Here is a 57,671-nt window from a genome sequence, read left to right as displayed (position 1 = left end):
GGCATAGTATTCAGGTGCAACTCCGCTTGCGGAAACGCTAGCCGAATATCTTCCATGATGGCGGTACTGATGACGATATCGCCCATACCACCCCATTTCATAATGAGGATGCGCTTGATGGCCGGGTCACGCGGCAAATCCCGCACGATGGTGTGATCCAGCGTTGCGCCAAAACAATCAGCATCCCGGTATTGCATCAGTTTAACTTGCGCGGTCATTGTTGCTCCGCTCCAGACTGGCAATAAAAGCGCAAGCCAGCAACATTAGTACCGGAAACCACCAAGGCACCAGCATAGGTTGGGTAGTATTGACCGGGAAGTAAATCACCATTAATGGCAAGGTATAAGGCCAGGCCTGATGTTGATCAGTGACTGTTGCCTGCCTGAACCAGCGGACACATAACCCCACAATCGCCACCAACCCCAAACCGCCAACCAATCCGGTTTCCGCCAGCCATTCGACATAGATGTTATGGCTATGTGTAGGATTGTGGGCAAAAGGATCATCGGCACGGCTGGCGTATTGTGCATAGGCACGCTTGTAGTTATTACTGCCTATACCGGTGACTGGATTGGCTTGCCACATATGCAAACCGGTTTCCCACAAGTTCAGTCGATAACTGAGTGCATGATTCACCCGGTCAAAGATGGATTGCTCAGCGGCAGCAATGGCCTGTGTATTCTGCAATTTATATTTGGCTAACTCTGGATTTAGAAAGCTGGAACATAGCGTCACCACTAGCGGCACTGCCAATACGGCCAGCCAGACCTTCCAGCCAGGCTGGCTGCGCCATAGCCCCAGCAGCAGCATCAGAAGATAAATATAGACATAACCACGCGCACCAGACAGCGCCACTACCACCCCGGCCCCCAGCAACATGACCCACGCCAGCCAGGCACGTTTGGCTTGCAAGTGATAAAAAATCAACGGCAGCACGGCCAGCATCAAGATTCCCTGATGCAAATCGCTAAACATGCCCGTTATACGGCCCTCCGGCGTTTTAGGCATACCCAGCACATCCACCCCAAACAGGTATTGAATAGCACTATCCAGTATCCACAGGGCAATGACCCAACTCAGCCAGCGCGCAAGTAATTGCCTGATCGCAGCCTGCTGCAATAGCAGCATCAGGGCAAGGCCTGCCAGATACATCAGGCTAAACCAGGCAATAGCCGCTAATGTGGCTTTGACATCAAACGCATGCAGTAATGATAGCCACATAGGCAGCCACAGCAACAGAAACACCGCTGTCCAGCGGCACACTGCGCGCTGCTTGCGTAAGTCTGAGAGTCTCGCCAGCAACAACCCCGCACCAACAATAGCCAGTAACAAAGTAGGCAACCTCGCACCGCCAGAAAAAGGGCTCCAGGCGATGATCATCACAGCCAGCAATAAGCAAGTGTGTGCTAAAGCCTGTGGCATGACGAGGGGCTTATCCTGATGTAAAGACGCAATGGCATGCATGGTCAACTCTCTTGTCCGGCATCGGCCATCACATCGTGATAAACCGCCAGTGTTTTCTGTTGCATCACCTGTAATGAAAATTGCGTGTTTGGCTGCACTGTTGGCGGATGAGCAAGCCAGCTCAGTGTCAGCATGGCGACTTCAGCCACGTTGCCCACCGGCACCGCCCCTTCCGGCAATAGCGCTGCCAACTGCTCGGCCACGCCACCATGCTGGTAGCCAATCACCGGCACGCCCAAACTCAATGCTTCCACTGTCGTGCGCCCAAAGGCCTCTGGCTCGGTAGATAAAGAGTAAACAATCTTGGATATGGCCATGATCTGTTTCACATCCTGGCGGTAGCCGGTCAAGGTGACACACTCAGACAATCCAGCTGCGTGTATCTTCTGCTGCAAACAGGCGGCAAAGGCCTGTTTATCAGCAGCCACCTCGCCCACCAGCAAAGCGTGTACATCCCGATGTTGCTGGCAAACAATGCGCAACATATCGACGAAGTCTGCGGCGCCTTTCCAACGTGAGACCCTGGCGGGCAACACCAGCAAGCGCTTGCCACGCGTCTGCGGATATTCGGCAAACCATTCTTGTTGCCAGTTCAGATCTGGCGTATAGCCTGGCGTGTATTGCGCGGTATCCACCCCACGGTAAATCAGCTGCAATTTGCGTGCATCTACCTGATACTCCCGCTGTGCATAGGCCTGTATCGTTTTAGAAATCACAACCACCCGTTCACCACAGGTCATGATGCGGCTATACCAACCGGGACGATAATAACCATGCACCGTCGTCACCAGGTGTGGCCGTTGCTCAGGGGACATGCCTTTCCAGGCCAGATACACGACCCAGGCCGGAAAGCGCGAACGCACGTGCACAATATCCACTTGTTCACGCCGCCATAGTGCACGCAATTTAGGAATCAATAAAAAAGTCAGCAGCGATTTTCGCCCGATGGCAAAGGTAAAATGCGTACTGCCTGCGGCCTCCAGCTCAGCTACCATGCGCCCGCCCGCCGACATCACCAGCGAGCGGTGACCTTGCGAAACCAGATGCGCAGCGACCTCCAAGGTGCCCCGCTCTACCCCGCCCGATTGCAAGGCAGGTAATACTTGTAAAACTGTCAGTGTGCGCAAAACAGGAATTCAACCACTAGCTTAATCGTGATACCAGGCGACGCCTTGTAGAAGTGCTGTTGAAATAAGCCAGCAAGGCATCACTGCAACGGCTGGCTTCATTAAAACCGAGCACTGGTCGCATATATTGGCGATACAAACCATAAGGGTCATATCTGGTGACCAGTTGGCGGTCGACTAATTTTTCGATGCCACGGCTAACGCGGCCGCTGCTTTTTGCAGAGAGGCTAATCAGCCCTACCGCCACTTGTGCCGTAAGCGCTTCATATACCATGGAGACAGAATCTTCAGTCACCCAGGCGGTAGAGACGCGTGCCAAGGTAGTTTGCACCCAGTCTTTGCCAGTTTCAGCAATCGGGATAATCGTCAGGTTGGTCAACCTGACGCGCTGCATGGCAGAAACAAAGCTGGCTGGCGTGCGTCTGGAGGTGGTCAGGACGAAATTGATTTCGGTATGCTTGCGTACCAAGTCATAGACTTGCGCAATCACACCCAGCTCATCCCAGTGGAAATGCTTACAGGGGCCGCCAATCATGATTAGCACATCACTGCTCTCTTTTTTAACAGGGCCAGGCTGAATATGATTAATGACGCCACGCGTTTCGATAAAACTGGAAAAACCACGATATTGGTCGTGTTCCGGGATCAAACAGACATCGAACAATTCGGCAGGGAGGCTGGGTTGCATCATGCACACCGTTTGTCCGCCATAAGCGCGCTTGGCAGCCAGCATATGCCCGTGCGTGGCATGGCCAGCACCAATAATCATGTCCGGTTTGGGCAAATCTTTACCGGCAGGCCACACACCTGCGGCCAGATATAACCAGCCTACCGTACCGCGGCCTACGGGTACATCGACGACGTGAACCGGCAAACGCTGCTGCATGGCATTGACCAGGCCTAAAGACTGATGCTCATGACCGGGCTTGCCGTCTAACAGACGCCAAACCACTAGGGCATTGCTTGAACCTAGAGAATTGTTTGAACGATTTTGACTGATCATGGGCACCACCTGCATATGCCGTGCAGGTTAGAGGTGCATCATGACAAAAAGATTAAAATAAAAAGAAGGAATTATGTCGATGCACCCGCGACATAGCACGGGTGCAATATAGAAACTTATGAAAATCAGTTACTTGGCCGCGCCGAATACCTTTTTGAGCAGGCTACTGGCCTGGCCCATCGGGTCCTGACGAATCGCCGCCTCTTCTTTGGCAATCATCAGGTAAACCCCGTCGAGTGCTTTTTGCGTGACATATTGATTGATGTTGGCATCTTCTTTTTTAATCACGCCAAACTTGCTGCCCATCTCGGCATATTTATTATAGGTATCGGCCAATTGCACATTGGCGGTGGCTTTTTGCACGATGGGCAAGAACTTAGCCGCCATATCTGTCGAAGTCGTTTTCTTGAAATATTGTGTGGCCGCATCTTGCGGGCCAGTGAGGATATTCTTGGCATCTGTCACACTCATTTGCTTGACCGAGTTGACCAATAGCGTTTTAGCTTCAGGCACGGCTTGTTCGGCTGCACGGTTCATCTTGAGAATCAGTTCATCCGCCTGGCTGCCCATACCGACCAGTCGCATGCCTTTTTCGATTTTCTTTAATGACTCCGGCAATGGGATTTTGACATCTTTATTCCCCATAAAACCGTCTGTGGCACCTAGCAGGCCCACTGCTTTGCTCACGCCCTGGTTAAGGGCAAGTTTCAGCCCATCGCTGGTTTCCTGTTCGCTCAGATTGCTGACCGCACTATTATTACTGCTACTACTGGTCGAGCTACCGCCGACTTTCTCAACAATATCGCCCAAGCCTTTGAGGTCCAACGCTTGTGCATCTGTGATTAATAAACCGGCCAACAATACCCACGCTGTATTTTTCATGATTACGCTCTTTAACAAGTTAAATGCAGTGTACCCATAAAGCACAAAGCAAGTCCAGATGGACTTGCTTTGTATTGAGGCCTGCAGAAAAAAGATCAGGCTTTAAACGGTGAAACTTGCCAGATACGCTGCGCATAGTCAGCAATAGTGCGGTCACTGGAGAATTTCGCCATACGCGCCACATTCAAAATCGCCATACGTGACCAGGCCTCTTCATCCTGATACAAGGCCGCCACTTTTTCTTGCGTGGTGACATACGCAGCATAGTCCGCCAGCAACAAGTACTGATCCCCTTTGTGCAACAAGGTATCCACAATCGCCTGGTAACGGCTAGGCTCTTCTACTGAGAAGAAGCCATTACCTATCATGTCGATGACTTGTTTCAGTTCATGGTTGCCATGGTAATAATCCCATGGGTTGTAGTTGCTGGCTTTCAGTTGCGCGACTTCTGGCGTGGTCAGACCAAAAATAAAGATATTCTCGTCGCCCACTTCTTCCATAATCTCAACGTTGGCACCATCCAGCGTGCCGATGGTCAGCGCGCCATTGAGCGCCATTTTCATATTACCGGTGCCGCTGGCCTCGGTGCCTGCGGTTGAAATTTGCTCGGACAAATCAGCCCCCGGAAACAGGATCTCCGCTGCGCTCACCTCATAGTTAGGGTAGAACACAACTTTCAGCTGATCATTGACTGCTGGGTCATTATTAATCATCACCGCCACATCGTTAATCAAACGGATGATCTGCTTGGCCAGCCAATAGCCTGGCGCAGCCTTACCGGCAAAAATCACCACACGCGGCGTATGCTGGCTCACTTGTCCGCTACGGATACGGTTATACAAAGTGATTACGTGCAAGACATTTAATAACTGACGCTTGTATTCGTGGATGCGTTTAATTTGCACATCAAACAAAGCATTGGTATTAATGGCGATGCCTGTTTTTTGCAGGATTTTGTCGGCCAGGCGCTGCTTGTTGGCTTTTTTAACCTCACGGAACGCTTTTCTGAACGTAGCATTATCAGCAAGCGGCTCAACCTTTTTGATCAAACTCAGGTCTTTCTGAAAACCAGCGCCAATATGCTTGGTTAACAATTCCGTCAGCAAAGGATTGGCCTGGTTTAACCAGCGACGCGGTGTAATACCATTGGTCACATTGGTAAACTTGCCCGGATAGATTTTATTAAAATCGGCAAACAAGGTAGTTTTTAACAACTCGCTATGCAACTCGGCTACCCCGTTCACAGTATGGCTGCCGACAATCGCCAGGTGCGCCATACGCACGCGGCGGCCATGCGTCTCATCAATAATGGAGACACGTTGCAACAAGGCAGTATCGCCCGGGAAGTGCTGATTCACCATTTGCAGGAACTGGTGATTAATTTCGTAAATAATCTCCAGGTGGCGTGGCAATAACTGCGCGAACAAATCGACCGACCAGGTTTCCAGCGCTTCAGGCATCAGCGTATGGTTGGTATATGCAAACATTTTGGTGATCAATTTCCAGGCTTTGTCCCATGGCAAGTGGTAATGATCAAGCAGTTGATGCATCATTTCAGCAACAGCAATAGCAGGGTGCGTATCGTTGAGCTGAATCGCCACCTTCTCCGGCAGGGTGCTCCAGTCAGCGTTATAGTTGGTAAACCGATGCAGAATATCCTGCGTAGACGCCGAGACGAAAAAGTATTGTTGTTTCAGGCGTAGCGCCTTGCCAGATTCTGACGTGTCATTCGGATACAGCACTTGCGAAATGGTCTCTGCACTATGGCGCCCTTCAACCGATTTCTCATAATTACCTTCATTAAAGTATGCCAGGTCAAACTCATTGGTTGCCTTGGCTGACCACAAACGCAGATTGTTCACCGTTTGCGTGCCATAGCCAGGCACCGGCACATCATAGGGCATGGCCACCACAGTTTCATGATCTACCCAGTGATGTTCGATACCGTGTTCAGTATGCACGTGCAACACGCGGCCATAAAACTTCACCTCACACGTATGCTCTGGACGCTGCACTTCCCAAATATTTTGGTAGCGTAACCAGTTATCCGGATTTTCTTTTTGCTGGCCGTTTTCTATGGTTTGCCTGAACATGCCATAGTCATAGCGGATACCGTAACCCGTGGCCGGAATATCCATGGTCGCCATGGAGTCGACAAAACACGCTGCCAGACGACCCAGGCCACCGTTCCCCAAGGCAGCATCCGGCTCCAGTTCGGCCACGCCTTCCAGCCGCTGGCCGATTTCCTGTAAACCATCGCTTAGTTCCGGTGCAATGCCCAAATTAAGTGCGGCATTAGACAGCATGCGTCCGATCAAAAACTCAAGTGAGAGATAATAGACACGCTTGGTATTGGCATCACGATAGGCATCGCGCGTATTCACCCAGCGGCTCATCAAATGGTCGCGTACAGTAAAGGCTGCGGTCTGGTACCAATCGCGCGTCGTCGCCCATGAATTGGACTTGCCGATGGAAAAAGTAAGGTGATTACGCAACGCCTGCGGAATCGGCAGTTGCTCAAGCAAGAACTCATCGACCGCTTGCGCTGTGTCAGATTTATCAGCTTTTTTAGGTGTTTTTTTCACATTGGCAGTCATACATCTTCCCCTGAGGTGTTGATCACAAATTTGCTTTAAATGAGCCAAAAGCAAAAAACAAGCCTACAACAAGAATATGTCAGACATAAAAAAAGCCACGAAATTCATGTTGTGGCTTTTGATTATAACGCCCGAAGATGGCGAAAATAAAAGAGTTTTACAATTTCCAGGTATAGGCCACCCCTAATGCATCCTGATACATCTTCAGGTTTGCCTCGCCGCCGCCAAAGGCAGCCGGGATCGAACCACTGCCATTGACACTGTTTTCAAAGGCATGCGTATAGGAGAACGACAGTTCGGATTGCGGGCTTAATACCCAAGTCGCCCCCACCGACACATGGTCTTTTACCACGCCCGGCGCCAGGATATTGAGCAAGGTATCACCGCGGCGGATAGGCTGATCAACATGGTTAAAGCCAGCACGCAAGGTTAAAGCGGGGCTATATTGATACAGCGCTCCGACTTTATACACCTTGGCATCCTGCCAGTTAAAGCCGGCGCCATTGTTATTACCGAGGCCATTAAACAAATTCGCCTGTGAGGCATTGCCTACGGCATCTACCTCACCGTAATTAATGCGTTGAAAATCTGCTGCCAACGTCAATGCCGGCGTCACCTTCACCGCCACACCAACGCCATAAGTAGACGGGATATCAAAGTCACCCTGCTCGGCAAACAAACCTTTATATTTATCAAACTTGCTCATATAGGTGCGGCTCTGGTAAGTCGCGCCCAAGGTCACCGTGTCGGTAATCTCGCCCAGCCAGCCGATATGCACGCCTGCCCCATATGAATTGTCGTGGCCATTGTTAGTCACACGCCCAGGCGCAGCGCTGAATGTTGCGTTATCAAAACCCTGCAGTCCTTTGGCTTCAAAACGCTGGTAAGCCAGGTTTAACGACGCGCCAATAATATGCTTCTCAGACACCTTCCATGTCGCGGTCGGCGCCACAAATACCTGGATCAGATCTACCCCGGCACTGCCCTGACTTTGAAACAATGGAATACCATTTTTGTAATCGGTATTCATGCCGCCATTGCCATACACACTCACACCGAGCGTCACATCTTCAGAATATTGCTTGTTGTAACCAAACTCGGGAATCAGGAAATTCTGCGTATCGTTACCTTTGTAGGTGCCATTGGCGCCTGGTGAAGGACTACCTTCCAGCTCAGACTCTCGCACTGGCCTAAACCAGGTCGCACCCGCATCAATACGGTCACCTACTTTGCCCATGCCAGCCGGGTTAGCCGCGGCAGCTAATGCATCCTGCGGCAAGGCAATGCCAACACCAGCCACGCCCTGTGAGCGCACGCCATAACCGTGTGCAAAATAGCCATCGGTTGCCCAGGCGCTACCAAACGAAAACGACACCAATAACGGAAACACTGTTGCCACACGACGTATCATGACTTTCACCTCGGTTTATATGAGTTGTAGCCATAAACTCTAGCAAAGCTCCTAAATATCAATAAATAATAAATAATGATATATTTATAACTTTAAAATATAAAAAAGTCCGCCTAAGCGGACTTTTTTAAAGCGACCTGATGCATTACAAAATCAGGCTGTTCATGCGTTTGACAAAACTGGCCGGGTCTTCCAGTTGTCCTCCCTCGGCCAGCAAGGCCTGATCAAACAACACATGCGCATAATCGGCAAACTTGGCATCGTCAGTTTCCGCGCCCAGCTTTTCCACCAATCGATGCGTAGGATTAATTTCCAGCACAGGTTTGCTATCAGGCGCCTTTTGCCCGGCAGCTTTTAAAATACGCGCCAGGTTACCCGACAAATCGTGCTCACCGGCCACCAGGCAGGCTGGCGAATCGGTCAGGCGATGGGTCACTTTTACTTCTTTTACTGTGTCGCCTAATGCTGCCTTCAAGCGCTCAACCAGGTCTTTGGCATTTTCTTCCACCTGCTTCTGTGCTTCTTTATCAGCATCATCTTCCAGCTTGCCCAGGTCCAGATCACCTTTGGCAATCGACTGCAATTTCTTGCCCTCAAACTCGGTCAGGCTGCCCAGCAACCACTCATCCACCTTGTCCGACATCAGCAACACTTCAATGCCTTTTTTGCGGAAGATTTCCAGGTGCGGTGAGTTTTTGGCGGCGGCAAACGTATCGGCCGTGATGTAGTAAATCGCCTCTTGCTCCGGCTTCATGCGGCCAATGTAATCTTTCAGCGACACGTTTTGTGTCTCCGTGTCCGCATGCGTAGAGGCAAAGCGCAACAAGCCAGCGATTTTGTCTTTATTGGCAAAATCTTCGCCTGGACCTTCTTTCAGCACACGGCCAAACTCGTCCCAGAACTTGGCGTAGTCTTCCGGTTTGTTTTCAGCCACATCTTCCAGCAAACTCAATACTTTTTTCACTGAGCCATTTTTAATCGCTTCCACGTNNGTCTTGCAGAATCTCGCGCGACACATTCAACGGCAAATCGGCTGAATCAATCACGCCGCGCACAAAGCGCAGGTATTGCGGCATCAGCTTTTCTGCGTCTTCAAGAATAAATACGCGCTTCACATACAACTTGATGCCCTGGCGGCGATCACGGTCATACAAGTCAAACGGCGCTTTGCCTGGTACATACAGCAATGAAATATACTCTTGCTTGCCCTCTACGCGGCTATGGGTATACGCCAGCGGATTTTCGTAATCATGCGAAACGTGTTTATAAAACTCGTTATATTCCTCTTCAGTGATGTCGCTCTTGCTACGCGCCCACAACGCCGAGGCCTTGTTAATGGTTTCGTCTTCATCGGTCGCCACCATCTGGCCGCCTTCGCCATTCTCGCCATCTTTCCATTCGGACTTTTTCATGACGATAGGCAAGGTGATATGGTCTGAATACTTACGGACAATGGTTTTCAGTTTCCAGTCATTAAGAAACTCATCTTCACCTTCGCGCAGATGCAAAATAACCTCAGTGCCGCGACCGGCTTTTTCAGTCGTTTCAATCGTGAAATCGCCTTCACCACCCGACTCCCACTTGATCGCCTCGCTTTCACCGGCACGGCGCGTAATCAGTGTCACTTTGTCTGCAATGATAAAGCTGGAATAAAAGCCTACACCGAACTGGCCAATCAGGTTGGCATCTTTGGCCTGATCGCCGGTCAGGTTCTGAAAGAACTCTTTGGTGCCGGACTTGGCGATGGTACCGATATTGTTAATCACCTCTTCGCGACGCATACCGATGCCGTTATCGGCAATGGTCAACGTGCGTGCGTCTTTATCAAAGGCGATATTAATCTTTAACTCGCTGTCATTTTCATACAGGCTGCCGTTAGAAATCGCTTCAAAACGCAATTTATCAGCGGCATCCGAAGCGTTGGAAATCAACTCGCGCAACACGATCTCTTTGTTGCTATACAGCGAGTGAATCATCAATTGCAGTAATTGTTTGACCTCGGCCTGAAAGCCCATGGTCTGTTTAGATTGCGATTCTGCTGTCGCAGTAGTCATGACAATTTCTCCAAAAAACAGGGTTAAACACAAAAATTTACGTTTAGATGGGGAAATAAAAATCGTTTTTCAAGAGGGAAATTGTGAAAGCTGTGTCATCCGCCAGCCAATCCATTATTTAAGTCCTCAATCAGCCGCCTGCGTCTGACAGACAGTCATTAAAATCCATGCTTTTTCAGGCATTTGAGATGCATTTGTTTGCATGCTTTTTGCTAGGGATTGATTAAAGCAGCATTCTTTGTTCAAAGACCCGGTCAGGAGAGCAATGTATGAATCTCTTTCACACCTTAATCGAGCAAATGCAGGTCATGAAACTGCCCCTATACGCAGTCACCCTGACCGCTGTCCCGCGCGCAGATACGCCTTTGCTACTCATGTTGCATTGGCATGGTTTCCGCAAACAGCCCACACCCGCCCTGCCCATGCTCAAACCCATCCTGCAGCCAGTCCCAGGCTCAGCCTTGCAGATCAATGACCGTTGGCGGCAGCCTGAAGTGGTCGAAGAAGCGGTACTCGACGCCGCCTGGCAATTAGGCGCCTGGGACGTACAACGCGAAGAACACCGCGCCTGCACCTATGTCGGCGCCAGTGAACATGAAGCCCTCGCCTGCAAACAGGCGTTTGGCAAATATGACGAAGAACTCGAAAGTGAGTTGCTGGTGAGCGAAGCACCGGACCGTGACGAAATGTTGCAGTTGGGTGCCCAAGTCGGGTACATCCACTGGCAATTCCGGCCAGTGAATGGCGGTGTTTGGCAATCTACGGCAGAAGATGACACCTTGCTAGAAGATGGACGGCGTATCCCGCCCTGCCCGATTCGGCCACTGGCACTAAAAGGGGGCAAATTGACTAAGACGGCGTTTAGATTGGGGCAGATTAATCGGATTATTTTGTTGAAGTAGATTTTGATCGGTGGATTGAAGCGTTGGTCATTCTAGGAAACATTTTCTTTCGCCTTGTTGGCGAGTCACTTTCTGGTGCTTGTCCCCCAGAAAGTAACCAAAGAGGAAGACACCNNAAACTCGCCCTAGCGGCTTGCACAACCCGCAAGCCACCGCGGAACTCGAACAGCCGATGGCCGAAAGCCCCCACTTCGCCTCCGCTACTCAGCGTGATGGAATGGGATTTATCTCGCCAAACAACCATTAGTGAAGATTTAACGGAAGCATAATTCTTCTGGTTTATTGATAACAACCAAGAATGGTTGCAGTCACTTGGTGTTCGGGGTCCCCATCTGCCGCGCCGAGTAGCGCAGGCAAAATAAGGTGAAGGGAGCGACTGTTCGAATCCCGCAGTAGCTCACGTTCTGTGTGAGCTACCAGGTTGAGTTTCGTGACCGCTTATTTTGGCGAGCAACGCAGGAAACAAGCGGAAGCTGGGGTGCACTTTCTTTTGGTTACTTGTTCTTTGTGCAAGCAAAGAAAAGTAACTCGCCGAAAAGGCGAAAAACAACCTTACCGATAAGCATAGTAAAGAATTACCTTCTACTCTAAATCCATAAAACCAACCCCTATGGTGTCCACCTAACCCCAATAGACAACCACTGCGTCCGACTATCCCCATTCACCTGCTGCCCGACCGTACCATCAATCTGAAACACCTCCGGCACCAGCGAGTAACGCAATCCCATTTGGTAGAAGGGATTTTGCGTATGGTCACCAAACACTTCCGCCACGCCTTTGAAGTTTCCACCCAATTTAAACTCGGAGCCGACACCCATATTAACTTTGTTACGATCTTCCTGCCGGTCGCGCAGCATGCCGACGTTGACATGCACAATCACGTCGTCATCACGCAATGAAAAAGAGACCGGGATATAGAAGTAAGTATTACCGAGCTGGTTGGGCCCAGGCTGAATATCCGGATGCATGACGCGTCCGGCAGCAAAGCCGATACCCCAGCCATTGGTTTCCAGCGGTTTAAATAGCGTTTTGAATTGAGCAACCCAGTCTTCAGTATGGTAGTTGTCGTCATTGTTACGATAGCTGCCACCACCCAGGGTAATTTCAAAATTCTCACCGAGATTGCAGGCAGGCAGTGCCCATAACTCTTGTCCGCCCTGATAGCTGCGCATCCAGCTTTCGAGCTGGCAACCATGGGCATTGGTCAAACGGGCATCATCGGTCACCAGCGGGCGGGCGGCATGCGCACACTGGGCGATCAAAAGTGAAAGTATCAGGAAAAATAAGCTACGCATGGAGGGTGTCTAGGGTATATTGAGTTTTGTTTTATCTTATTTTTGTGGCATGACGGTTTGATGAAATCAACCATACACATGCGGTTTCATTTTCATATTAGTTTCACTGGCCTCTGCCAACATAACAATTTATACTGTTTGCAGCAATTGTCTGGGGAGGCAAGCATGGCGAATATTGAGGTGATTGAAACCAGTCCGAACTCGTTTTCTGTCACCGTACATGGATCGCACATCACCACGCATCAAGTCAGTGTCAAACCTGATTATGCAGGCCAGTTGCTCGATGCCACGCACAACGCTTCCGAGCTGGTGGCGGCCTCTTTCCAGTTCTTGCTCGACCGTGAATCCAATACCAGTATTTTGAGAAGCTTTGATTTAAGCGTGATTGAACGCTATTTTCCAGAATACCCCAAGGCCATTAACCGCTACCTAAAGTAACCTACCCCGTATTATCGCATGCTAAATATTACTCAAGACACCCAACTCGCTGCCGTAGATTTGGGTTCCAACAGTTTTCGTCTCGAAATCGGGCGCGTCGTTGACGGCCAGATCCTGCGCGTCGACTACTTAAAAGAAGCCGTGCGCCAGGGCGGTGACCTGGATGAAGACCGTAACCTGAAGCCGCAGGCGTTTGAGCGCGGACTGAAGTGCCTGGCGCGCTTTGGCGAGCGCCTGAAAGGGTTCCCTCCTGAGCACGTACGTGCCGTGGCCACGCAAACCTTGCGTGAAGCAGCCAACAGCGAAGAGTTTATCAGGCAGGCACAAAAAGTACTCGGCTATCCGATCGAGATTATTTCGGGTGTAGAAGAAGCGCGCCTGATTTATCAAGGTGTGAGCCGTATGTTGCCACAATCAGATGAAAAGCGGCTGGTGGTGGATATCGGTGGGCGCTCGACCGAGTTTATCCTCGGCCAGCATTTCAAGGCCAATGTCACGGAGTCTTTACGCTTAGGCTCTGTTGGCTGGTCGCAAAAGTATTTTGCCGATGGCCAGTTTAGCGAGCGTAACTTTGAACGCGCGGAAATTGCTGCCGAATCCATTATCGACATGATTGCCAGCCGTTACGTCGGCCAATCCGAAGTGGCGTATGGCGCCTCTGGCACGGTAGGCGCAGTAGCAGATGTATTGGCCGGTGCCGGGTTTGCCACAGATCGCATTGAACGTGCACAACTGGACTGGCTGAAACAAATACTGATCAAGGCCAAATCCGCCGACCGCCTCAATATGGAAGGCCTTAAGGACGACAGACGTGCCGTGATTGGTGGCGGACTGGCCGTCTTGACCGCTGTGTTTGACACGCTAAAAATTGACACGCTGATGGTGGCTAATGGCGCCCTGCGTCATGGTGTGCTGTACGATATGCTGAGCTCAGACAATGCCACCGAAGATTTGCGCACGGCATCGATTGTGCGGCTATGCAAACGCTTTGGCGTCGAGATGGATCACGCCAACAATGTGAGCAAACTGGCTTTGTATTTTTATGGTGCCATGCAGGCCTGCGATAGCCAAAAATCGCTATTACACTGGGCGGCGCTGTGCCATGAAGTTGGCTGGGCTATTTCGCATACGGATTGCAACAAACACGGCGCGTATATTCTGGATAACACCGAACTGATGGGGTTCGCTCAAAGTGAACTGCATACCATCAGCCTGCTCGTGCTCGGGCACCAGGGTAAATTACGCAAACTAGCCGCAGACTTTGATAACCAAGACCTGGTCTGTCAGTTGATGGCATTACGGTTAGCGGTGATTTTTTGCCACTCGCGCCGACTGCCAGCACTCAAACACTTGCAACTGGAACGGCATAAACAGCAATTTATACTGGCACTGTCATCACAATGGGCCAGCCAGCACCCGCAAACACACTACCTGCTAGAAGAAGAATGCCTGTTATGGCAAAAGCTGGGCTGGCAGCTGGAAATCCGGCACAACTAAATCAAAATGGCCAAATAAAAAAACGGGCACTTACGCCCGTTTTTTTATTGCGTTGATTACGACTCAGTCTTTTTTCTTCTTATCGCGTTTTTCGTCTTCTTCGCGCAGCTTGACGACTTTATCGCGCCACTCTTGCAATTGTTCATCTTCGATTTCCAGCTGCAAAGCCAGCGCTTCTTCCTGGCTCAATTTTTCCTTGATAAAACGCTTAGGCAATTTGCCGCCCATGCGAGACAAAATACGCTCCGCCTCATCTGCGTTCAATTGTTTTACTTTATCCAGGTACACTGGATTGACCTTGTCTTTCATAGCACTCCCTTTGATTCCCTGTTTGTCACAGGCTCGCTTTAACTGTTTTGCAAAATCCAGTCTGTGACCGGATTCCACTGCGCAATGTCGACCTCTTTCAAGCTGTTCGACAATTCAAAAATACTTAAGCCTTCCTCTGCTGCTGTCACATAAATTTGCGATGAGCGCAGCATGGAAAGCACGGCAAAGCCTGATTCATCCATAAATGCCAGCAGGCGCTCAGCTGAACGTGTGCGTGGCATCACGCGCATGCCGACCAGACCAACAAAGGTCTTATGCTTGCGCACGGCTTTCTCTTCGGCCAGCAACTCTAAAAAGTCTTGCGTGGCGCCTATATCAAACGCGGATGGCGCGATGGGCACCAACACCAGATCAGCTTCAGTCACGGCATCAGAAATCTTTTTATCCCGCAGCCCACCCGGCGAATCAGTAATGACCCAGTCGGCTTTCTGCAAGGCAGATTTACCCAGGTCTTCGGCATTAAACACCGTCGCAACATGAGAGGGTCGGCGTGCCAACCAGTCAGCGGAGGATTGCTGCCGGTCAATATCTTCCAGCACGATTTTGTGCCCCAGTTGCGCCAGATAGCCAGCAAGATTGGTGGCCAGAGTGGTTTTGCCGCAACCGCCTTTGGTATTTGCCACCAATACCCTGCGCATCTCATACTCCCCGATTAAAGGTGTTGCATTTTGTCATGAAAAACAGCCTCTATAACACCATATTAATATGAAATATTTATGACAATTGACGTCAACAAAAAACGGTATAAACTGTTTTCACAATATCAATTCAGGAGAAACACATGGCCAGCAAACCAGTCGCCAAACCCTTGAGCGCTAACAAACCAGCTACAGCCAAAGCAGCAAGCCCAGCCAAGCCAGCCGCCACTAAAGCCGTTGCGACGACACCTGCTGCTGCAAAACCAACGACAGCCGTAAAACCGGCAACAGCCAAGCCTGCGGTCAAACCAATTGCAAAAGCAGTCGCAAAAACAGCAGTAGCTGCAAAAAAAGTGACACCCGCATCTGCGATTAAAGTCGTCAATAAAACCGCGACAGCAGTTGAAAAAGACAAACCTAAAGCCAGTAAGGTAAAAATGGAGCGCGACAGCTTCACTATGCCTAAAGAAGAGTACGCGCAAATCGCTGCCTTGAAAAAACGCCTGGAAGGCCTGGCCAAACCAGCGAAGAAAAGCGAGCTATTAAGAGCCGGGCTTAAGTTATTATCCGCCATGGACGACACTACCTTAAAAGCCACCCTGGCAACCGTGCCGACGATTAAAACTGGCAGGCCAAAGAAATAGCCTCCCGCCATGTATCTGGCTTAAGCTAGCCAGATCACAGCACTTAGGCTATTAAATCAAATGGCTATTCAATCAAATCGGGGCTTTGCACACTATATAGTTTGTAGGGTGGCCCCGATTTTGGCAGCCGTAACCACCATACAGCGCCTTTTTTAATACTGATCTGCCCATCCGGCATACCCAGGCTCTGCGCGGCCAGTTCGCCTATCCAGGGCTGATGGCCGACCAGCATCACGGTCTCGAATGGGCTTTGCGCCAGCAACTGTAATAAAGGCTCCAACGGCCTTTCAGGCGCCAGCCGACTATCCTCCTGCCAATCATCGCCCCAATAAGCCACGGTTTCACGCGTACGCACAGCAGGACTCACCAGCACATAGGTCTGCTTTGGTAAATATTTCTTGAGCCAGCCGGCCATTTGTTTGGCCTGTTTATGCCCTTTTTTGGTCAAGGCGCGCTCAAGATCAGACGCGCCATGCAATAACACTTCGGCTTCGGCATGACGCCATAAAATCAAATTTTTCACTGACATCACGCGGGGCTACATGGAATGATATTGTTGCAATAACAGGTTCTGACAAGACAACGGCTCGGCATCCAGCGCTTGTTGTGCGACAGGCACATATTGGCCTTTTTCTGCCAATTGCCAGGCATCCTTATTATCTTGCAGGTAAAGCTGCAGGCTTTCCTGATAAATGCGGCTTTGCATGGCCGGATCTTTAATGGGCCAGGCCAGCTCTACCCGCCGCATCATATTACGGCTCATCCAGTCCGCGCTGGATAACCACATCTGCACTTGCCCATCCAGCTCAAAATAAAACACACGCGAATGCTCGAGCAAACGCCCGACGATAGAACGCACGCGGATACGGCCTTTCACGGCTGGTGAGTCCACCGGTAATATGCAGGCACCGCGCACAATCAAATCAATCTCAACCCCAGCGCTGGCTGCTTTCATTAAGGCGGCGACCAGCGGCACATCCGTCAAGGCGTTCATTTTGGCAATCACCCTGGCCGGTTTGCCTTGCTTGGCCAGACGCTGTGCTTTCTCCAGCTGTTTGATCATGCTGTTTTGCAGGGTAAATGGCGCCACCAGCAAATGCTTCAGGGCCGGAATCGGCAACTCGCTGGTCAGGTGACGAAACACCGTTTCCATTTCGCGCGTCAGGTTGGCATCAGCGGTTAACATACTCCAGTCTGTGTATAGACGTGTCGTTTTTGGATTGTAGTTACCGGTAGAAAGATGGCCATAACGATGAATGCTTTTACCTTCGCGACGCATGATCAACAACATCTTGGCATGGGTTTTTAAACCAACGACGCCATACACCACTTGCGCGCCAACCGACTCCAGTGCTTCGGCCCAGTTAATATTTGCCTCTTCATCAAAGCGCGCTTTGAGCTCAACCACCACCAGCACTTCTTTACCGCGACGCACCGCCTCCTGCAGCAAACGCAACATGCGTGGATCTGCACCTGTGCGGTAAATCGTCATGCGGATGGCTAATACCTGATCGTCTTTGACCGCTTCTTCCAGTAGCTGGATGACAACTTCAAAGCTCTCATATGGTTGGTGAATCAGCAGATCTTTTTCACGCATCTGGGCCAGCAAAGAGGTATTGCGTTTGATATGTCGCGGCCAGTGCGGCTGGAAAGGCACGAACTTGAGATGATCGCCCTTGGCCATATCTGGCAACTGGATCAAACGCCCCAGATTGACCGGCCCGTTGACGCGGTAAAGGGCGAGCGGCGGCAAATTAAACTGTTTGAGTAAAAACTCGGCAAGCCTGTCATCACACTCCTGCGTGACTTCCAGGCGCACCGCTTCACCATATTGGCGATGTGCAAGCTCTTCACGCAAGGCCGTGCGCAAGTTGATCACATCATCCTCATCCACCTCAAGATCACTATTACGCGTCACACGGAACTGGGAGAAATGCAGGATACTGGCGCCTTGAAACAACACCTCCAGATTCGCGCGGATAATACTGGTCAACGACACAAAGCATTGCTCGCCTTTGCTGATAGACGGCGGCAATTGCAGCAGCCGGGGCACCACACGCGGCACACGTACAATGGCAATTTTTTCCTCATCGTCGACGGCAATGCGCACAATGAAATTCAGCGACTTATTGGCCACCTGCGGAAAAGGATGCGACGGATCCAGCGATACCGGCATCAGGAATGGCAGCACTTCACGTTTGAAGTAGTTAGAAACCCAGGTGGTTTGCTCCGGCGTACGCACACCGCCAGACACCAGGTGCACACTTTCTTTCGCCAGGGCGGGCATCAGTGCATCATTAAACAACTGATATTGTTGCGCCACCAGCGCCTGTGCCATGGTGGCGACTTGTTCGCAGGTAGAGGCAGATACCGGGCCACTGGTCACGCCTTGCTGATACGCCTCCATCTGTAATGGCATGCGCACTTCAAAGAACTCATCGAGGTTGTTAGAAACGATACATAAAAAGCGCAAACGCTCGAGTAAGGGATAGTCCTCTCGTTGCGCCAAAGACAGTACACGGGCATTAAAACTGAGAATGCTAAGATCTCTGTCAAGCAGAGCGGGCGTGGTGTTTTTCATGGCGATTATTGTATCCACTGAACCAGTGTCTATTGTGACAGTTTTGTGAAATTACACGAGCAAGCATTACAGGTCTGCCAATTGTTGCAATCGCTGCTCAGCAAATGCAGCAATCGCCAATCGCTCTTCTTCAGGCATGGTGGCAATATGCTTGACCATTAAACGTGTACGCGGATTCGCAGCCAGCAAAGCCTCGTGTCTGATTAAAAAACCCCAGTAAAGTGTTGTGAGTGGACAAGCCCGATCACCGGTTTTTTGTTTTGGATCATACCGACATCCCGTACAATAATTACTCATGCGCTGAATATAGGCACCACTGGCGATATAGGGCTTGCTGGTAAAGCGGCCCCCATTGGCATATAGCGCCATGCCAGCGACATTGGGCAACTCCACCCATTCCACGGCATCGACGTAAACGGCCAAAAACCATGCTGAGACCTGTTGCGGCGACAGTTGCGCCAGTGTCGAAAACAAGCCGATCACCATCAGGCGTTGAATATGATGTGCATAGCCAGTTTGCAAGGTTTGGCCTATACACTGCGATAAACATTGCATCTGCGTCTGCCCGGTCCAGAACCAGTTTGGCAAATCCAGTGCATGCTGGAAATAGTTCGCCGATTTAAGTGTTGGCATTTCCAGCCAATACACACCGCGCACAAACTCTCGCCAACCCAACACCTGGCGAATAAACCCTTCGACACTTGCTAATGAGGCGCGGCCATCAACATACGCCTGCTCGGCAGCGGCGATGACTTCACGCGGATTGAGTAACTTGAGATTCATGGCCGAAGCGAGTAGGGAATGCCACAAATATGGCTGGTTTTGCCACATGGCATCTTGATATGGGCCAAACTGCGCTAACTTTTCCTGGACAAAATGTGTGAGCAAGGTGAGTGCTTGCTCACGCGTCACTGGCCAGGTAAAAGACGCCAGCGCACCTGGGTGATCGGCAAACCGTTCATTCACCAGAGCCATGACTGCTTGCGTGATGGCATCTGGCGTAAACACAGGCGGCTGTGAGAGTGCTTGCGGACCTAACTTGCCCAGCGATTGACGGTTGTCATGATCAAAGTTCCAGCTGCCGCCTGCAGGCGTCTCGCCGTCCATAAGAATATGATATTTTTTACGCATGCCACGATAAAAAAACTCCATCCGCAAAGAAGTGTTTTTTTCGCTGTATTTGGCTGCCCAACGCCGGAACTGGTCGATACTACTCATGAAATGTGTATCTTGCAGCACATGTAGAGGCACCGCGTGCTGGTCAGCCACCGCTTGCAGACTCTGCCAGATGCGCCAATCACCAGGTTCGCAGACCTTGATTGCCTGTGGCTGATGCTGCTGCAATACGGTCTGCCAAACGGTCGCTAAATCAGGATAAGGATGTGCGTCTAGCTGAAAATAAGCCAATGGATAGTCTTGTGCCCGCAACCTCTCTGCAAAGTGGCGCATGGCAGATAAAAACAAGGTAATGCGCTGTCGGTGAGACCATACATGATTTGCTTCATGCATGACTTCAGCCATCACAATCAGGTCTTGCGTCGGATCAAAGTGGTCTAAGGCAGGGTTATCCAGCGTGAGCTGGTCACCGAGGATAATGACCAGGTTTCTCATATGGTGTGTTTTTGCAATGCGCGACGGCAACGCTCAGAGCAATATTTAACCTGATCCCAGTTATTCGCCCAGGCTTTTCGCCAGGTCATCGGTTTGCCACATTGCTGGCAGAGTTTTGTTGGCAGACTACTTTTGTTGCCTTTAAAGGCAACCGTCATACCTCAAAAACGGGGATGGCTGCCGATGATTCACGGACCACCGTTTTTTGCTGGTAGCAACGGCTGGCGATTCTGCAGATATCAACAAAATCTTCAGCAACCAGTGCAGCACGGCCCAATAAGCCACCGTCAATATCCGGCATACTGAGTAAGCTGTGCGCATTTTCAGGCGCCATACTACCGCCATAGACAATACGAATCTGCTCGGCAAACTCGCGGTCGCGTTCGGCAATCATCATACGGATAAATGCATGCATGCGTTGTGCCTGCTCAGGCGTGGCGTGCTCGCCAGTGCCAATCGCCCATACTGGCTCATAAGCGATGACCATATTGAATTTTTTGGCCAGTGCGAAGGCTTCATCATCGAGGCCATACACCACGTTCAGCATCTGGTTGCGCACAATGAGCTCGGCCATATTGCCATCGCGCTCATCCTGCGTCTCGCCCACGCAAAAAATAGGCGTCAGCCCGGCGTGCAAGGCATTAAGCAGACGCTTGGTGGCGACCTGGTTACTTTCGAGTTTGAGGGCACGCCGTTCAGAATGACCGATAATGGTATAGCTACAACCAAACTCGGCCACCATTTTGGCCGAAATGCAGGAGGTAAACGCGCCTTCAGTAAACTGGCTAACGTTTTGCGCACCCCAGGCAATCGAGGAGTCTTGCAGCAAGTCTTGCGCCTGATACAAGTATACATAAGGTAAACACACAGCTGTCGCTACGCCATCCAGGTCGTGCAACTCTTGCTTGAGCCTGTTCAGCAAGCCTTGATTTTCAAGCAAGCCGCCGTGCAGCTTCCAGTTACCAATGACTAATTTTTCTCGCATGATGGGATTCCTTTACTCATGCCCCCTCAATTTATAATTGCTTTTTTTAGGCTATTTCACTCACGGTCATGTCATGCAGCTAGTAAATGGCTGCCATTTTTTCCAGTGTAATTACCTTTATCTTACTCGCTTGTCCGGCACTACCAAAGGCCTCAAAGCGTTCTTTACACAAATGCTGTGCTGCCGTGGTCGCTTCTTTGAAATATTTGCGTGGATCGAACTCCTCAGGATGCTCGACCATATAGGCACGAATCGCCGCCGTCATCGCCAGGCGAATATCAGTATCAATATTGACCTTGCGCACGCCATTTTTAATGCCTTCTACAATCTGAGACACCGGTACACCATAGGTTTCCTTGATATTGCCACCATAATGCCGAATTTGTTCCAGCAAGGATTGCGGCACACTGGACGAACCATGCATCACCAGATGCGTGTTAGGGATTTTGGCATGGATTTCGCGAATACGTTCAATCGACAGCGTATCGTCTGAAGGTGGTCGTGTGAATTTATAAGCACCATGGCTGGTACCAATGGCAATGGCCAGTGCATCGACTTTGGTCGCTTCAACAAACGCAGCCGCTTCATCCGGATCAGTCAGCAATTGTGACTCATCCAGTTTACCTTCGGCACCAACGCCATCCTCTTCGCCTGCCATGCCGGTTTCCAGCGAGCCCAGCACGCCCAGCTCGCCCTCAACCGACACGCCGACCGCATGCGCAAACTCGACCACACGTCGCGTCACTTCAACGTTGTATTCATAACTCGCGGGCGTTTTACCATCTTCTTTAAGCGAGCCATCCATCATCACACTAGAGAAGCCACTGCGAATGGCCATCTGGCAGACCTTGGGCGAAGCGCCATGATCCTGATGCATGCAAATGGGAATATGCGGATATTGCTCAATCGCGGCCTCGACCATTTTGCGTAGAAAAGACTCCCCGGCATAACCGCGGGCCCCTGCCGAAGCTTGCAAAATGACCGGACTGTCGACTTCGTCAGCCGCCTTCATAATGGAGAGAATCTGCTCCATATTGTTAATATTAAATGCAGGCAGGCCATAGCTGTGTTCTGCGGCGTGGTCGAGTAGTTGCCTGAGCGAAATCAATGCCATGTCATACTCCTTTTATTGTGAAGCTTGCTGATGGTAATCACGCAAGCGCTGGATTTCCTGTTTAGCGCCTAACAATACTGGCACACGCTGATGACATGCCGTCGGCTGAAGGGCCAGCACATCTTCCAGCCCGTCTATGCTTGCCCCACCAGCCTGTGTCACCAGCAAACTCATGGGATTAGCCTCATACAATAATCTTAAGCGGCCCGCTTTGACCGGCTGCTTGCTATCGCGCGGATACAGAAACACGCCACCGCGCGTCAGAATACGGTGTACATCCATCACCATACTGGCACACCAGCGCATATTAAAGTCACGCCCACGCGGCCCCTCACTGCCTTGCAGGCATTCACTAATATAGCGCTGTACCCCGGGTTGCCAATAGCGCTGATTGCTGGCGTTAATGGCAAACTCTGAGGTTTCCTCACCAATCTGCACGGTTTGTTGCGTTAATACAAATGACTGACTGTGCTGATCCAGCGTAAACACATGTGTGCCCTGGCCAATGGTGAGTACCAGCAAGGTAGCCGGGCCATACATGATATAGGCCGCGGCACGCTGATCCTGTCCTGGCTGCAAAAAAGCCTGATCACCCAGCGTGGCCACGCTGATATTAGGAATGACCGAGAAAATACTGCCGACGACGCCATTAATCGCCAGGTTAGAAGAGCCATCCAGAGGATCCATACTAACCAGAAATGGTGCATCCAGCGTTTCAAACAAGACCGGCGCATCTACTTCTTCTGACAATACGCCAGCCACCACTGCCGAAGCGCGCAGGTGTGCCGCGGCCACCTCGTGGCTACGAATGTCCAGCTGCATCTGTGTTTCGCCTTGCACATTGGTACTGGTCATTTTTTCCGTGACCCCTTCCAATGCCCCTTGCTTGATCAGCGCAGCAATTTCAATCCCCGCCTCGGCAATATGCCAGATCAGCACATTCAAGGCATGGTTGACAGAAACCTTCTTTAAAAACACATCCAATTGCATGGCAATCACCTTTGATGGATTAAGCGTACTTGGGCCATATGACACTGTAACTGATAGCGCCAGGGCTTGAAGTCATGATGACAGGCTGAAAACTAGCGTATTTAAAGTAAGTACGGACGACCTCCGTGCGATTGATGCCTGCAAACATGCAATGTTTATGCCTGACTTTTTAAAGTAGACGCTGCTATTCCCACATTGTTCAACCTGATTGGCTAGCGCTGAGCCAAACGGGCGCTGACAAACTGCGAGTGTTAACGCGCGATCAATTGCCCAATGGCCTGTTGTGCCGCCACAAAACCAGCGGTGGCCGTCACGCAAATACTGGAACCGTAACCTGCGCAGTTGAGGCCTGTCAGTCCTGCTGTCGATGTTTCACAAGCCTCTTCAGGTCGCTCGACTGGCTCATCTGAGTACACGGCAACAATGCCGAATTTGGCCGATTTCTTGTGATCAGAAGCCTTGGGGAAACCATGATCCCGACGTAACTGGTTGCGGACCTTCGCCAGCATGCGATCGCCCTGCACATGCGCCAGGTCAGCCAGGCGTATACGCGTCGCATCCAGCTTGCCACCTGCACTACCGACCATCACCAACGGCAATTGCTGCTGCTTGCAATAGGCCGCCAGAGCGATTTTGGCCTTGGTATCATCCATACAATCGACCACCATATCCGGCTGATCGGCCAAGAGAATCTTGAGGTTTTCAGGTGTCACAAAATCCTCAACTTCAAGCACGTCACACAATGGATTAATCGCCGCAATGCGCTCACGCATGGCCGTCACTTTGGCCTTGCCCAGCGTATCCTCCAGCGCATGAATCTGGCGGTTTATGTTCGACTCGGCAATATTATCCAGATCCACCAAGGTCAACTTGCCCACCGCATTGCGCGCCAGGGCTTCTACTGTCCACGACCCCACACCACCAATGCCAATGACCAGCACATGCGCTTGCTGCAAATTGATCAAACCCTGCTCGCCATATAAGCGACGCACGCCGCTAAAACGGCGCTGGCTATCCACTAACTGATCGGCTGTCATGCTGTTTGGGTCGTTTCCAGCACGACATAAGCCAGTGCCAGGTTTTTTTCATCACTGATGCTGATATGCGATTGATAAATATGGTGTTGTTTGAGAAAGGCCTGCAGTGTTGATGACAGTTGCAACAAGGGACGACCTAGCGCATCGTGGGTGACTGCAATATTCTGAAAGCTGACATCGCCGCGAATGCCGGTACCTATCGCCTTGGCAAAAGCTTCTTTTGCGGCAAAGCGTTTAGCAAGAAAACGTGCCTTGAGTTTACTCGCTTCATAATCAGACCACTCACTAGGTGCCAGAATACGTTTGGCAAAGCTGTCACCGAACTGATCGAGTGACGCCTCGATCCGCTCAACTTCGACAATATCTGTGCCTATGCCGTAAATCATCGATACTCCTGACAATACGGGTTTAGTCGCATCATTTTGGTGAAAACTCTTTCATCAGTGCCTTCATTTCACGCACCGCATTATCCCACCCCACAAACAGGGCATGCGCCACAATGGCATGACCAATATTGAGTTCCTCAAAGCCTGGCAGGCGCGCAATATGATGCACATTGTGATAATGCAAGCCATGACCGGCATTCACTACCAGACCCGCCGCTTTCGCATGTTTGAGCGCGGCGTCGATTTTCTCCAGTTCATCCAACTGATCTTTTTCTGTATCAGCATCGGCAAAGGTACCGGTATGCAACTCAATCACCGGCGCGCCCATTTTGGCAGCCGCATCAATCTGCGCCATATCTGGCGCGATAAACAGTGACACACGTATGCCTTGATCAGACAGTTTTTTAACCGCATGCTCCACTTTGGCGTAGTGTGTGAGCACATCCAAACCGCCTTCGGTCGTGCGCTCCTCTCGGCGCTCAGGCACCAGGCAAACGTCTTGCGGGTTGACCTGAATGGCGATATCGATCATCTCGCTAGTGACCGCACATTCGAGGTTCATTTTAGTTTGCAGCAAAGGGCGTAAAGCAAAAATATCCGCATCCTGCATATGGCGACGATCTTCGCGCAAATGCAAGGTAATGCTGTCTGCACCAGACTGCTCAGCGCGCAGTGCGGCCTGCACAACGCTTGGATATTTGGTGCCACGCGCCTGACGAATCGTTGCGACGTGGTCAATATTGACGCCTAGTTTTAACATAGTTCTCTTTGTAATTGGGTGAATGACAATATTTTAACTGTTGATTATGGTAAACCAAATTAATCATGCGAAAAATAGAAAGATATAGATATCTATGTACTTAGGAGTATGTTTGATTTCGCCTTTCGGCGAGTTACTTTTNNAGCAACGCAAGGGAGCCGCAGGCCGTGATGGCTGGGTGTCTTCCTCTTTGGTTACTTTCTGGGGGACAAGCACCAGAAAGTGACTCGCCTAGAGGCGAAAAGAATACATCACGTAAACAAACTAAAACCCCTGCAAATCCACCAATAACTGCCTGGTATGCAACGGCTTCTCGCCCAAATAATGCTGCAACAAATAGCGCATCAATTGCTTGCTTTGTGACTGTGTCGTCGCGTGACTATAATTGCCGCGCGACATTTCCAGCAGGGTAGCGCCCTGAATCAACAAGCCATTTCTGGTGGCTGAAGGTGAGCAAGCACCATAATCTGCTTCGAAGCGATAGGTTTCATCCGCATGGATAATCTCACCGTTTTCGTCATGCGTGAGCGGTACAGCATAGCCGAGCTCCTGCAACATCTTGAGCTCAAACCGGCGCAGGATTTCGGCTAGCTGGCCATTGCTCGCATCTTGCTGCAAGGTAGAAAGCAACTGTATGGTTTGTGCGTAATATTCAAACAACTGTGCATGGGCATCATCGCGCGGCAACAGGCGCAATAGCAGTTCATTCATGTAAAAGCCACACATCAGGGCATCGCCCCTGAGGAGGGTCAGGCCGGTCATCCACTCTAATTCATGTAGCGTTTTGAGTTCGTTTTTACCTGACCAGGTACCGGCCAACTGCTGGAAAGATTGCAGCATGCCGCGCATGGCCGAGAGTGGGCGCCGTGCGCCTTTAGCCACGGCCGCAATGCGCCCCAGGTCGCGGCTGAACATTTCAACCACGAGACTGGTTTCTTTAAAGGGATAGGTGTGAAGAATAAAAACCGGCTGCTGGGATTGCTTGTGGCTTCCGGAATCGGGAGGTTTTACTGCCATATGTTGATGCCAGTAGAATCAAGTGTTACTAGAAACCCAGGCTCTTCAATGCGCGCGCATCATCGGCCCAGCCGCCCTTCACCTTGACCCAGGTTTCCAGGTAGACTTTGGAACCGAACAGTTTTTCCATATCCTGACGGGCTTCGGTGGAAATTTGCTTGAGCTTTTCGCCACCTTTACCAATGATCATCGGCTTCTGGCTGTCTTTATCGACAATAATGGCGGCAAAAATACGGCGCAGGTTTTTGACGGTTTCAAACTTTTCGATTTCTACCGTCACCGAGTAAGGCACTTCGTCACCCAGCAAGCGGAAGATTTTTTCACGGACCAGTTCGGCCGCCAGAAAGCGCTCATTTTTATCGGTGAGCTCATCCTCGGCATACATCGCTGGCTGCTCAGGCAAATGCTCGCGCACTGCGGATAGTAATTCATCCAGATACAGGCTCTTTTTGGCACTGACCGGAATAATGCCTGCGAAATCAAACAGCAGGTCAAAGTCCTGAATCAAGGGCAATAAATTACCTTTATCGCCCATCAGGTCTGCCTTGTTGACGACCAGCAACACCGGTTTGTTCTTTGGCAGCAGCTTGAGCACGATTTCATCGGCTTCGCCCAATTTCATTGGCTCAATCACAAACAGCACGACGTCGACTTCGGTCAACACCTGGGTGACGGTTTTGTTAAGTGTTTTATTGAGCGCGTTGATATGTTTTTGCTGAAAGCCAGGCGTATCCACAAACAGGAACTGGGTATCGTCTGTGGTATGAATGCCCAGCAGGCGATGGCGCGTGGTCTGCGCCTTACGCGAAGTAATCGCCAGCTTCATGCCTAAAATATGATTTAGCAGTGTGGATTTACCGACATTGGGGCGACCAACGATGGCAACGGTACCACAACGAAAATCGTCTGCAGCGGGGATAATGTCTTCTGTCATGATTGAATCTCGTCCATGGCCAATTTGGCCGCTTGTTGCTCCGCCACACGGCGGCTGGTGCCCACCCCGGTGGTGGTCAGCTTAAGTTTTTTAATAAAACACTGCACGGTGAAGCTTTGCGCATGCGCCTCGCCTTCAATAGAAACTACCTGATACTCCGGCAGGTCCATTTTCTTGCTTTGCAGATATTCTTGTAATTGCGATTTGGCGTCTTTATCAATCGCCTTGGGATCTATGGTTTGCAGCTTGTCGCGATACAGCAATGCGACCACTTGCTGGGCAGCCTCAAAGCCGCCATCCAGGTAAACCGCACCAACAATCGCCTCCAGCGCATCAGCCAGAATCGAAGGGCGGCGCCAACCGGCGCTTTTAAGCTCACCCTCCCCTAACTTGAGTGCGTCACCCAAATGCAAGTCGGCCGCAATTTCAGCCAGGCTGGCCTCGCGCACCAGCTTTGCGCGCAAACGGCTTAAATCACCCTCGGGCAAATTTGGAAATAAATTAAACAACTGGTGCGCAATAATAAAGTTGAGCACGCTATCGCCTAAAAACTCCAGACGCTCGTTATTGGTGGCAGAAAAACTGCGGTGAGTAAGCGCTTGTTGCAGTAAGGCAGGCTGCGTAAAGCTGTAGCTAATTCTGGTTTGTAATACCGGGAATGCGTTCATTTAAGTGCGATCAAGCCAGCCATTAAGGTTTGCTGGCAGCATCAAAGTCGATCAACAAGGTCATGGTATCTGTCAGTGCAATCTTTTTCTGGTAGCGCATGGCCACAACGCCACCGCTGATGTCCAAATCGCGACCAGTCACGTCATGGATACTGTCCACCTGCATCTGGCGATCAAACGCAGTGCGCACATCGCTGTCATTTTGCAATAAAGGATCGTGCGCAATGCGGTTCACCGTGGCCTGGATAGAATAGTACTCCATGTAAGCAGGCAAGGCCTTGAGGGCTACCGTGCCCAGGATGCCAAATGCGGTCAGAATCAGCAAAAAGCCGATCAAACCGATGCCGTGTTGGTGAGCGCTCTTTGAGTCATTCATTGTGCTATCCCTCAAGAAGATGTCTTTTTCCACACGGCTCGCCGTGCCCCTAACCAATACTTTGCCCGATACGGCGCCATTGGTCAAAATTAAACCAGATAAAGAATGCGCGGCCGACCAGATGTTTTTCTGCGACAAAGCCCCACACGCGGCTATCTGAGCTGTTATCACGGTTATCGCCCATGGCGAAATACTCACCTGCCGGCACAGTAATTGTTTCTCCCTGCATCAGGCGGTCACCCGCGCTACCAGGGCTATACTGGTTCATGATGTCATGAATCAACACATCATGCTTGACGTCGCCCAACTGCTCGCTCAAGCGTGACGCAGTCACATCCACCGCGCGCGCATTGCCGCTTTCGTCATTCACATTGAGTGCATATTGATATGGTTGCACAAAATCAAGATTAATCACTTTGCCATTAATTGTTAACTGCTTGTCGCGATACTGGATTTTGTCGCCTGGCAAACCCACTACACGCTTGATGTAGTCAATCGAAGTGTCAGGCGGGTAATGAAACACAAATACATCACCACGCTTGGGCAGACTCACCGGGTAAAACACGTTATTGATAATAGGCACGCGCAAACCGTAAGTGAATTTGTTGACCAGGATGTAATCGCCTGCCAGCAGGGTTGGCATCATGGAACCGGATGGAATCTTGAATGGCTCGACCACAAACGAACGCACCATAAATACCAGCAAGATTACCGGGAAAAAGCTTTTACTGTATTCCACATACCATGGGTCGGCGACATCGCCCAATGCACCCGCCTGGCGTTGTTTGCGCAAGACCAGAATATCCAGCAGCCAGATCACGCCTGAGACCAGCAAAATCACCAACATAAAGATTGCAAAATACATGCTTGTTTCCTGAGTAAGCTATTGCACTAAAAGTGACTATTTATCTTCTACACGCAAGATGGCAAGGAAGGCTTCTTGTGGAATTTCCACGTTACCCACCTGCTTCATACGCTTTTTACCTTCTTTTTGTTTTTCCAGCAACTTGCGCTTACGCGTGATATCACCACCATAACATTTGGCAATCACATTTTTACGCATGGCCTTCACCGTTTCACGCGCAATAATGTTGGCACCAATCGACGCCTGAATCGCAATATCAAACATCTGGCGTGGTATCAATTCGCGCATTTTAGACACCAGTTCACGGCCGCGATACAAGCTATTGGCGCGGTGCACAATCAGGCTTAATGCATCGACACGCTCGCCGTTGACCATAATATCCAGCTTGACCAGGTCCGCAGCACGGAACTCAAGAAACTCGTAGTCCATGGAGGCATAGCCACGTGAGACTGACTTCAGCTTATCAAAGAAATCCAGCACCACCTCATTCAACGGCATCTCGTAGCTCAACATGACCTGGCGGCCCATGTATTGCATATTGCGCTGGATACCGCGCTTGTTATTACACAAGGTCATCACTGGGCCCACATAGTCTTGTGGCATCAGCAAGTTCACCACAATCATGGGCTCACGAATTTCTTCAACCCGGGAAGGCTCAGGTAAGCGTGACGGGTTTTCGATTTGTACTACTTCACCACTTCTCAGTAACAGCTCATAAATCACTGTAGGCGCAGTGGTAATCAAATCCATGTCGTACTCGCGCTCCAGGCGCTCCTGTACGATCTCCATATGCAGCAAACCCAAAAAGCCGCAACGGAAGCCAAAACCCAGCGCAGTTGAGTTTTCCGGCTCAAACTGCAAGCTGGAGTCATTCAAACTCAGTTTTTCCAGTGCGGTACGCAAGGATTCAAACTGGTTGGACTCCACCGGATACAAACCCGCAAACACCTGTGGCTTCACTTCTTTAAAGCCAGGCAATGGCGCTGCTGCAGGCTTGCCAGCTAAGGTTACCGTGTCACCAACTTTGGCTGCTGCCAGCTCTTTAATGCCCGCGATAATAAAGCCCACTTCACCGGCGCTTAATTGCGTGCGCTGTACCGATTTTGGCGTAAACACACCCACTTGTTCACACAAATACTCAGCGCCAGTTGCCATCAGGCGGATCTTTTCCTTGGCCTTCAACGAACCATCCACCACGCGTACCAGCATGACTACGCCCACATAGTTATCAAACCAGGCGTCAATCACCAGCGCTTTCAACGGTGCATCAATATCACCGACTGGCGGTGGCACCTTGGCGACAACTTCTTCCAGCACATCGCGCACGCCTTCGCCTGTTTTGGCCGAACAACGCACGGCATCCGTCGCATCGACGCCGATGACATCTTCAATTTCTTGCGAGACACGCGCCGGGTCCGCAGAGGGCAAGTCAATCTTGTTGAGGATAGGCGTCACTTCGACACCCAGATCAATCGCGGTGTAGCAGTTGGCCACACTTTGCGCCTCTACGCCTTGCGAGGCATCTACCACCAGCAACGCGCCCTCACAGGCAGACAGCGAGCGACTCACTTCGTAGCTAAAGTCGACGTGACCGGGGGTATCAATCAGGTTGAGCTGATAAATTTCACCGTTATTGGCTTTGTATTGCAAGGCTGCGGTTTGCGCCTTGATAGTAATGCCACGCTCACGTTCGATGTCCATGCTATCGAGCACTTGCGCTTCCATTTCGCGCGCCTCCAGGCCACCGCATAATTGAATAATGCGGTCTGCCAGTGTCGATTTGCCGTGGTCAATGTGGGCAATGATCGAAAAATTACGAATATTTTTCATGTTCAGTTATGCGTTATTTACAAGCAAGAAAGGCGCTTGAAGCGCCTTTCAAATGGGGTGCATTTTACAACAAATGCATGAATATCAGTGATTTATTTTCCGCCCAGGCCCAGGCAGGCAGCGTGAATTCCCGGCCTTAAAAAAAACAAAAAGACAGGCTGCCCTGTCTTTTTGCAACATCACCACAGCCCTTACTTGATTTTAATCGGCACGTACAAGGTGTTTTCACCACGCTGTACTAATACCGCCACTGTTTTACCGGCAGCCACCGCGTTAATCTGCTTGTTAAACGCATCCACGCTTTGGCTTTCATTGTTATTCAAGCCAAGAATCACATCACCGCGACGGATACCGGCTTGCGCCGCAGCACCACTGCTCTCAATCACCAGCAGGCCATTTTTACCATTAAGCTTTTTCTTCTGCAACGCAGTGAGCTCACGTAAAGTCAGGCCAATTTTATTCGCCTCTGGCTTGACCGGCTCTTTGCTGGACGCGGCCACCTCAGGTTGTTCGCTAGGCATTTCGCCAACGCCCAATTGCAGCGTTTTGTTGGCACCTTTGCGCACAATTTCCACGGGCACCACTTTGCCTGGCTTGGTGGTGGCCACCACACGTGGCAAATCACTCGAAGTCGTAATTGGCTTGCCATCAAACTTGAGAATAATATCGCCCGCTTCCAAGCCGCCCTTATCCGCCGGGCTGTTTTTCTCAATGCCTGCAATCAACGCACCGCTGGTTTGCTTGAGGCCGAACGAGTCAGCCAGGTCTTTGGTGACTTCCTGAATACCGATACCCAACCAGCCACGTGCAATACGGCCAGCGGCCTTGAGCTGATTGGAAATATCAATGGCGACATCAATCGGGATACTGAAAGACAAGCCCATGGAACCGCCGCTTTTACTATAGATCTGCGAGTTCACACCCACCACTTCGCCACGCAGGTTAAACAGCGGGCCACCGGAGTTACCCGGGTTGATCGCGACGTCAGTTTGAATAAACGGCACATAGTTTTCTTGTGGCAATGCGCGGCCTTTGGCACTCACAATACCGGCGGTCATGGTGTTTTCAAGGCCGAACGGCGAACCAATGGCCGCCACCCACTCACCGACTTTCAATGCGTTCGGGTCACCGACGGTCACTTTAGGCAAGCCAGTCGCTTCAATTTTAATCAGCGCCACATCGGTACGCTTATCCGCACCGATGATTTTCGCCTTGAATTCACGTTTGTCATACAACTTGACCAACACCTCATCGGCCTCATTCACCACATGCGCGTTGGTAAGAATATAGCCATCGGCACTGATAATAAAACCAGAACCTAAGGACTGTGTTTTATAGTCCTGGCCACCGTCCTGGCCTTGACCACCAGGCATCCCGGGGATACCAAAGCGACGCAAAAACTCTTGCAGGTTTTCGTCATTCGGCATACCAGGGAAGCCAATATTGCCACCATGCACCACAGAAGTAATGCTGATATTGACCACCGCCGGCCCTTGTTTTTCCGCCAACTCAGTAAAATCAGGCAAGTCTTTGGCCTCTACGGCCACCACTGGCATGGCGATTGTGACCGCACACGCTAACATCACGCCAGAAATCCATCGTTTCATCATGATTATTCCTACCATTTAATGATTAAAAAAATCTTTTACGCCATGCCATGAAACACAGCACGGGCATATTGACACTGGAAAGCGTCACCCTCATTACATGGCGACGCTGCAGAGAAATACAAGTTGTGGGGAGAGTGGTTGCGCACCATGTCATGAGGCCTGGGAACGATCAATCTTTGCAATTGAACCACTGACCAGGCATGAAATTATTTTTTAAACGTCACCTGTTGAGCGATTTGCTCAACCGTTTGCGCAGGCACTTCGCCCACGACCACCAACTGGTAGCCATTTAACACATGCGCATAGACATTGGTCGATCCCATGGTTTTCTTGCCAACACGCGGCTGCATGCCTTTGACCATCGGCTCCACAAATAGCGATACGGATGCCAGACCATCTGAGAAAATCAATTGCTGCACAGGCGCAGTCCTGCCCGGCACTTTCAACTGGATTTGATCCACTTTTTTGTAACCCGCGGGCAAATTAGCCACGACCAGATTATCCACCGTGTGTGTCAAATCGGTGGTGTCATCCATCACATAAGGTTTGGTCGCATCGATTTTGGGCTGAAACCAGTCAAGGTCCTTGGTGTGCAGCATTGCCACCTGATTAAAACCAATCTGTTCCAGCGTATGGCCTTGCATATCGAGCATGCTCATTTTGAGCAACAAGCCATATTCAGCATCTGACCAGATCCGATACTGATAACGCAGGTTGTCATTCGGCACCATGTCGATCACTTGCGCTAACCGTCCGGCAATGCGCTCCTGGCCGACAAACTTCAGTTTGTAATTTTGCTTGAGGGGATATAACTGTGTGGGCAACATGGCCGGAAACAGGTTTTGGCCGCGCCGCTTTTCAATCACGACTTTGTCATTTTTGGCATTGAAGATGACGATATCATCGCCTTCACTGAAGACTTCGCGCGGCCGCCCATCCAGCACCACATTGCGGGTGAACTCGCGTCCGCCTTCATAAATATGGGTAATCTGCACCGAGCGTATCATCGCGCCGTTGTGATAAACAAATAGACCCTGATAATTTAACTCTCGGGCGGCAGAAGCGGTTTTCTGCATGGTTGCCCAGAGATCTTCTTCGGCAAAAGCAGCCTGGCTGATGGCCGCCAGGCACAAGACAGGCAAGAGCGCTCGACGGAAATCAAACGCCCGAAGGAAATCAAACTTAGGTGACATACGGAGTAACGACAGTAAAGTTATTCGCCAGCGTTATAAGCTACATTGTGCATGTAATACGTTGCACTATTAGGTGCATAGTTGTGATGCGCGACGACATATTGATCTGTGTCATTGTCAGCAATTTGCGTCGGTGCAGCCACTTCCGGCTGATTCAACACGAACATGCCCACAAAGAAAGCGGCAGCCACCGAAGCGGCGATTGACCAGCTATATTTACTGAAACGCGGACGGATATGAGTCACCTTTTCAGACACAGTGAGGGCTTGCGGCGCCAACATGGTGGGTTCATCATCAAGCTGCGCCATAATGCGGCTGGTCATATCAGACTCCACCCAGCATTCTTCACGGATCACATCGCGAATCACATGATAGTCACGCCAGGCCTGGGCAACGTCACCCGTAGATTTGGCTGCGAGAAAAATATGTTCACAGCGTTCAACATCGACTTCACCGTCGACCAATGCAGATAATTGCTGCTTCATAATAACCCCAAGTCAATCAATGTTTTTATGTTAGCATTTAACAAAAAATTTGTCATAACACCTACACACCCACCACCGTTTTATAGCAAATATTGCGCGATTACCAACGTTTATGCTGAGGTGTATCCAACAATGGCCTCAACTTCGCCGCAATTGTTTCGCGCGCCCGAAAAATACGTGAACGTACTGTACCGATAGGACATTGCATCACGTTAGCAATGTCTTCATAACTCAAGCCTTCCAACTCGCGCAAAGTAATTGCAGTGCGTAACTCTTCAGGCAATGCGGCAATCGCATCGTTCACTGTTTGCGCAATTTCTTTCGTCATCAACGATGTTTCAGGCGTCTCCATCGTACGCATGTCATCGCCTTCATCGAAGTTTTCTACATCTTCGATTTCCACATCCTGCATCACCTGCGGCTTGCGCCCCAAAGAAACAAGATAATTCTTGGCCGTGTTAATACCAATCCGGTACAACCAGGTGTAAAACGCACTGTCACCACGAAAACTGTGCAATGCACGATACGCCTTGATAAAAGACTCCTGCACCACGTCTTCCACCTCTGCCTGGTCGCGTATCATGCGTGACAACAGGCGGCCGAGTTTACGATGGTATTTTTCAACCAACAATCCAAAGGCGCGCTTATCGCCTTGCTGAGCGCGTTCAACCAGCATCTGGTCAAACTCTTTATTCTCTTGCTGTTTGGCGTTCGCCGCCTGAACAGTCATATCGCGATGACTCCCTTGGGTAATTTTATGATTGGGAGTAGTATACGCTTTTGTGTTATTTTCGACGAACCCGGTGCGCGTTAACGCCTCTAAATTTGCTGTGTGTAACATCGCCTCATCCCTTATTTTTGCCTGCCACTGCAACACGCAATACAGACAGCTATGTGACCTTGCACTGCCTTCCAAAGTTCCATTGATCTCAAAACAATATGAATAAAGTGTTTGATGTCCTGATTATTGGCAGCGGGCTGGCGGGACAATCGCTGGCGTTAAGATTGGCCGATCAACACCGGGTATGCATCTTAAGCAAGCGCGAACTCACACTGAGTGCCAGCAACTGGGCGCAAGGCGGCATTGCTGCTGTACACAACAGCGAAGACTCCATAGAAGCCCATATTAAAGACACCCTGGATGCAGGCGCCGGACTGTGTGACAGCGAAGTGACGCGCATGGTGGTGACCAATGGCCGTGCCAGCATTGAGTGGTTATTGCAGCAAGGCGTGAATTTCACTCGCGAAGCGGACGATGACCGCTTGCACCTGACCCGTGAAGGCGGTCACAGCCACCGGCGCGTGGTACATGTCGCTGATGCGACCGGCCAGGCAGTGCAAACCACACTCACAGATCGCGTACGCGAGCACCCGAACATCACCATTCTCGAACACCATATCGCGGTCGACCTGATCACCACGCACAAACTGTTCAAACAAACAGCCAGCGACGGCCCCAACCGCTGCCTGGGCGCTTATGTACTCAACAACCAGACTGGCAAAGTGATCACGCTTTCTGCGCAATACACCGTCACCGCCACGGGCGGCGCGGGCAAAGTATATTTGTACACGACCAACCCTGACATCAGCACCGGCGACGGTATCGCCATGGCCTGGCGCGCAGGGTGCCGCGTGGCGAATATGGAGTTCGTGCAATTTCACCCAACCTGCCTTTATCACCCGCATGCAAAATCCTTTTTGATTTCAGAAGTATTGCGTGGTGAAGGTGGCTTATTGCTGTTGCCTGATGGCACGCGCTTTATGCCCTGGCATGATGAACGGGCCGAACTGGCACCACGTGATGTGGTGGCGCGCGCCATCGACTTTGAAATGAAAAAACGCGGCCTGGATTGTGTCTACCTGGATATCAGCCACAAACCAGTCGAGTTTATTCAATCGCACTTCCCCAACATTTATCAGCGCTGCCTGCAATTGGGCATTGATATCAGCAAACAGCCGATTCCGGTGGTGCCTGCTGCGCACTACACCTGCGGCGGCGTGATGACCGATATGCATGGCCGCACCGACATTGACTGCCTGTATGCGATTGGCGAAACGGCGTGCACCGGCCTGCACGGGGCGAATCGCCTGGCCAGTAACTCCTTGCTCGAGTGCCTGGCGTTTAGTCAGAGCTGCGCGCTTGATATAGAAAGACTGGGCTTACAGCCGACCATTTCATTGCCTGACTGGGATGAAAGCCGCGTCACAGACGCCGACGAAGAAGTGTTGATTACCCACACCTGGGATGAATTACGCCGCTTCATGTGGAACTATGTCGGCATTGTGCGCACCACCAAGCGCCTGAGCCGCGCCCTGCATCGTATCCATATGCTGCGAAACGAAGTGCATGAGTTCTACAGTAACTTCAAAGTCAGCCACGACCTCATTGAACTGCGTAATTTGCTGCAAGTCGCCGAACTGATTGTGCGTTGCGCCATTGACCGCCATGAAAGTCGCGGCCTGCACTTCAGTAAAGATTATCCCGACTTGCTGCCAGAGGCGATTCCCAGTGTACTGACACCAGACAATTACACCAGCCTGCTGGATTAAGCATTGCATGATAAAAGTTTGGCTGCCAGTCAGCTTGCTTATTGCAAGCGTTTACTCACATGCAGCGCCTGTACTGGTCAACGTCATTGATGGCGACACCGTCATTATTCGTGACAACACCCTCACCTACCACTTACGCCTGCTGGATATCGACGCACCTGAACGGCAGCAAGCTTTCGGCATCCAATCCAGACGCAGCCTGAAGCAGCTTTGCGAGCACGCAAACATTGCCGTCCACCTGCAAGGCCGTGATATATATGGCAGGACACTGGGGCATTTGTATTGCAACAACACCGATGCCAGCCAATCACAAATTGCGCTGGGCATGGCCTGGTTTAACGCACGCTATTCAAAACGGTTAGAACTGGATGCATTACAGCGCCAGGCACTGCAACAAGGCTTGGGCTTGGGCTTGTGGCAAGATGCCGAGCCGATGCCGCCCTGGCAATGGCGAAAACTTTACGGACAATATTATCGTCGGCAAGAATGACACATGCAGACAATATCCTTTAGAATACTGTTTTATCAAAGAACTTTAGGACTTTAGACATGCAAGTAGCGATGAACACCGTGGTCACCATGACCTATAAACTGCAAAATAGCGATGGCGACACCTTGGAAGAAAGCAAGGATCCGGTTGCCTATCTGCATGGCGGTTATGACAACATTTTCCCGAAAGTGGAAGAAGCCATGCACGGCAAAAACGTGGGCGACGTGATAGAAGTGAGCCTGGACCCGGAAGATGCTTTTGGCGAATACGATGATGCCTTGGTGCAAATCGAACCAGCCAGCGCATTTCCTAGCAAAGACCTGAAAGTGGGCATGCAGTTTGAAGGTGAAGACGAAACCGGCGACGTGATTTTGTACACCATCACTGACATTGCAGACGGCAAAGTCGTGGTTGACGGCAACCATCCTTGGGCTGGCCAACGCCTGTTGTTTACTGCAACCATCGCCAGCGTGCGTTCAGCAAACCAGGAAGAAATTTCTCACCAGCACGTACATGGTGCCGGTGGTCATCACCACTAAGTAGCACGCTGCTTACCTCATAAGCAGCTTATTTGGCCTGGCGCAAGACTCCTTGCGCCAGCGTTAACACCTCATCGGCAACCTCTGCCACCTCATCCCCCACATGACTGACGTATAGCGTTGGCAAACCAAACGTTGCAATCACCTGCTTGATATAAGGCAATACTTGCTGCTTGAGCTGATCATCCAGGCCACTCAATGGCTCATCCATCAGTAGCACCGAAGGCTGACGCAGCAAAGCACGCCCGATGGCCACCCGCTGCTTTTCCCCACCAGACAACTGGCTGGGCTTGCGTTTAAGCAAGGGCTGGATGGCTAGCACATCCACCACCTCGGGCAGCACGATCCTGGCCATGCCTGCGGGCATGCCATAGCGTAAATTCTGCTCTACGCTCATATGCGGAAACAAGCGTCCATCCTGGAACACCAGTCCGACCGGGCGCTGCCATGGCGGCAACTGAATCGCCTGTTTATGATCGAACCAGAGATGATCACCACTGCGGATGACGCCGGAAGACGGCATCAACAGCCCGGCAATACTATGCAATAAGGTTGTTTTTCCTGAACCCGATGCACCCATGATCCCCAGGCATTGGCCGGGGGCCAGCGCGAAGTTTGCCTGCAGGTCAAATGCAGTGCTTGCCGCATAAGGCTGCTGTATCCGGATATCGACCGTAAACATCAGCGCTGACTCCTGAGTAAGCGGCGCTCCAGCCACTGGCTGGCCAGCAAAGCAAATACAGAGACCAGCACACTCAATATCACCAGGCGCAAGGCAGCAGCATCGCCCTCGGGCGACTGGGTGAGGCTATAAATCGCCAATGGCAAGGTACGCGTTTCACCTTCGAGGTTACCCGCAAAGGTAATGGTGGCGCCAAACTCACCCAGGCTACGGCTAAACGCCAGAATACCGCCAGTGAGTACACCATGATAAGAAAGCGGCAGGGTAATTGAAAAAAATGTTTTGACTGGTGTGGCCCCCAATGTCTGCGCGGCCTGCTCCAATAAAGGATTTACCTGCATCAGCGCCTGGCGAATAGCACGCACCATCAGCGGAAACGCCATCACAGCAGAGGCGATCACCGCCCCCCACCAGTGGAAGGTCAGTTGTATGTGAAATTGCTCATACAACCAGCTACCAATCCAGCCGCGCCGTCCCAGCAACACCAGCAACATATAGCCTAGCACCACTGGCGGTAGCACCATGGGCAGATGCACCAGCGCATCCACAACAGCATGTCCCCAGAATTGCTTTCTGGCCAGCAGCCAGGCCATAGCGATGGCTGGCAACAATAACACCAGCACACAGCAGGCAGCCACTTTCAGTGACAACAGCACGATGTCGATTTCAACAGGAGACAACGACCACATAACAGTCACAAACAGCTTGCAGACTAATCGTTGAACAAGGGTTTAAAACCGTAAGAGAGCAACAGTTTTTTAGCTTCGGCGGATTGCAGGTAGTGGTAAAAAGCATTGGTTTCTGCTGTCGCCTGCGGCAATAATGCCATCGGATAGATAATCGGCACATGACTGTTTTCGGCAAACTCACCGGCCACTTTCACCTTGCTGGATGATTGCGCATCACTGGCATAAACGATACCAACATCACACTCATCACGCTCGACCAAGCTCAGTGTTGCCCGCACATCCTGCGTGCTCACCAGCCGCGTTTTCAGCTTGTCCCACCAGCCCAGGTTAGTCAGTGACTGCTTGGCATAAATGCCTACCGGCACGGACAAGGTATCGCCCGTGCACCAATAGCCAGGGGCTTGCTGGCTAATATCAGTACTGGCGTCAGCCTTGATTGTTAACGGCTTGTTTTGCGGCGTAATCATCACCAGGCGGTTACCCAGCCATGGCTTGATCGTGGCGACCTGCACCAATTGCTTATCCTTCAGGTATTGCATCCACTTTTCATCTGCGGAAATAAACAGGTCACCTGGCGCTCCCTGCTCCAGTTGTTTGGCCAGGGTGCCCGAGCCGCCATAGACAGGCACGACCTGCACGCCGGTTTGCTGTCCATATTGCTTGACCAGCACGTTCATGACATCGGTCAAACTTGCCGCAGCAAACACCTTGATTTTTTTGTCTTCCGCCTGCGCCAATACGCTGATCAGGCACAACCCTAGCCACACCCACTTTTTCATTACGATCACCCAGTTATCAATTCATCATGCATATGCGATGCTACCATCGTTATACCCGCATATGCATTACGATAATTAAAAAAATCAGTCTTTCTTCAAATGCTGCGTAATCAGATGCAATTCATCCGCGGCGGCTTGCGCCGATTTTTGTAAAATCTGCTGATAGGCCAGTATCAACGCCTGGCCAAACTCGGTCACTTGCGCGCCCCCGCCATGAGAGCCTCCCGCCATACTCACCACTACTGCCTGGTCAAAACAGCGGTTCATCATGTCTACCAACTCCCAGGCACGGCGATAAGACATGCGCATCTGTTTGGCGGCCGCAGAAATTGAGCCATGCTGCGCAATGTGTTGCAGCAGCTCGATCTTGCCAGGCCCGAGTGCGGTGTTGCCTTCGTGGTTGATTCTGATTTTAAGTAGAGACGCTTGCATGATCTATCTTACTCCAGCGGGATTTCTGTTTGCGCAAACGCCTCAAAAGGCGGCAACTCTGCCAGTGAGCGCAAATTCAAGTCATCCAGAAAATGTTTGGTCGTCGCATATAGTGATGGCCTGCCCGGCACTTCACGTTGCCCGACCACGTCGATCCAGTCACGCTCCTGCAGTTGGCGAATCACATTAGGATTCACGGCCACGCCACGGATTTGCTCAATATCGCCGCGCGTGACTGGTTGCCTGTACGCAATAATCGCCAGTGTTTCCATCACTGCCCGCGAATATTTCGGCTGTCGTTCCGGGTTCAAACGCAACAGATACTCACTGTATTCGGCTTTGGCCTGAAAGCGATATCCACTGGCTACCTGCACCAGGTCCAATGTTTTTTCTACCCAGTCCGCTTTCAACTCATCCAGCAGCATACGTAGCGTCGCACGCTCCATGCGCCCGGCAAATAACTTGAGCAAATCATCGAGTGCCAACGGTTGTGGCGAAGTCAGTAACGCGGCTTCCAGAATACGCTTCATCTCTTCAATACTGTCTGGTTCACGCATGAGATTGCTTCCTAAGCCGCACTATTGGCTTGCACATAAATGGTGCCAAACGCATCTTGCTGGGTAATACGCACCAGACCCTCTTTGGCCAGCTCAAGCATGGCCAGAAAACTGACCACCAGCTTGGGCACACCATCGGTTTCAAGATCGAACAACTCATCAAAACGCAGCACCTGCACGGCACTCAGCCTGCGCAGCAGCAAGCTCATATGCTCACGCACAGAAAGCTCGGCACGCCCCAGCTTGTGGTGCTGATTCAATTTGGCGCGTTTGAGCACATTACGCCAGGCCTCTACCAGGTCATCCAGGCTCACTTCCGGCGGTTTTACCAGGCTGATCTGCTGATAATAAGCTGCCGCCACATCAATCTCCTGGCCCACTTTAGGCATCGCATCCAGCCGTTGTGCCGCCAGTTTAATCGCTTCGTATTCCATCAAGCGCCTGACCAGTTCCGCACGCGGATCCTCTTCCTCTGCCACCTCAGCCGGTTTAGGTAACAGCATGCGCGACTTAATCTCAATCAGCATGGCGGACATCAACAAATACTCGGCTGCCAGTTCCAGGTTCACCGTCTTCATCTTATCGACATAAGTCATGTACTGCACTGTCAGATCAGCCATGGGAATATCCAGAATATCCAGATTGTGCTTGCGGATCAGATATAACAACAAATCCAGCGGACCTTCAAAGGTCTCCAGATAGACNNGTACAGGTCCTGCGGCAGCGTCGAAAGCGGCTCGCCTTTGATTTTGACCGGACTGTGGGCAGTGAACTCCATGCAGGGATTGTAGCGGATTTGCTGCCTGGGATTAAAGCTTATTCTGCATAAGGATTGGCGAAGCCGAGTGTTTGCATCACCGCGATTTCCATCGCCTCCATCAACTCGGCCTGGGCATCCACCTCATGATCATAGCCATGCAAATGCAACACACCATGCACGGTCATATGCGCATAATGGGCCAGCAGCGGTTTGCCCTGCTCAAGCGCCTCCCTGGCAACGACGGGCGCACAAATCACAATATCGCCCATGAGCATCGGCTCCTCGGTTAAAGGAAAAGTCAGCACATTGGTTGCATAATCGCGGCCGCGATACGCCGCGTTTAACTGCTGCCCTTCTGCCTCGTCAACAATACGGATCGTCAGGCTGGTTTCTACGCGCAATGCGGCACGCACCCAACGTTTAAATTGCGCCGCAGCAGGAATATCGGCCGTAGCTGAGGCAAGTTGCAGGGAAAAATCTAATGCGGGCATAACGTCAAGTTTTCTGTAGAATATCCGTCATTATAGAAAGAAAACCCTTAAAGGAAACGGTGTGATGACAAATCGCCCCAAGTTGGTGGTTGCCAATCGCAAAATGCATGGCAATTTGCCAGACAACCAGCAATTCATGCAAAGCCTGTTGCAACAGACACGCCATCACCGCGCCCGCTATGCGGTGTGCCCGCCACATCCTTACCTGTATCAAGCCCAGCAAGTGCTGCAAAATAGCCATATTGCCTGGGGTGGGCAAAACATGAGCCGCCATGAAAAAGGCGCTTACACAGGCTCTGTGTCACCGCTCATGCTGAAGGAGTTTGGCTGCACCTATGTGATTATTGGTCATTCCGAGCGCAGACAGCGCGGCCACGACAATGATGAAAGCTGTGGTGAACGTTTTGAAGCCGCCTTAAAGGCCGGACTGACACCGATCTTGTGTATCGGTGAAACGCTGGATGAGTATGAGCAGGGTGAAACTGACCTGGTGGTGGTGCGTCAACTGAACCCGGTCATTGCGCATGTCGGCATCCAGGCGCTATCAAAAGGCGTGATTGCTTATGAACCGGTATGGGCCATCGGCACGGGTAAGGCAGCCACACCGCAACATGCGCAGGCTATTTTGTCTTTTATCCGCGGCCACATTGAACTGCTTGATGCGCAAGTGGCAGAGGAGATTTCCTTATTGTATGGCGGCAGCATGAACCCAGGGAATGCCGCTCAACTGCTCAGCATGCCGGATGTCGATGGCGGTCTGATTGGCGGTGCCGCATTGGTAGCAGAAGACTTTATCCGCATTTGCCAGATTGCAAATGAATTAACCCCACTCAAAAGCGCGGCCTGACAGGCAAGTATCGCCTTCAGCGATTATTGAAGCACAAATAAAAAAGCCGACTTTCGTCGGCTTTTCTACATCTAAGTAAGCTTGGATTTTAAGTGAATGCTAGATTTTAGGTAAACCAGACTTAATTAAAACCAGATTACTCAAGTCTGAATTACTTAGCTTCTTCAGCTGGAGCTTCAGCAGGAGCAGCTTCAGCAGGTGCAGCCTCAGCAGGAGCGGCTTCAGCAGCAGGTGCCTCAGCTGGAGCTTCAGCAGCTGGAGCTTCAGCAGCAGGTGCCTCAGCAGCAGGCGCTTCTTCAGCTGGTTTTTCACCACAAGCAGTCAAAGCCAGAGCCAACAATGCAGCCAACAATGCAGAACGTGTCATCTTTATTTCCTTAGTATGTATGAGCAAAAAATTATGTACGGACAATCCCCTTGATGCAGAACCAGCCGAGTGAAAAAATTGTATCAGTAATTCATTAAAAAAAGAACGCACATTCTCTTAAAAAACATGGATTTTTTTGCGTAACAACCACATCCAGGTGTTTTTTTCACAAAAACACCCGCAAATCATTTGCTACCAATGCAATTAAGCGACGTTTTCAGCCAGATGCACATAGCCTGACAAATACATTTCATGCAGCCATGGCAACAAGCTCACTACCGGCTCTCCCTGGCATATCGCCGGCTCCAGTTGTCGATGATTGGCAAAGGCATTCAACAAAGGCGCGCCTTCAGGGGGCGCTTGCACGCTTTCACCATTGATAAAATACTGGCCTTGCCAATGCAGCATCTGTGTCTGCAGATCCATGACGACGCCCTGTTGTGCCAGGCGTTGCGAAAACTTTTCCATGCTGAGTTTACGATTAGGGGAAAAAACAACATATGCCTTGGGCTCAGAAAAATACTTTGCCAGAAAAGGCCCTAATTGCTCCGTTTGCCAGGGCAAGCGACGCAACATGTCTGCGACATTATTCACCATATTGACGTCCACTTCTGCCGGATCCACCACTGGCTGCAAGTCGGGATCACGGTACAAGGCATCCGGCAAGCCATTCTGGCGGCACTCATCCAGGAACTCGATCGCCAGTTCCCTGGCCGCTGGGGCCCGGAAACCAATGGAGTAGGTCATGCAGTCATCATCTTCGGCGATGCCCCAGTGCGCGACATTGGGTGGCAGGTACAGCATATCGCCGGGTTCCAGCACCCACTCTTGCTCACTGACAAAATGCGACAGGATGCGCAACGGCGCTTCAGGAATCAAACGTAAGTCCGTTTGCTGGCTGATGCGCCAGCGGCGCTTGCCTGCGCCTTGCAACAAGAAAACGTCGTAACTATCGATATGCGGGCCAACCCCGCCTCCCGTAGGCGCGTAACTGACCATCACATCATCCAATCTGACTGTCGGGATAAAATTAAACAGTGACAACAAGGCTTGCGCTTCCGGCAACACATGATTCATGCCCTGTACCAGCAGCGTCCAATACTGCGCTGGCAATGCCGTAAAGTCATCGTCATCAAATGGCCCTTGCCTGACTTGCCAGCCATCTCCTGTTTGCGCACGGTCGGGATCAAACTGTATTAACCTGGCGGGCACTTCACTATCACACGCGAGCCCGGCCAGCTCTTCAGGATCTAGCAAGCCCTGGAAGTCCGGCATTGCGCCACGAATCAATAATGGCTTTTTTTGCCAGTATTCCGCCATGAACTGTGCCGGTGTTAAGCCATTGAGTAAGGTCAGTGCTTGTTGCATGATTAAATTTATCTAAAAGGTAGAAAAGGCGCCGTGGTAATACTTTGGGTCAGGCGCGAAATAAAACGTTGCGACTTTTCGGCCAGTGTCAGCGCCAACAAATCGGTCCGGGCGATCAGCTTGCTGAATTCCCGCTCAAAGCTGAGATTCTGCACTTCGCCCGGCTGACTATTGGTGAGTAGCAATAACTCGCCTTGTGTATTTTTGGCATTGGTAAGCTTCCATACCGCAATCTCAATATTCCTGGCCGCATTATACAAACTCTGCGGCTCTATGCTATCGGTGAGGAAAAAAGCCGATTTATTGCCATGGGCACGAAACAGCATGGACTGTATGCCAACCACCAGTGCCAACACGCGGTCTCCGCTGTATTGCGCATTCAGGGCCAGTTTAATCGCAGCGGTATCTTGCGCACCACCCAAGGCATCGAACTGCCAGTGATGCACAGTGACCTGCTCAAACACATAGCTGGCAATTTGCTCCGGCGTCCCCAGTCCTGATTTTTGCGCCTCGGCCGGGTTGCGCTTGTACATTTTGAGCATGAGCAAGCGCAAGGTACTGACGTTTTCGCTATATTCAATATCGGCCAGGCGATCGAGGTCCGTTTTAACCAGTTGATGAAAGGTATTGCGGTCTTGCCGCACAGGGACTGGCCGCCCATTAGGCGAATCGACATAACCGCCATCCGGTGTCGTGCTGCATCCGGCCAGCAGTAAGATCATCACACGCCAGCCGGAAAAACTCATGCAGGCAATACCCGCTGTGCCGGAAAGACAATCTGGAAACGACTGCCATGGCCAGGCTCGCTTTCAATCTGCAAACTGGCCTGATGGTGATGCAAAATATGTTTGACGATGGACAACCCTAAGCCGGTGCCGCCAGTGTCACGACTGCGGCCGCTGTCGACACGGTAAAAACGTTCCGTCAGGCGCGGTAAATGATGCGGCTCAATGCCTATGCCGGTATCCTGCACGCTGAATACGGCATCCTCGCCGCGCATCTGCCAGTAGATATCAATCTTGCCTTGCTCAGGGGTATAGCGCACGGCATTACTAGTCAGGTTACTCAAGGCGCTCAATAATTCGTTATAACTGCCGCGCAGATTAACTTTCGTCTCCATATGCAGCGTCACGGTATGCTGGCCCTGGCTCAAGGCTTGTGCATCTTTCTGCAACTGCTGCAGCAAGGCAGGCATGGCAATATCGGTTTCATCTTTGAGTGTGACGTTATTTTCCAAACGCGACAAGGTCAGCAAGTCTTCAATAATGCGTCGCATGCGCGTTGTTTGCGACTGCATCATGTCGAAATAAGGCTGGATATCCGGCGAGACCTCACCTTGCATATCACTAATGGTTTCGAGAAAACCGCCGATGACTGTCAGTGGCGTACGCAACTCATGCGATACATTGGCGATAAAATCGCGGCGCATGACCTCGGTTTTTTCAATGGCAGAGACATCACGGCAGATCAGCAAGCGCTGCTTGCTGGCAAAGGGAATAATCTGTAATTCCAGCGTCACATCCGGGCTGCGCCAGGATTTGAGTTTAAGCGGCTCACTGTAATCTTCGGCCTGCAAATACGTCACAAACTCGGCTTGCCGCAACAAGTAATAAATCGGCTGGTTTTCATCATGATGCCGCTTTAAACCCAGTCGCTGAATCGCAGGCTCGTTAAACCATTCAATTTCGTTACGGTTATTCAGCACCACCACCCCATCTGGCAACGCACTGGTGGCATGACGCAGGCGCTCAAGTGTACTGCTCAGCTGACTTTGGCTGCGCGAATGGCGGCGCATTTCATGATACAGATTAGCAAAGATGTCCTCCCAGATGCCTTTGCCGTTTGGCATGAAGTTAAGGCTGGGTTTGAGCGCCCACTGGTACAGGCGGTGCGTCCAGTACAAATGCCCGGCGAGATAGGCCAGCACACCTGCCATAAACAATAGCCAGGCAGTGTCTGCACTGGTGAACCAGCCCACCATCAGGCAACAGAACGCCCAAAACAGCAGACTCCAGAACGCTTTCCAACGAATATCTTGCACAAGCTATTCTCAACACATCAATGTCGGCGATTATACGACACATCTGCGCGCAGGCAATGACAGGATGATGACAGCCGCCCAGGAGCAAATAGACCGCTTACTCAGCCATGACCGGGGCGCTTCTTGCGAAGGGTTTGGCCAGCGGCTCGCCCACAAACACGCCTTGCATTGGCCACTTCACGCTTTTCCAGTAGGCCTCAATCAAGGTCTCGCCTGACAGGTAATGCGCCATCACAATTTGCGGATTAGGAAACTTCTGCCAGTAGTTACAGGGCTCGGAAACCGTGCCATAACTGCCCGTCACCCCCGCATCCAGCCAGCGCGACGCTGGCATCTGGTCATTGTAGCTGGCCAACACGCCCCCAGAGGAGGTCAGATGATCGGCAATCGCGCCGGGCAAATAAGTATTCGTCAACATGAAATCCACCTGCTTTTGCCCGGTGAAATAAAACATGACCGCGCCCTGTTTTTCAATCGACTCCTGGCTCAAGGTATGCATAGTGAGTTTCTTGGATTTAACGGTCATGCCATCCTGCGGAAAGAATGCCTCCCGCGGCTTGGAGCGCGCAACATCGCGCGTTTTGAGAAAGTAGCCATCGGCGTCATTTAAGCTGAACTCACTCAACACACCACGATCGATTAAGGCTTTGGCTGACTCTACATTGCTGATCGGCAGCAGCATGGACAAGCGGATATGGTGATCTGCCCAAGGCCGCAATGACGAGCTATTAAAATAAGGACTATCACGCCCCGGGTCACAGGTTTTACGGCACTGGTTCAAGTCCAGCCCCAGGGTCAGTGCACTGGTCAGGCTGTTACACTGCACAGCAAAGGGTGTGCGCCACACCAGGAGCAATACCTGCTGATTGGTCAGTTTGGCATCCAGTTGCGCCTTTAAAGACTCAAACTCCGGCACGGTTAATGCGTCTTTAGCATGCCTGGGTAACTCGACACCAATCAGGTTTTCTGAAGGCACTTGCCTTGCCTGCAAGTAATAACGGGCGACTTCTTCGCTCTGCGCATCATTGACGTTATAAATCACCGCCACATCTTCAGGCTTTAATAAAGAAGGCCTTAGCGGGATTCTTTTACTCACATCCACCCCGCCCGCCATGGCTTTTGTCACCAGTAACACAAAACACAGTGCCATCCAGGCACTCACCTGTCCCAAACGATAACCCACACCCATCAACTCAATACTCCATTGCAATTGCAAAGATAGCCACTATGGCAAACAAACCGGCGTAAAATTCAATCATATCCCAGATTCAATTGATTGAAGAAAACGAGGCAAATAATGACGACACAAACAATTCTGATCACAGGGGCCAACCGTGGTATTGGGCTGGAGTACGTCAAGCAATATGCCGAAAGCGGCCAGCAGGTTTACGCCACCGTACGCGACCCGTCCAAGGCGACAGCACTACAACAGCTAGCTGCCAAGCATACCAACATCCAGATATTGGCGCTGGATGTAGGCGATGTCAGTGCCATTCGCGCGCTGGCTGGCCAATTGTCCGCACTCACTATCGATACAATAATCAGCAACGCCGGCACTTACCCTGACAGCGCATTCGGCAAGACCGATCCACAAGCCTGGCTGCACGCATTCCAGGTCAATACGCTGACCACCTACTACTTCGCCGAGGCCTTCTTACCGCAACTTCGCCGCGCCAACCAGGCGAAACTCATCGCCATGACCAGCAAAATGGGCAGTATGGAAGACAACGGCAGCGGTGGTGAGTATATTTACCGCAGTAGCAAAACCGCATTGAATATGGTGGTCAAGAGTTTGTCCATTGATTTACGCGAATTCAATATCAAAGTTGCAGCCTTGCATCCGGGCTGGGTGCGTACAGATATGGGCGGGCCAAATGGCTTGATTGATACCGAAACCAGCGTGCGTGGATTGCGCCAGGTAATTGAGGGTTTGAGCAGTGCGCAATCGGGGGAGTTTATTGCTTATGATGGGAAAAGGATTCCTTGGTGATTGGTTGTTTACATTGTTGCTTTTCGCCCTTTCGGCGAGTTACTTTTNNGCTCGGCGCGGCAGATGGGGCCCGAAGCAGGTGGCACCGTTAGAGCGCTTAAGTCGTATCTTGAATACTTAGCTTATCGGCGGTAAATTAGCCCTTATAAGGACTACGCTCTTCTAGCTCATCGACATAGTCCTGCATGGTGCTGGCTTCGCGGGCCAAAAAGCGCGCAACGCTCTGGTGGAAGTCAGCATGACTTAACCAGTGATAGGAGCAAGTAGTATAAGGGGTGAAACCCCGCGCCAGTTTGTGTACGCCTTGGGCGCCACCTTCAAAATAGCGTACGTTGTGGCTGATACAGAATTGTTGCGGCTGGTAGTAACACAACTCGAAGTGCAGGCACGAAATATCGCGCAAGCTGCCCCAATAGCGACCGTACAATGTGTCATCCCCCAGCACACATAAACTGGCGGCCACGTCTTCGCCATCCTGGCTGGCGATAAACAGCCTGAACTGTTCAGGCAGGTCACGACTGATGTGCTCAAAAAAAGCCAAGGATAAATAAGGACTACTGCCGTGCCGGTGATAAGTATTGCAGTAGCATTGATAAAACAAGGCGAGTTCCGCCGAACTGACCTCATGCCCGTTGAGTACACGGCAATGCACACCTTGCTGAGCGACCTTATTGCGCTCCTGGCGTATCTTTTTACGCTTGTCGCGACTAAGTGCAGCAAGAAAAGCCTCCCAATCAGCGTAGCCTGGATTTTCCCAGCGAAACTGCACACCATGGCGGCGTAAGCCACCAGCCTCGGCACAAGCTGCTGCCGACGGCTCATCAGGGAATAACACATGCAGCCCGGATAAGGCATGCGCCTGGCACAGTTCACGCATCTGCAACAGCATGGCTTTGGCCAAGGCAATGGAGTCTGGATAATCAGGGTGGATCAGCATGCGCGGCCCGGTAACGGGCGAAAACGGAATGGCTGAAATCAGTTTGGGATAGTATTGGCCCCCCGCCTGTTCGTAAGCATCCGCCCACGACCAGTCAAAGACATACTCACCATACGAATGGGTTTTAATATAACAAGGTGCCGCAGCAAGCAGTTGCTCACCATTTAAAACGGCCAAATGATAGGGAATCCAGCCGGTTTCGTGATCCACCGCTGCCGACAATTCGAACGCCCGCAAAAACCGGTAATCCAGCATAGGATGAGAGCCGGCTAATGCCTGCCAGGCCGTAGCTGAAATGTCCTGCAAACCACGATACCAGACAAACGATAATTGACTGATATCCATACGGGATTAAGCCGTGATCACACACAAATGAGAAAGTGAACACGCCGAGGCTGAAGTTGGCATGCAGGGAGGCATCAGAACAGTGACTTAACCAGGATGTTTTTAACTAGGGCGTTTACGGATGACAGAAGCATCTTTGCCAGTGGAATTCACCGTACTATTGGCGGGAATGACTGCGGAAGCCGGTTTGGATTTATTTTTGGATTTATCTGTGTCTGAATCTGACACAATCGCTTGCTGTGACTGGCTTTTGGCTTCAGCCTCACGTTGCCGCTCGACCATTTGCGCATACGCATTTTCCAACTCATCCAGGGTAATAACACCGTTACCATCAAGGTCAACATATGAAAAATGACGCGCTACCTGCGGCAAACAGAGGGTGGCTTCTTCGCGATCCAGCGAATCATCATTGTCGCGGTTGCATTCATTAAAACGCTGGGAAATGCTGTCGTGCATCACCTTGCGCTTTTGCAGCATGAGCTGGTGATCAGGGTCGGTATTACGTGCATAATCAGACAAGGCCTTGCGTAAACGCGCACGGTCTTCAGGACTGAAGTTATGTTCAAGCGTCTTGGAGAGGCCCACATCGTCATTATCGACGATACGATTATCCGTCAGCCGAATAGGTAGCTTCAGATCGGCAGACACAGGCGATGCCAGCAACATGGTCGTTGTTAGCAAAAAAACCTCTTTCAAATGTTTGTTCGCTTTACACATCCACATCCAAACGTAATACCTTAATTCTTGTTTCACTAAATTCTTGTTTCACTCAAAGCTTTTTGAAAAACAATCTTTTTAAAGTAGAACCAAGCACGATTAACATGACAGATATTGCCTGACTTTAAAATCAGGCTGCCTAACATAACGCAACTCTGGTCGCGGCATCAACTGATTTAACAAAAAATAGCGATTCTTTCATCGCCATGACTGTCAATTTCAGGCAGTCATCTTGCATCAGGATTGTAAATGCAATATTTCATCCCCCGCGCCATTTGTAACCAAGTTGTAACCACCCCACTTCATGCCGGATACGGCTTGGAGTATAATGATAAAGATAAGTTTTATGGCTAAGCCATTTTGACCTCTTGTGTGAGGTCATCCCGATGGCGGCCCGGCGCGTTAACAAAACGCACGCTTCTGTGTAAAAAGGTACGTATGGCAGAACAGTTAAAAAAAATATTGATGGTTGATGATGATTTGCGTATGCGCGAACTTTTACAGCGCTACCTCACTGAACAAGGATTCAATATCAAATCCGTTTCCGATGGCAAAGAGCTGGACAAAGCCATGTCTGCCGAGAGCTTTGACCTGCTGATTCTCGACCTGATGTTGCCAGGTGAAGATGGCCTGGCCATCTGCCGCCGACTGCGTGGTGCCAATCACATGACACCTATTATCATGCTGACTGCACGCGGTGACGAAGTCGACCGCATTGTTGGCCTGGAAATGGGCGCTGATGACTACCTGCCGAAACCGTTTAATCCACGTGAGTTGCTGGCCAGGATCAACGCCGTGTTGCGTCGTCACGAAATTACGCCCAAACAAGCGGTTGAAGAAAAAAGTGCGGCGTTTCAGTTTGGTGAGTTTGTCTTTGACACCAACACACGCAGCCTGACCAAAAATGGCGTACCGATTACTATTACCAGTGGCGAGTTCACCCTGTTAAAGGTGTTTACCGAACATCCGCGCCAGCCCTTGTCACGTGACCGCCTGATGCAACTGGCCCGTGGCCGCGAGCTGGATGTGTTTGACCGCAGCATAGATGTGCAAGTGTCACGCCTGCGCCGCATTATCGAACCGGATCCAGCACATCCACGCTACCTGCAAACCATGTGGGGCTTTGGCTATGTGTTTATTCCAGATGGCGAAGCGCCGCAATAAGCTGCCTGCATTGCTCTAACTCACGTGCGCCTACTGCCTCGCAGACTGTTGTCCCGCATCATGTTACTGATTGCCATTTTATTGGCGGTCAGCATCTATGCCTCGCTCAAAATCTTTGATTATTTTGACCGCGAACCACGCGCAACCGCGGCTGCCTTACAGGCAGTCACCATCGTTAATTACACCCGCGCCTCACTGATTGCCTCGCATGAAAATCGCCGCCTGGCCTTATTGTCAGAACTGTCCGGCCGTGAGGGTGTGCGCGTCTATGCTGCAGACTTTCTGGAAGACATTGAGCCGCTGCCCGTAGACCCGTTTATTAACCTGGTGGCACAAAAAATCCGTGAGCGTATGGGCGAAGAAACCATTATCACGGTCAACCATTACGACATTCCCGGCCTCTGGATCAGCTTTAATGTGGGTCAAGATGACTTTTGGGTAGTCATTCCAAAAATCCAGGTCGACCGCCCTTTCCCCTGGCACTGGCTGGGATGGGCCGCCGTAGTAGGCTTGCTGTCATTGATTGGCGGCTACTTGCTGACTGCCAGAATTAACCGACCACTGACCATGCTGGTACATGCAGCCGAACGTCTGCGCAATGGCGAGCCGGCGCCAAAACTGCCAGAGGATAGTGTGGAGGAGTTGCGCGAAGTGACGCATACCTTTAACGAAATGGCCGAATCGCTGGCACGCCTGGATGCCGAACGCACATTATTGCTGGCAGGCGTATCACACGATATCCGCACCCCGCTGGCACGCCTGCGCCTGGCGGTAGAAATGCTGCCAGCAGAAGCGGACTACATGAAGCATGGCATGATTGAAGATATTTCCGACATGGACAATATCATCCATCAGTTCCTGGATTTTGTACGCGGCGTGGAAGGCGAACCCACACGCATGATGGATATCAACGACCTGCTGCATGCGCTGGCTGAACGTCAGCGCCGCGCAGGCCGTGAGTTAAAAGTGTCACTGGGGCCTAAATATTTCATCCCTATCCGGCCGCTTGCCATGCAGCGCCTACTCGATAACTTGGTCGGCAACGCCTACAACTACGGCAAGGGTAAAGTAGAAGTGCGCAGCCAGGTCATGGCTGACAAGATTGTGATCAGCGTACTCGACAATGGCCCCGGCATTCCGCCTGAACATGCAGAGCGCTTGCTACGCCCGTTTGAGCGTATGGACAGCGCGCGTAATAAATACGAAGGTGGCAGCGGCCTGGGCTTGGCGATTTGCAACCGTATCGCCACCTTGCATGGCGGCCAGTTGGCACTGCTCAACCGCACTGAAGGTGGGCTGGAAGCCAGGCTTTCTTTACCCATCCTGCCGAATACCTGATTGATAGGACCCGACTTTACTCGTCGGTCGGTGTAAACCAGTTCAAGCGTGCGCGCAATTTCACCACTTCGCCAATAATGGTCAGGCTGGGCGGCTTTAACCCAGCAGCGGCGACATCTGCCGCCAAGTTTTTCAAGGTAGACTCCACCACGCGTTGCTTTTGTGTCGTGCCCTGCTGAATCACGGCGGCGGGCATATCTGGCGAAACCCCTTGTGCAATCAGCTTGGCGCAAATTTGCTCCAGCCCCACCAAGCCCATATAAATTACCACCGTTTGCTTGGGCCGCGCCATGGCCTGCCAATCCAAATCAATCGTACCATCTTTCAGGTGGCCAGTGATAAACAAACAGGCTTGTGCATAATCCCTGTGCGTCAATGGGATACCGGCATAACTGGAAACACCATTCGCCGCCGTGATACCAGGCACCACCTGAAATGGCACGCCATGTTGCATCAGGGTTTCAATTTCTTCCCCCCCGCGACCAAAAATAAACGGGTCGCCGCCTTTGAGGCGCAACACGCGCTTGCCTTCCAATGCCAGCCTGGCTAGCAACTGGTTAATTTCCTCTTGTGGCAACGTATGCTGGTCGCGTGATTTACCGACGTAAATCAACTCGGCATCGCGTCGCACCAACTCCATCACCTCTTTACTAACCAGCTTGTCATAGACACACACGTCACACTGCTGCATCAGGCGCAACGCCCTGAAGGTCAACAAGTCAGGATCCCCCGGGCCGCCGCCCACCAGATACACTTCACCTCGCGTGGGCGCATCTTCACTCTGACTGAGCAACTCACCCAGCAAGTCACGCGCAGCCTGTTCCTGGCCGGACAATACGCGCTCGACCAACGGCCCATTCAACACACCCTCCCAAAATCGGCGGCGCGCAGGCATATTGGTAAACTTGGCCTTCACCTGCTCGCGAAACTCGCCGGCGATGGTCGCGATACGGCCATATGCCGCAGGCAGCATGGTTTCGATTTTACTGCGGATATGTCGCGCCAATACCGGCGCATTACCTTCGCTGGAAACCGCGATTACCACCGGGCTGCGATCTATAATGGAGCCCATGGTGAACGTGCATAAAGCTGGAGCATCCACCACATTCACCGGGATATTCAGGCGTTTAGCCGCAACCGAAACCGCTTCATTGACGGCCTCATCATCTGTGGCTGCAATCACCAGGCAAGCGCTCGTCAGTTGCCCAGGCTGAAATTGATCCTGCACGTATTGAATCTCACCCTGCTCGAACAACACGTGTAACTCATCGCACAATTCAGGCGAGATCACCGTGACCTGGCCTTGCGCCTTGCGCAGCATGAGCACCTTGCGCGTGGCGACATCGCCGCCACCAATGACGATACACAGGCGTTGTGCAATATTGAAAAAAATCGGTAAGGCTTGCATGCAGACAGTGTTTGAATAAAAGAACTATATTTTACCGCAGTGACCAGTTCTCCGGGGATTCATTGTTGCCTAGGGTTTCACCTGCAAATACGCTAAAATACTGTTTTTGTGAGAAATTTAGCGTTCAATGAAGCAGGAAAGCGGAAAAAAGATATTCATTAAATCGTTTGGTTGCCAGATGAATGAATACGATGCTTCGCGCATGGTTGACCTCATGCGCGAACACGACGGCATGACCCAGACCGATAATATGGAAGAAGCCGACGTGATTTTGCTCAACACTTGCTCGGTGCGCGAAAAAGCCGAAGAAAAAGTATTCAGCCATTTGGGCCGCATGATCCCGCTCAAGGAGAAAAACCCCAACCTGGTCATTGGTGTCGGCGGCTGTGTCGCCAGCCAAGAGGGCGATGCGATTATCAAGCGCGCACCGTATGTCGACGTGGTGTTCGGCCCGCAAACCCTGCACCGCCTGCCAGAGCTGATCAAAGCCAAGCAGACCGAAAACAAACCGCAGGTGGATATTACCTTCCCCGAAATTGAAAAGTTTGACCACTTGCCACCACCACGTATCGAAGGGGCAACGGCCTTCTTAAGCATCATGGAAGGCTGCAGCAAGTATTGCAGCTTCTGCGTCGTGCCTTACACGCGCGGTGAAGAATTCTCACGTCCGTTTGAAGACATCCTGACCGAGGCGATCCAACTGGCCGAACAAGGCGTGAAAGAAATTACCCTGTTAGGCCAAAACGTCAATGCCTACCGTGTGCAATATGCAGGGATTGAAGCTGATCTGGCGATGCTGATTGAAACCGTGGCCGAGATACCGCAAATCGAGCGCATCCGCTACACGACCAGCCACCCGAACGAGATGAACGAGCGCCTGATTGCCTGCCATGCCAATGTGCCAAAACTGGCCAATCAATTACATCTACCGGTACAAGCTGGCAGTGACCGTATCCTCATGGCGATGAAACGCAACTACACCGTGTTGCAATACAAAGGCCTGATCCGCAAACTGAAAGCAGCCAATCCAGCACTGACCATTACCAGCGACATCATCGTAGGCTTCCCTGGCGAAACAGAAAAAGACTTCCAGGCCACACTCAAACTGATGCGCGATGTCGGTTTTGATTACAGTTTCAGCTTCCTGTACAGCCCGCGCCCGGGCACGCCAGCCAGTTACCTGCCTGACGAAACCCCGCAAGCGGATAAAGCCGCATGGCTGAAGCAACTGCAAACCGAAAACGAAACCAACGGTGATGCCATCAGCCGCGCCATGCTAGGCACCGTACAACGCGTACTGATTGACGGCCCCTCCTGGAAAGACCCTGGCTTGCTGGCGGGTAAAACCGACAACGGCCGCGTCGTGGATATCGCTGCCGATGCCCGTTTTATCCATCAAATGGTTCAAGTCAAAATTACCGACGTCTACAACCCCCATCGCCTGGTTGGCGAAATTGTGAATTAAGCATGGAAATTACCTTAAGCCCCGAAGATAACCTGATGCTGGCCAACCTGTGCGGCCCGCTGGATGAAAACATCCGCCAACTCGCCAATGGTCTTGATATTGAAATCAACCGCCGTGGCAGCACCTTCTATTTGAGTGGCACGCAAACCAATATGCGGCTGGGCGCACAAATGCTGGAAAATTTTTATGCGCGATCCAAAAAGCCAATTGAGTTGGAAGACATTCAATTAGGCCTGGTCGAAATCGACAAACTCAAACCGGAAGAAGTCGCCAGCAGCGCGATGCCGGTACTGATGACACGCCGTGGCGACCTGCATGGCCGTACGCCACGCCAGGTCAGTTATTTGCAGCAAATCCAGGACCACGACATCACCTTTGGCATCGGCCCCGCAGGTACAGGTAAAACCTACCTCGCCGTCGCCAGCGCGGTGGATGCCATGACGCGCGACCGCGTAAAACGGATTGTATTAGTGCGCCCGGCCGTGGAAGCCGGTGAGCGCTTGGGCTTTTTACCCGGCGACTTAAACCAGAAAGTTGACCCTTACCTGCGCCCGTTGTATGACGCGCTGTATGACCTGGCAGGTTATGACACCGTGAATAAAATGTTCGAACGTGGCGCCATTGAAGTCGCCCCGCTCGCCTATATGCGTGGCCGTACGCTCAACCAGAGCTTTATTATTCTGGATGAAGCGCAGAACACCACGCCAGAACAGATGAAGATGTTTTTAACCCGCATCGGTTTTGGTACCAAAGCCGTGATTACGGGGGACGTCACGCAGATTGACTTGCAGCGTCACCAGAAAAGTGGCTTGGTAGAAGCACAAAAGATTCTCAAAGATGTCAAAGGCATCGCCTTTACCCAGTTTATGTCGCAAGATGTAGTAAGACATCCGTTAGTGCAGAAGATTATTAATGCGTATGAGAAGTTTGAGCAGAGTGCTGCAGAAAAGTGATTCATAGTTTATGCATTACCTACTGTGCTACTTTAAAT

General features: G+C 51.2%; 57 protein-coding genes and 2 pseudogenes (1 of these 59 running past the window's edge). 13 read left to right on the top strand and 46 right to left on the bottom strand.

Features of this window, described 5'->3' with window-relative positions:
* The 8 genes and pseudogenes from B3355_RS02885 to htpG all read right to left on the bottom strand — a co-directional run.
* A protein-coding gene (locus B3355_RS02885; protein WP_292779997.1) for a glycosyltransferase family 9 protein crosses the window boundary here: on the bottom strand, window positions 1-218 show its 5' end (the start). It extends 895 nt beyond the left edge of the window; only the first 218 of its 1,113 coding nucleotides appear in the window; its start codon is at window positions 216-218; the stop codon falls past the left edge of the window.
* Window positions 202-1,464 (bottom strand): O-antigen ligase family protein, encoded by a 1,263-nt coding sequence (locus tag B3355_RS02880; RefSeq protein WP_292779995.1) that lies wholly within the window; start codon window positions 1,462-1,464, stop codon window positions 202-204. The genes B3355_RS02885 and B3355_RS02880 overlap by 17 nt, the downstream gene beginning before the upstream one ends.
* 2 nt (window positions 1,465-1,466) lie before the next feature.
* Window positions 1,467-2,591, bottom strand: coding sequence for a glycosyltransferase family 4 protein (locus tag B3355_RS02875; protein ID WP_292779993.1), 1,125 nt, complete (start codon window positions 2,589-2,591; stop codon window positions 1,467-1,469).
* 16 nt (window positions 2,592-2,607) lie between these two features.
* The gene (locus tag B3355_RS02870) at window positions 2,608-3,594 is read right to left on the bottom strand and encodes a mitochondrial fission ELM1 family protein (RefSeq protein ID WP_292779991.1); all 987 of its coding nucleotides are present in this window, start codon (window positions 3,592-3,594) and stop codon (window positions 2,608-2,610) included.
* 129 nt (window positions 3,595-3,723) lie between these two features.
* On the bottom strand, window positions 3,724-4,476 hold the full coding sequence (locus tag B3355_RS02865) for a DUF4197 domain-containing protein (protein ID WP_292779989.1): 753 nt from the start codon (window positions 4,474-4,476) through the stop codon (window positions 3,724-3,726).
* Between the two features lie 95 nt (window positions 4,477-4,571).
* On the bottom strand, window positions 4,572-7,073 hold the full coding sequence (locus B3355_RS02860) for a glycogen/starch/alpha-glucan phosphorylase (RefSeq protein ID WP_292779987.1): 2,502 nt from the start codon (window positions 7,071-7,073) through the stop codon (window positions 4,572-4,574).
* 157 nt (window positions 7,074-7,230) lie between these two features.
* The gene (locus tag B3355_RS02855) at window positions 7,231-8,484 is read right to left on the bottom strand and encodes an OmpP1/FadL family transporter (protein WP_292779985.1); all 1,254 of its coding nucleotides are present in this window, start codon (window positions 8,482-8,484) and stop codon (window positions 7,231-7,233) included.
* A 145-nt stretch (window positions 8,485-8,629) separates the two neighbouring features.
* Window positions 8,630-10,538, bottom strand: a pseudogene (gene htpG / locus B3355_RS02850) (molecular chaperone HtpG).
* 269 nt (window positions 10,539-10,807) lie between these two features.
* Between htpG and B3355_RS02845 the strand changes: the two are divergent.
* Window positions 10,808-11,440: a diguanylate cyclase gene (locus tag B3355_RS02845; RefSeq protein ID WP_292779983.1), complete on the top strand. Its 633-nt coding sequence runs from the start codon at window positions 10,808-10,810 to the stop codon at window positions 11,438-11,440.
* Window positions 11,441-12,048: 608 nt separating this feature from the next.
* Here B3355_RS02845 and B3355_RS02840 read toward each other — a convergent pair.
* Window positions 12,049-12,735, bottom strand: coding sequence for a hypothetical protein (locus B3355_RS02840; protein ID WP_292779981.1), 687 nt, complete (start codon window positions 12,733-12,735; stop codon window positions 12,049-12,051).
* A gap of 165 nt (window positions 12,736-12,900) precedes the next feature.
* Between B3355_RS02840 and B3355_RS02835 the strand changes: the two genes are divergently transcribed.
* Window positions 12,901-13,173 (top strand): hypothetical protein, encoded by a 273-nt coding sequence (locus tag B3355_RS02835; RefSeq protein WP_024930816.1) that lies wholly within the window; start codon window positions 12,901-12,903, stop codon window positions 13,171-13,173.
* Between the two features lie 18 nt (window positions 13,174-13,191).
* Window positions 13,192-14,670, top strand: coding sequence for an exopolyphosphatase (ppx, locus tag B3355_RS02830; RefSeq protein WP_292779980.1), 1,479 nt, complete (start codon window positions 13,192-13,194; stop codon window positions 14,668-14,670).
* A 63-nt stretch (window positions 14,671-14,733) separates the two neighbouring features.
* Here the strand turns inward: ppx and B3355_RS02825 are convergent, their stop codons facing one another.
* Entirely contained in the window at window positions 14,734-14,979 is a 246-nt protein-coding gene (locus B3355_RS02825) for a hypothetical protein (protein WP_019883105.1), read from the bottom strand.
* Window positions 14,980-15,017: 38 nt separating this feature from the next.
* Window positions 15,018-15,638 (bottom strand): ParA family protein, encoded by a 621-nt coding sequence (locus B3355_RS02820; protein WP_019883106.1) that lies wholly within the window; start codon window positions 15,636-15,638, stop codon window positions 15,018-15,020.
* Between the two features lie 143 nt (window positions 15,639-15,781).
* Here B3355_RS02820 and B3355_RS02815 point away from each other — a divergent pair, with 143 nt between their 5' ends.
* Window positions 15,782-16,282: a hypothetical protein gene (locus B3355_RS02815; RefSeq protein WP_292779977.1), complete on the top strand. Its 501-nt coding sequence runs from the start codon at window positions 15,782-15,784 to the stop codon at window positions 16,280-16,282.
* 64 nt (window positions 16,283-16,346) lie between these two features.
* Here B3355_RS02815 and B3355_RS02810 read toward each other — a convergent pair whose 3' ends face one another.
* The 20 genes from B3355_RS02810 to rpoE all read right to left on the bottom strand — a co-directional run bounded on the left by B3355_RS02810 (window position 16,347) and on the right by rpoE (window position 35,454).
* Window positions 16,347-16,811 (bottom strand): SixA phosphatase family protein, encoded by a 465-nt coding sequence (locus B3355_RS02810; protein WP_019883110.1) that lies wholly within the window; start codon window positions 16,809-16,811, stop codon window positions 16,347-16,349.
* 9 nt (window positions 16,812-16,820) lie between these two features.
* Window positions 16,821-18,863: a polyphosphate kinase 1 gene (ppk1, locus tag B3355_RS02805; protein ID WP_019883111.1), complete on the bottom strand. Its 2,043-nt coding sequence runs from the start codon at window positions 18,861-18,863 to the stop codon at window positions 16,821-16,823.
* 66 nt (window positions 18,864-18,929) lie between these two features.
* Entirely contained in the window at window positions 18,930-20,474 is a 1,545-nt protein-coding gene (locus B3355_RS02800; protein WP_292779973.1) for a cryptochrome/photolyase family protein, read from the bottom strand.
* Window positions 20,471-20,632 carry a DUF2256 domain-containing protein gene (locus B3355_RS02795; protein ID WP_292779971.1) on the bottom strand — a complete coding sequence of 54 codons (162 nt, stop codon included), beginning with the start codon at window positions 20,630-20,632 and terminating at the stop codon, window positions 20,471-20,473. The genes B3355_RS02800 and B3355_RS02795 overlap by 4 nt, the downstream gene beginning before the upstream one ends.
* A complete protein-coding gene (tpiA, locus tag B3355_RS02790) occupies window positions 20,629-21,459 on the bottom strand; it encodes a triose-phosphate isomerase (RefSeq protein ID WP_024930810.1) in 831 nt (276 codons plus the stop codon). The genes B3355_RS02795 and tpiA (B3355_RS02790) overlap by 4 nt, the downstream gene beginning before the upstream one ends.
* A 79-nt stretch (window positions 21,460-21,538) precedes the next feature.
* The gene (fba, locus tag B3355_RS02785; RefSeq protein ID WP_019883118.1) at window positions 21,539-22,573 is read right to left on the bottom strand and encodes a class II fructose-bisphosphate aldolase; all 1,035 of its coding nucleotides are present in this window, start codon (window positions 22,571-22,573) and stop codon (window positions 21,539-21,541) included.
* 12 nt (window positions 22,574-22,585) lie between these two features.
* Entirely contained in the window at window positions 22,586-23,563 is a 978-nt protein-coding gene (locus B3355_RS02780; protein WP_292779968.1) for a class 1 fructose-bisphosphatase, read from the bottom strand.
* A gap of 251 nt (window positions 23,564-23,814) precedes the next feature.
* Window positions 23,815-24,600, bottom strand: a complete 786-nt coding sequence (locus B3355_RS02775; RefSeq protein WP_292779966.1) for a tRNA threonylcarbamoyladenosine dehydratase — start codon at window positions 24,598-24,600, stop codon at window positions 23,815-23,817.
* Window positions 24,597-24,986: a holo-ACP synthase gene (gene acpS, locus B3355_RS02770; protein WP_047516830.1), complete on the bottom strand. Its 390-nt coding sequence runs from the start codon at window positions 24,984-24,986 to the stop codon at window positions 24,597-24,599. The genes B3355_RS02775 and acpS overlap by 4 nt, the downstream gene beginning before the upstream one ends.
* A 31-nt stretch (window positions 24,987-25,017) precedes the next feature.
* Window positions 25,018-25,746 carry a pyridoxine 5'-phosphate synthase gene (pdxJ, locus tag B3355_RS02765; RefSeq protein ID WP_292779963.1) on the bottom strand — a complete coding sequence of 243 codons (729 nt, stop codon included), beginning with the start codon at window positions 25,744-25,746 and terminating at the stop codon, window positions 25,018-25,020.
* Window positions 25,747-26,010: 264 nt separating this feature from the next.
* The gene (gene recO / locus B3355_RS02760) at window positions 26,011-26,763 is read right to left on the bottom strand and encodes a DNA repair protein RecO (RefSeq protein ID WP_292779961.1); all 753 of its coding nucleotides are present in this window, start codon (window positions 26,761-26,763) and stop codon (window positions 26,011-26,013) included.
* A gap of 28 nt (window positions 26,764-26,791) precedes the next feature.
* Window positions 26,792-27,697, bottom strand: a complete 906-nt coding sequence (gene era, locus B3355_RS02755; RefSeq protein ID WP_292779959.1) for a GTPase Era — start codon at window positions 27,695-27,697, stop codon at window positions 26,792-26,794.
* A complete protein-coding gene (rnc, locus tag B3355_RS02750) occupies window positions 27,694-28,365 on the bottom strand; it encodes a ribonuclease III (protein ID WP_024930803.1) in 672 nt (223 codons plus the stop codon). The genes era and rnc overlap by 4 nt, the downstream gene beginning before the upstream one ends.
* Window positions 28,366-28,387: 22 nt before the next feature.
* Window positions 28,388-28,741 (bottom strand): DUF4845 domain-containing protein, encoded by a 354-nt coding sequence (locus B3355_RS02745; RefSeq protein WP_019883128.1) that lies wholly within the window; start codon window positions 28,739-28,741, stop codon window positions 28,388-28,390.
* Between the two features lie 49 nt (window positions 28,742-28,790).
* Window positions 28,791-29,606 (bottom strand): signal peptidase I, encoded by an 816-nt coding sequence (gene lepB, locus B3355_RS02740; RefSeq protein WP_019883129.1) that lies wholly within the window; start codon window positions 29,604-29,606, stop codon window positions 28,791-28,793.
* Between the two features lie 36 nt (window positions 29,607-29,642).
* Entirely contained in the window at window positions 29,643-31,436 is a 1,794-nt protein-coding gene (lepA, locus tag B3355_RS02735) for a translation elongation factor 4 (RefSeq protein ID WP_019883131.1), read from the bottom strand.
* Window positions 31,437-31,627: 191 nt separating this feature from the next.
* Complete coding sequence (locus tag B3355_RS02730; protein WP_292779952.1) at window positions 31,628-33,046, bottom strand: DegQ family serine endoprotease; 1,419 nt, start codon at window positions 33,044-33,046, stop codon at window positions 31,628-31,630.
* A gap of 206 nt (window positions 33,047-33,252) precedes the next feature.
* Window positions 33,253-34,239, bottom strand: coding sequence for a MucB/RseB C-terminal domain-containing protein (locus tag B3355_RS02725; protein WP_292779950.1), 987 nt, complete (start codon window positions 34,237-34,239; stop codon window positions 33,253-33,255).
* 20 nt (window positions 34,240-34,259) lie between these two features.
* Window positions 34,260-34,724: a sigma-E factor negative regulatory protein gene (locus tag B3355_RS02720; RefSeq protein ID WP_019883134.1), complete on the bottom strand. Its 465-nt coding sequence runs from the start codon at window positions 34,722-34,724 to the stop codon at window positions 34,260-34,262.
* Window positions 34,725-34,824: 100 nt separating this feature from the next.
* Window positions 34,825-35,454 carry an RNA polymerase sigma factor RpoE gene (gene rpoE, locus B3355_RS02715; protein ID WP_019883135.1) on the bottom strand — a complete coding sequence of 210 codons (630 nt, stop codon included), beginning with the start codon at window positions 35,452-35,454 and terminating at the stop codon, window positions 34,825-34,827.
* 209 nt (window positions 35,455-35,663) lie between these two features.
* On the opposite strand from rpoE, the gene nadB reads away from it, so the two are divergent.
* Genes nadB through B3355_RS02700 form a run of 3 tightly spaced genes read left to right on the top strand, consistent with a single transcriptional unit; the run spans window position 35,664 to window position 38,303 of the window.
* Window positions 35,664-37,274, top strand: a complete 1,611-nt coding sequence (gene nadB, locus B3355_RS02710; protein WP_292779947.1) for an L-aspartate oxidase — start codon at window positions 35,664-35,666, stop codon at window positions 37,272-37,274.
* Window positions 37,275-37,281: 7 nt separating this feature from the next.
* On the top strand, window positions 37,282-37,764 hold the full coding sequence (locus B3355_RS02705) for a thermonuclease family protein (protein WP_292779945.1): 483 nt from the start codon (window positions 37,282-37,284) through the stop codon (window positions 37,762-37,764).
* A 59-nt stretch (window positions 37,765-37,823) separates the two neighbouring features.
* Window positions 37,824-38,303, top strand: coding sequence for an FKBP-type peptidyl-prolyl cis-trans isomerase (locus tag B3355_RS02700; RefSeq protein WP_024930796.1), 480 nt, complete (start codon window positions 37,824-37,826; stop codon window positions 38,301-38,303).
* 28 nt (window positions 38,304-38,331) lie between these two features.
* Here the strand turns inward: B3355_RS02700 and B3355_RS02695 are convergent, their stop codons facing one another.
* From B3355_RS02695 to ybeY, 7 genes and pseudogenes are all read right to left on the bottom strand, one after another.
* Complete coding sequence (locus B3355_RS02695; RefSeq protein ID WP_292779940.1) at window positions 38,332-38,985, bottom strand: ATP-binding cassette domain-containing protein; 654 nt, start codon at window positions 38,983-38,985, stop codon at window positions 38,332-38,334.
* Complete coding sequence (gene modB / locus B3355_RS02690) at window positions 38,985-39,674, bottom strand: molybdate ABC transporter permease subunit (RefSeq protein WP_292779938.1); 690 nt, start codon at window positions 39,672-39,674, stop codon at window positions 38,985-38,987. The genes B3355_RS02695 and modB overlap by 1 nt, the downstream gene beginning before the upstream one ends.
* Before the next feature lie 23 nt (window positions 39,675-39,697).
* Entirely contained in the window at window positions 39,698-40,453 is a 756-nt protein-coding gene (gene modA, locus B3355_RS02685; protein ID WP_292779936.1) for a molybdate ABC transporter substrate-binding protein, read from the bottom strand.
* Between the two features lie 84 nt (window positions 40,454-40,537).
* The gene (locus B3355_RS02680; protein ID WP_036299174.1) at window positions 40,538-40,885 is read right to left on the bottom strand and encodes a winged helix-turn-helix domain-containing protein; all 348 of its coding nucleotides are present in this window, start codon (window positions 40,883-40,885) and stop codon (window positions 40,538-40,540) included.
* Window positions 40,886-40,893: 8 nt separating this feature from the next.
* A complete protein-coding gene (gene scpB / locus B3355_RS02675) occupies window positions 40,894-41,442 on the bottom strand; it encodes an SMC-Scp complex subunit ScpB (RefSeq protein ID WP_292779931.1) in 549 nt (182 codons plus the stop codon).
* 11 nt (window positions 41,443-41,453) lie between these two features.
* Window positions 41,454-42,220: pseudogene (locus B3355_RS02670) on the bottom strand (segregation and condensation protein A).
* Between the two features lie 38 nt (window positions 42,221-42,258).
* On the bottom strand, window positions 42,259-42,693 hold the full coding sequence (gene ybeY, locus B3355_RS02665; protein ID WP_024930789.1) for an rRNA maturation RNase YbeY: 435 nt from the start codon (window positions 42,691-42,693) through the stop codon (window positions 42,259-42,261).
* A gap of 64 nt (window positions 42,694-42,757) precedes the next feature.
* Between ybeY and tpiA (B3355_RS02660) the strand changes: the two genes are divergently transcribed.
* Window positions 42,758-43,540 (top strand): triose-phosphate isomerase, encoded by a 783-nt coding sequence (tpiA, locus tag B3355_RS02660; RefSeq protein ID WP_019883148.1) that lies wholly within the window; start codon window positions 42,758-42,760, stop codon window positions 43,538-43,540.
* A gap of 151 nt (window positions 43,541-43,691) precedes the next feature.
* Here the strand turns inward: tpiA (B3355_RS02660) and B3355_RS02655 are convergent, their stop codons facing one another.
* The 5 genes from B3355_RS02655 to B3355_RS02635 all read right to left on the bottom strand — a co-directional run bounded on the left by B3355_RS02655 (window position 43,692) and on the right by B3355_RS02635 (window position 48,532).
* Window positions 43,692-43,907: a hypothetical protein gene (locus B3355_RS02655; RefSeq protein WP_019883149.1), complete on the bottom strand. Its 216-nt coding sequence runs from the start codon at window positions 43,905-43,907 to the stop codon at window positions 43,692-43,694.
* 204 nt (window positions 43,908-44,111) lie between these two features.
* Complete coding sequence (locus B3355_RS02650) at window positions 44,112-45,275, bottom strand: cupin domain-containing protein (RefSeq protein ID WP_292779926.1); 1,164 nt, start codon at window positions 45,273-45,275, stop codon at window positions 44,112-44,114.
* Between the two features lie 8 nt (window positions 45,276-45,283).
* Window positions 45,284-46,021 (bottom strand): hypothetical protein, encoded by a 738-nt coding sequence (locus tag B3355_RS02645; RefSeq protein ID WP_292779924.1) that lies wholly within the window; start codon window positions 46,019-46,021, stop codon window positions 45,284-45,286.
* Window positions 46,018-47,316 (bottom strand): phosphate regulon sensor histidine kinase PhoR, encoded by a 1,299-nt coding sequence (phoR, locus tag B3355_RS02640; protein WP_024930786.1) that lies wholly within the window; start codon window positions 47,314-47,316, stop codon window positions 46,018-46,020. The genes B3355_RS02645 and phoR overlap by 4 nt, the downstream gene beginning before the upstream one ends.
* 97 nt (window positions 47,317-47,413) lie before the next feature.
* Complete coding sequence (locus B3355_RS02635) at window positions 47,414-48,532, bottom strand: TIGR03790 family protein (protein ID WP_292779922.1); 1,119 nt, start codon at window positions 48,530-48,532, stop codon at window positions 47,414-47,416.
* 81 nt (window positions 48,533-48,613) lie between these two features.
* Between B3355_RS02635 and B3355_RS02630 the strand changes: the two genes are divergently transcribed.
* Entirely contained in the window at window positions 48,614-49,306 is a 693-nt protein-coding gene (locus B3355_RS02630) for an SDR family oxidoreductase (RefSeq protein ID WP_292779920.1), read from the top strand.
* A 136-nt stretch (window positions 49,307-49,442) separates the two neighbouring features.
* On the opposite strand, the gene B3355_RS02625 is transcribed toward B3355_RS02630, so the two are convergent.
* Window positions 49,443-50,588, bottom strand: a complete 1,146-nt coding sequence (locus B3355_RS02625; RefSeq protein WP_292779918.1) for a GNAT family N-acetyltransferase — start codon at window positions 50,586-50,588, stop codon at window positions 49,443-49,445.
* 102 nt (window positions 50,589-50,690) lie between these two features.
* Entirely contained in the window at window positions 50,691-51,269 is a 579-nt protein-coding gene (locus B3355_RS02620; protein WP_232411533.1) for an EF-hand domain-containing protein, read from the bottom strand.
* A gap of 474 nt (window positions 51,270-51,743) precedes the next feature.
* Here B3355_RS02620 and ompR point away from each other — a divergent pair, with 474 nt between their 5' ends.
* Together ompR and B3355_RS02610 are read left to right on the top strand one after the other, a co-directional pair.
* On the top strand, window positions 51,744-52,469 hold the full coding sequence (gene ompR, locus B3355_RS02615; RefSeq protein ID WP_019883160.1) for a two-component system response regulator OmpR: 726 nt from the start codon (window positions 51,744-51,746) through the stop codon (window positions 52,467-52,469).
* Between the two features lie 60 nt (window positions 52,470-52,529).
* On the top strand, window positions 52,530-53,807 hold the full coding sequence (locus tag B3355_RS02610) for a sensor histidine kinase (protein WP_019883161.1): 1,278 nt from the start codon (window positions 52,530-52,532) through the stop codon (window positions 53,805-53,807).
* Between the two features lie 16 nt (window positions 53,808-53,823).
* On the opposite strand, the gene cysG is transcribed toward B3355_RS02610, so the two are convergent.
* Window positions 53,824-55,215 (bottom strand): siroheme synthase CysG, encoded by a 1,392-nt coding sequence (gene cysG / locus B3355_RS02605; RefSeq protein ID WP_047516776.1) that lies wholly within the window; start codon window positions 55,213-55,215, stop codon window positions 53,824-53,826.
* Window positions 55,216-55,342: 127 nt separating this feature from the next.
* Between cysG and miaB the strand changes: the two genes are divergently transcribed.
* Together miaB and B3355_RS02595 are read left to right on the top strand one after the other, a co-directional pair.
* The gene (gene miaB, locus B3355_RS02600; protein ID WP_292779909.1) at window positions 55,343-56,680 is read left to right on the top strand and encodes a tRNA (N6-isopentenyl adenosine(37)-C2)-methylthiotransferase MiaB; all 1,338 of its coding nucleotides are present in this window, start codon (window positions 55,343-55,345) and stop codon (window positions 56,678-56,680) included.
* Window positions 56,681-56,682: 2 nt separating this feature from the next.
* Entirely contained in the window at window positions 56,683-57,633 is a 951-nt protein-coding gene (locus B3355_RS02595) for a PhoH family protein (RefSeq protein WP_024930779.1), read from the top strand.
* Window positions 57,634-57,671 lie beyond the last annotated feature (38 nt).

The organism is Methylophilus sp. UBA6697, from assembly GCF_002454655.1.
Taxonomy (GTDB): Bacteria; Pseudomonadota; Gammaproteobacteria; order Burkholderiales; family Methylophilaceae; genus Methylophilus.
The sequence above is the reverse complement of the archived record's forward strand: the minus strand, read 5'-3'. Positions and strand labels throughout refer to the sequence as shown.

Bases quoted from the DNA above. Each gene is read 5' to 3' on its own strand.
- B3355_RS02880 (WP_292779995.1), bottom strand. From the start codon at position 1,464: ATGCATGCCATTGCGTCTTTACATCAGGATAAGCCCCTCGTCATGCCA.
- B3355_RS02870 (WP_292779991.1), bottom strand. From the start codon at position 3,594: ATGATCAGTCAAAATCGTTCAAACAATTCTCTAGGTTCAAGCAATGCC.
- B3355_RS02865 (WP_292779989.1), bottom strand. From the start codon at position 4,476: ATGAAAAATACAGCGTGGGTATTGTTGGCCGGTTTATTAATCACAGAT.
- B3355_RS02860 (WP_292779987.1), bottom strand. From the start codon at position 7,073: ATGACTGCCAATGTGAAAAAAACACCTAAAAAAGCTGATAAATCTGAC.
- B3355_RS02855 (WP_292779985.1), bottom strand. From the start codon at position 8,484: ATGATACGTCGTGTGGCAACAGTGTTTCCGTTATTGGTGTCGTTTTCG.
- B3355_RS02845 (WP_292779983.1), top strand. From the start codon at position 10,808: ATGAATCTCTTTCACACCTTAATCGAGCAAATGCAGGTCATGAAACTG.
- B3355_RS02840 (WP_292779981.1), bottom strand. From the start codon at position 12,735: ATGCGTAGCTTATTTTTCCTGATACTTTCACTTTTGATCGCCCAGTGT.
- B3355_RS02835 (WP_024930816.1), top strand. From the start codon at position 12,901: ATGGCGAATATTGAGGTGATTGAAACCAGTCCGAACTCGTTTTCTGTC.
- ppx (WP_292779980.1), top strand. From the start codon at position 13,192: ATGCTAAATATTACTCAAGACACCCAACTCGCTGCCGTAGATTTGGGT.
- B3355_RS02825 (WP_019883105.1), bottom strand. From the start codon at position 14,979: ATGAAAGACAAGGTCAATCCAGTGTACCTGGATAAAGTAAAACAATTG.
- B3355_RS02820 (WP_019883106.1), bottom strand. From the start codon at position 15,638: ATGCGCAGGGTATTGGTGGCAAATACCAAAGGCGGTTGCGGCAAAACC.
- B3355_RS02815 (WP_292779977.1), top strand. From the start codon at position 15,782: ATGGCCAGCAAACCAGTCGCCAAACCCTTGAGCGCTAACAAACCAGCT.
- B3355_RS02810 (WP_019883110.1), bottom strand. From the start codon at position 16,811: ATGTCAGTGAAAAATTTGATTTTATGGCGTCATGCCGAAGCCGAAGTG.
- ppk1 (WP_019883111.1), bottom strand. From the start codon at position 18,863: ATGAAAAACACCACGCCCGCTCTGCTTGACAGAGATCTTAGCATTCTC.
- B3355_RS02800 (WP_292779973.1), bottom strand. From the start codon at position 20,474: ATGAGAAACCTGGTCATTATCCTCGGTGACCAGCTCACGCTGGATAAC.
- B3355_RS02795 (WP_292779971.1), bottom strand. From the start codon at position 20,632: ATGACGGTTGCCTTTAAAGGCAACAAAAGTAGTCTGCCAACAAAACTC.
- tpiA (WP_024930810.1), bottom strand. From the start codon at position 21,459: ATGCGAGAAAAATTAGTCATTGGTAACTGGAAGCTGCACGGCGGCTTG.
- fba (WP_019883118.1), bottom strand. From the start codon at position 22,573: ATGGCATTGATTTCGCTCAGGCAACTACTCGACCACGCCGCAGAACAC.
- B3355_RS02780 (WP_292779968.1), bottom strand. From the start codon at position 23,563: ATGCAATTGGATGTGTTTTTAAAGAAGGTTTCTGTCAACCATGCCTTG.
- B3355_RS02775 (WP_292779966.1), bottom strand. From the start codon at position 24,600: ATGACAGCCGATCAGTTAGTGGATAGCCAGCGCCGTTTTAGCGGCGTG.
- acpS (WP_047516830.1), bottom strand. From the start codon at position 24,986: ATGATTTACGGCATAGGCACAGATATTGTCGAAGTTGAGCGGATCGAG.
- pdxJ (WP_292779963.1), bottom strand. From the start codon at position 25,746: ATGTTAAAACTAGGCGTCAATATTGACCACGTCGCAACGATTCGTCAG.
- recO (WP_292779961.1), bottom strand. From the start codon at position 26,763: ATGGCAGTAAAACCTCCCGATTCCGGAAGCCACAAGCAATCCCAGCAG.
- era (WP_292779959.1), bottom strand. From the start codon at position 27,697: ATGACAGAAGACATTATCCCCGCTGCAGACGATTTTCGTTGTGGTACC.
- rnc (WP_024930803.1), bottom strand. From the start codon at position 28,365: ATGAACGCATTCCCGGTATTACAAACCAGAATTAGCTACAGCTTTACG.
- B3355_RS02745 (WP_019883128.1), bottom strand. From the start codon at position 28,741: ATGAATGACTCAAAGAGCGCTCACCAACACGGCATCGGTTTGATCGGC.
- lepB (WP_019883129.1), bottom strand. From the start codon at position 29,606: ATGTATTTTGCAATCTTTATGTTGGTGATTTTGCTGGTCTCAGGCGTG.
- lepA (WP_019883131.1), bottom strand. From the start codon at position 31,436: ATGAAAAATATTCGTAATTTTTCGATCATTGCCCACATTGACCACGGC.
- B3355_RS02730 (WP_292779952.1), bottom strand. From the start codon at position 33,046: ATGATGAAACGATGGATTTCTGGCGTGATGTTAGCGTGTGCGGTCACA.
- B3355_RS02725 (WP_292779950.1), bottom strand. From the start codon at position 34,239: ATGTCACCTAAGTTTGATTTCCTTCGGGCGTTTGATTTCCGTCGAGCG.
- B3355_RS02720 (WP_019883134.1), bottom strand. From the start codon at position 34,724: ATGAAGCAGCAATTATCTGCATTGGTCGACGGTGAAGTCGATGTTGAA.
- rpoE (WP_019883135.1), bottom strand. From the start codon at position 35,454: ATGACTGTTCAGGCGGCGAACGCCAAACAGCAAGAGAATAAAGAGTTT.
- nadB (WP_292779947.1), top strand. From the start codon at position 35,664: ATGAATAAAGTGTTTGATGTCCTGATTATTGGCAGCGGGCTGGCGGGA.
- B3355_RS02705 (WP_292779945.1), top strand. From the start codon at position 37,282: ATGATAAAAGTTTGGCTGCCAGTCAGCTTGCTTATTGCAAGCGTTTAC.
- B3355_RS02700 (WP_024930796.1), top strand. From the start codon at position 37,824: ATGCAAGTAGCGATGAACACCGTGGTCACCATGACCTATAAACTGCAA.
- B3355_RS02695 (WP_292779940.1), bottom strand. From the start codon at position 38,985: ATGTTTACGGTCGATATCCGGATACAGCAGCCTTATGCGGCAAGCACT.
- modB (WP_292779938.1), bottom strand. From the start codon at position 39,674: ATGTGGTCGTTGTCTCCTGTTGAAATCGACATCGTGCTGTTGTCACTG.
- modA (WP_292779936.1), bottom strand. From the start codon at position 40,453: ATGAAAAAGTGGGTGTGGCTAGGGTTGTGCCTGATCAGCGTATTGGCG.
- B3355_RS02680 (WP_036299174.1), bottom strand. From the start codon at position 40,885: ATGCAAGCGTCTCTACTTAAAATCAGAATCAACCACGAAGGCAACACC.
- scpB (WP_292779931.1), bottom strand. From the start codon at position 41,442: ATGCGTGAACCAGACAGTATTGAAGAGATGAAGCGTATTCTGGAAGCC.
- ybeY (WP_024930789.1), bottom strand. From the start codon at position 42,693: ATGCCCGCATTAGATTTTTCCCTGCAACTTGCCTCAGCTACGGCCGAT.
- tpiA (WP_019883148.1), top strand. From the start codon at position 42,758: ATGACAAATCGCCCCAAGTTGGTGGTTGCCAATCGCAAAATGCATGGC.
- B3355_RS02655 (WP_019883149.1), bottom strand. From the start codon at position 43,907: ATGACACGTTCTGCATTGTTGGCTGCATTGTTGGCTCTGGCTTTGACT.
- B3355_RS02650 (WP_292779926.1), bottom strand. From the start codon at position 45,275: ATGCAACAAGCACTGACCTTACTCAATGGCTTAACACCGGCACAGTTC.
- B3355_RS02645 (WP_292779924.1), bottom strand. From the start codon at position 46,021: ATGAGTTTTTCCGGCTGGCGTGTGATGATCTTACTGCTGGCCGGATGC.
- B3355_RS02630 (WP_292779920.1), top strand. From the start codon at position 48,614: ATGACGACACAAACAATTCTGATCACAGGGGCCAACCGTGGTATTGGG.
- B3355_RS02625 (WP_292779918.1), bottom strand. From the start codon at position 50,588: ATGGATATCAGTCAATTATCGTTTGTCTGGTATCGTGGTTTGCAGGAC.
- ompR (WP_019883160.1), top strand. From the start codon at position 51,744: ATGGCAGAACAGTTAAAAAAAATATTGATGGTTGATGATGATTTGCGT.
- B3355_RS02610 (WP_019883161.1), top strand. From the start codon at position 52,530: ATGTTACTGATTGCCATTTTATTGGCGGTCAGCATCTATGCCTCGCTC.
- cysG (WP_047516776.1), bottom strand. From the start codon at position 55,215: ATGCAAGCCTTACCGATTTTTTTCAATATTGCACAACGCCTGTGTATC.
- miaB (WP_292779909.1), top strand. From the start codon at position 55,343: ATGAAGCAGGAAAGCGGAAAAAAGATATTCATTAAATCGTTTGGTTGC.
- B3355_RS02595 (WP_024930779.1), top strand. From the start codon at position 56,683: ATGGAAATTACCTTAAGCCCCGAAGATAACCTGATGCTGGCCAACCTG.